This window comes from Trinickia terrae, from assembly GCF_005144415.1.
Classification (GTDB): domain Bacteria; phylum Pseudomonadota; class Gammaproteobacteria; order Burkholderiales; family Burkholderiaceae; genus Trinickia_A; species Trinickia_A terrae.
Window position 1 is genome coordinate 1 of record NZ_SWJE01000023.1, and the last position, 57671, is coordinate 57671.

Annotated in this window: 49 protein-coding genes and 1 pseudogene (1 of these 50 running past the window's edge); 27 read left to right on the forward strand and 23 right to left on the reverse strand. The window is 64.4% G+C overall.

What is annotated here, in order from left to right:
* The 7 genes from FAZ69_RS30190 to FAZ69_RS30220 all read left to right on the forward strand — a co-directional run.
* The coding region (locus tag FAZ69_RS30190; protein ID WP_136898762.1) for a citrate/2-methylcitrate synthase at positions 1 to 812 on the forward strand (812 nt) is incomplete at its 5' end.
* A gap of 105 nt (positions 813 to 917) precedes the next feature.
* Positions 918 to 1421, forward strand: coding sequence for a hypothetical protein (locus FAZ69_RS30195; RefSeq protein WP_136898763.1), 504 nt, complete (start codon positions 918 to 920; stop codon positions 1419 to 1421).
* Positions 1422 to 1460: 39 nt separating this feature from the next.
* Entirely contained in the window at positions 1461 to 2912 is a 1452-nt protein-coding gene (locus tag FAZ69_RS30200; RefSeq protein WP_136898764.1) for a bifunctional 2-methylcitrate dehydratase/aconitate hydratase, read from the forward strand.
* An 82-nt stretch (positions 2913 to 2994) separates the two neighbouring features.
* A complete protein-coding gene (gene acnA / locus FAZ69_RS30205; RefSeq protein ID WP_136898765.1) occupies positions 2995 to 5712 on the forward strand; it encodes an aconitate hydratase AcnA in 2718 nt (905 codons plus the stop codon).
* A 755-nt stretch (positions 5713 to 6467) separates the two neighbouring features.
* Positions 6468 to 7637 carry a trypsin-like serine peptidase gene (locus FAZ69_RS30210; RefSeq protein ID WP_136898766.1) on the forward strand — a complete coding sequence of 390 codons (1170 nt, stop codon included), beginning with the start codon at positions 6468 to 6470 and terminating at the stop codon, positions 7635 to 7637.
* 4 nt (positions 7638 to 7641) lie between these two features.
* Positions 7642 to 8808 carry a DUF3108 domain-containing protein gene (locus FAZ69_RS30215; RefSeq protein WP_136898767.1) on the forward strand — a complete coding sequence of 389 codons (1167 nt, stop codon included), beginning with the start codon at positions 7642 to 7644 and terminating at the stop codon, positions 8806 to 8808.
* A 15-nt stretch (positions 8809 to 8823) separates the two neighbouring features.
* The gene (locus tag FAZ69_RS30220) at positions 8824 to 9033 is read left to right on the forward strand and encodes a hypothetical protein (protein ID WP_136898768.1); all 210 of its coding nucleotides are present in this window, start codon (positions 8824 to 8826) and stop codon (positions 9031 to 9033) included.
* 277 nt (positions 9034 to 9310) lie between these two features.
* Here FAZ69_RS30220 and FAZ69_RS30225 read toward each other — a convergent pair whose 3' ends face one another.
* Entirely contained in the window at positions 9311 to 9748 is a 438-nt protein-coding gene (locus tag FAZ69_RS30225; protein ID WP_136898769.1) for a multidrug/biocide efflux PACE transporter, read from the reverse strand.
* A gap of 117 nt (positions 9749 to 9865) precedes the next feature.
* On the opposite strand from FAZ69_RS30225, the gene FAZ69_RS30230 reads away from it, so the two are divergent.
* Positions 9866 to 10750, forward strand: a complete 885-nt coding sequence (locus FAZ69_RS30230) for a LysR family transcriptional regulator (protein ID WP_136898770.1) — start codon at positions 9866 to 9868, stop codon at positions 10748 to 10750.
* A gap of 42 nt (positions 10751 to 10792) precedes the next feature.
* Here FAZ69_RS30230 and FAZ69_RS30235 read toward each other — a convergent pair whose 3' ends face one another.
* Positions 10793 to 11446 carry a DUF4410 domain-containing protein gene (locus FAZ69_RS30235; RefSeq protein WP_136898771.1) on the reverse strand — a complete coding sequence of 218 codons (654 nt, stop codon included), beginning with the start codon at positions 11444 to 11446 and terminating at the stop codon, positions 10793 to 10795.
* 171 nt (positions 11447 to 11617) lie between these two features.
* Here FAZ69_RS30235 and FAZ69_RS30240 point away from each other — a divergent pair, with 171 nt between their 5' ends.
* The 4 genes from FAZ69_RS30240 to FAZ69_RS30255 all read left to right on the forward strand — a co-directional run bounded on the left by FAZ69_RS30240 (position 11618) and on the right by FAZ69_RS30255 (position 15501).
* Entirely contained in the window at positions 11618 to 12310 is a 693-nt protein-coding gene (locus FAZ69_RS30240) for a TetR/AcrR family transcriptional regulator (protein WP_169708814.1), read from the forward strand.
* A complete protein-coding gene (locus FAZ69_RS30245) occupies positions 12310 to 13278 on the forward strand; it encodes an HlyD family secretion protein (protein WP_136898813.1) in 969 nt (322 codons plus the stop codon). The genes FAZ69_RS30240 and FAZ69_RS30245 overlap by 1 nt, the downstream gene beginning before the upstream one ends.
* Positions 13275 to 14231, forward strand: a complete 957-nt coding sequence (locus FAZ69_RS30250; protein WP_136898773.1) for an ABC transporter ATP-binding protein — start codon at positions 13275 to 13277, stop codon at positions 14229 to 14231. The genes FAZ69_RS30245 and FAZ69_RS30250 overlap by 4 nt, the downstream gene beginning before the upstream one ends.
* A 127-nt stretch (positions 14232 to 14358) precedes the next feature.
* On the forward strand, positions 14359 to 15501 hold the full coding sequence (locus tag FAZ69_RS30255; protein ID WP_240702531.1) for an ABC transporter permease: 1143 nt from the start codon (positions 14359 to 14361) through the stop codon (positions 15499 to 15501).
* Positions 15502 to 15531: 30 nt separating this feature from the next.
* Here the strand turns inward: FAZ69_RS30255 and FAZ69_RS30260 are convergent, their stop codons facing one another.
* Positions 15532 to 15798 (reverse strand): DUF4148 domain-containing protein, encoded by a 267-nt coding sequence (locus FAZ69_RS30260; RefSeq protein ID WP_136898775.1) that lies wholly within the window; start codon positions 15796 to 15798, stop codon positions 15532 to 15534.
* A gap of 244 nt (positions 15799 to 16042) precedes the next feature.
* Here FAZ69_RS30260 and FAZ69_RS30265 point away from each other — a divergent pair, with 244 nt between their 5' ends.
* The 9 genes from FAZ69_RS30265 to FAZ69_RS30305 all read left to right on the forward strand — a co-directional run bounded on the left by FAZ69_RS30265 (position 16043) and on the right by FAZ69_RS30305 (position 26047).
* Positions 16043 to 17713: an MASE1 domain-containing protein gene (locus tag FAZ69_RS30265; RefSeq protein WP_136898776.1), complete on the forward strand. Its 1671-nt coding sequence runs from the start codon at positions 16043 to 16045 to the stop codon at positions 17711 to 17713.
* The gene (locus FAZ69_RS30270; protein ID WP_136898777.1) at positions 17694 to 18359 is read left to right on the forward strand and encodes a response regulator; all 666 of its coding nucleotides are present in this window, start codon (positions 17694 to 17696) and stop codon (positions 18357 to 18359) included. The genes FAZ69_RS30265 and FAZ69_RS30270 overlap by 20 nt, the downstream gene beginning before the upstream one ends.
* A 191-nt stretch (positions 18360 to 18550) precedes the next feature.
* Positions 18551 to 19726 (forward strand): phosphate ABC transporter substrate-binding protein PstS, encoded by a 1176-nt coding sequence (gene pstS, locus FAZ69_RS30275; RefSeq protein WP_136898778.1) that lies wholly within the window; start codon positions 18551 to 18553, stop codon positions 19724 to 19726.
* A gap of 532 nt (positions 19727 to 20258) precedes the next feature.
* Positions 20259 to 21311, forward strand: coding sequence for an NHL repeat-containing protein (locus FAZ69_RS30280; RefSeq protein WP_240702532.1), 1053 nt, complete (start codon positions 20259 to 20261; stop codon positions 21309 to 21311).
* Between the two features lie 125 nt (positions 21312 to 21436).
* Complete coding sequence (locus tag FAZ69_RS30285; protein ID WP_136898779.1) at positions 21437 to 21769, forward strand: DUF2322 family protein; 333 nt, start codon at positions 21437 to 21439, stop codon at positions 21767 to 21769.
* Between the two features lie 173 nt (positions 21770 to 21942).
* Entirely contained in the window at positions 21943 to 22689 is a 747-nt protein-coding gene (locus FAZ69_RS30290; protein WP_136898780.1) for a DUF3348 domain-containing protein, read from the forward strand.
* 10 nt (positions 22690 to 22699) lie between these two features.
* Positions 22700 to 24793, forward strand: a complete 2094-nt coding sequence (locus tag FAZ69_RS30295; RefSeq protein WP_136898781.1) for a DUF802 domain-containing protein — start codon at positions 22700 to 22702, stop codon at positions 24791 to 24793.
* Complete coding sequence (locus tag FAZ69_RS30300) at positions 24790 to 25437, forward strand: OmpA family protein (RefSeq protein WP_136898782.1); 648 nt, start codon at positions 24790 to 24792, stop codon at positions 25435 to 25437. Before FAZ69_RS30295 ends, FAZ69_RS30300 begins: the two co-directional genes overlap by 4 nt.
* The gene (locus FAZ69_RS30305) at positions 25430 to 26047 is read left to right on the forward strand and encodes a DUF2894 domain-containing protein (protein WP_240702534.1); all 618 of its coding nucleotides are present in this window, start codon (positions 25430 to 25432) and stop codon (positions 26045 to 26047) included. Before FAZ69_RS30300 ends, FAZ69_RS30305 begins: the two co-directional genes overlap by 8 nt.
* 40 nt (positions 26048 to 26087) lie before the next feature.
* Here FAZ69_RS30305 and FAZ69_RS30310 read toward each other — a convergent pair whose 3' ends face one another.
* Positions 26088 to 27062: a threo-3-hydroxy-L-aspartate ammonia-lyase gene (locus FAZ69_RS30310; protein ID WP_136898784.1), complete on the reverse strand. Its 975-nt coding sequence runs from the start codon at positions 27060 to 27062 to the stop codon at positions 26088 to 26090.
* Positions 27063 to 27256: 194 nt separating this feature from the next.
* Between FAZ69_RS30310 and FAZ69_RS30315 the strand changes: the two genes are divergently transcribed.
* Complete coding sequence (locus FAZ69_RS30315; RefSeq protein WP_136898785.1) at positions 27257 to 28387, forward strand: DSD1 family PLP-dependent enzyme; 1131 nt, start codon at positions 27257 to 27259, stop codon at positions 28385 to 28387.
* 36 nt (positions 28388 to 28423) lie between these two features.
* Here FAZ69_RS30315 and FAZ69_RS30320 read toward each other — a convergent pair whose 3' ends face one another.
* Positions 28424 to 29395, reverse strand: a complete 972-nt coding sequence (locus FAZ69_RS30320; protein WP_136898786.1) for an ornithine cyclodeaminase family protein — start codon at positions 29393 to 29395, stop codon at positions 28424 to 28426.
* Positions 29385 to 30017, reverse strand: coding sequence for a helix-turn-helix transcriptional regulator (locus FAZ69_RS30325; RefSeq protein WP_136898787.1), 633 nt, complete (start codon positions 30015 to 30017; stop codon positions 29385 to 29387). The genes FAZ69_RS30320 and FAZ69_RS30325 overlap by 11 nt, the downstream gene beginning before the upstream one ends.
* A 135-nt stretch (positions 30018 to 30152) precedes the next feature.
* On the opposite strand from FAZ69_RS30325, the gene FAZ69_RS30330 reads away from it, so the two are divergent.
* On the forward strand, positions 30153 to 33647 hold the full coding sequence (locus tag FAZ69_RS30330) for a hypothetical protein (protein WP_136898788.1): 3495 nt from the start codon (positions 30153 to 30155) through the stop codon (positions 33645 to 33647).
* A 124-nt stretch (positions 33648 to 33771) separates the two neighbouring features.
* Here FAZ69_RS30330 and FAZ69_RS30335 read toward each other — a convergent pair whose 3' ends face one another.
* The 7 genes from FAZ69_RS30335 to FAZ69_RS30365 all read right to left on the reverse strand — a co-directional run bounded on the left by FAZ69_RS30335 (position 33772) and on the right by FAZ69_RS30365 (position 43878).
* Positions 33772 to 35937 carry a TonB-dependent copper receptor gene (locus tag FAZ69_RS30335; protein WP_136898789.1) on the reverse strand — a complete coding sequence of 722 codons (2166 nt, stop codon included), beginning with the start codon at positions 35935 to 35937 and terminating at the stop codon, positions 33772 to 33774.
* 87 nt (positions 35938 to 36024) lie between these two features.
* The gene (locus tag FAZ69_RS30340) at positions 36025 to 36396 is read right to left on the reverse strand and encodes a DUF2946 domain-containing protein (protein ID WP_136898790.1); all 372 of its coding nucleotides are present in this window, start codon (positions 36394 to 36396) and stop codon (positions 36025 to 36027) included.
* A 227-nt stretch (positions 36397 to 36623) separates the two neighbouring features.
* Entirely contained in the window at positions 36624 to 36905 is a 282-nt protein-coding gene (locus FAZ69_RS30345; protein WP_136898791.1) for a hypothetical protein, read from the reverse strand.
* Positions 36902 to 37468 (reverse strand): hypothetical protein, encoded by a 567-nt coding sequence (locus FAZ69_RS30350; RefSeq protein ID WP_136898792.1) that lies wholly within the window; start codon positions 37466 to 37468, stop codon positions 36902 to 36904. The genes FAZ69_RS30345 and FAZ69_RS30350 overlap by 4 nt, the downstream gene beginning before the upstream one ends.
* Positions 37469 to 37512: 44 nt before the next feature.
* Entirely contained in the window at positions 37513 to 38076 is a 564-nt protein-coding gene (locus tag FAZ69_RS30355; RefSeq protein WP_136898793.1) for a PAAR domain-containing protein, read from the reverse strand.
* Positions 38077 to 38528: 452 nt separating this feature from the next.
* Positions 38529 to 42320: a DUF748 domain-containing protein gene (locus FAZ69_RS30360; RefSeq protein WP_136898794.1), complete on the reverse strand. Its 3792-nt coding sequence runs from the start codon at positions 42318 to 42320 to the stop codon at positions 38529 to 38531.
* A 130-nt stretch (positions 42321 to 42450) separates the two neighbouring features.
* Positions 42451 to 43878 carry a DUF1254 domain-containing protein gene (locus FAZ69_RS30365; RefSeq protein ID WP_136898795.1) on the reverse strand — a complete coding sequence of 476 codons (1428 nt, stop codon included), beginning with the start codon at positions 43876 to 43878 and terminating at the stop codon, positions 42451 to 42453.
* Between the two features lie 353 nt (positions 43879 to 44231).
* Here FAZ69_RS30365 and FAZ69_RS30370 point away from each other — a divergent pair, with 353 nt between their 5' ends.
* Both FAZ69_RS30370 and FAZ69_RS30375 read left to right on the forward strand, forming a co-directional pair.
* Positions 44232 to 44879: an FMN-binding negative transcriptional regulator gene (locus tag FAZ69_RS30370; protein WP_136898796.1), complete on the forward strand. Its 648-nt coding sequence runs from the start codon at positions 44232 to 44234 to the stop codon at positions 44877 to 44879.
* A gap of 120 nt (positions 44880 to 44999) precedes the next feature.
* A complete protein-coding gene (locus FAZ69_RS30375) occupies positions 45000 to 47282 on the forward strand; it encodes a heavy metal translocating P-type ATPase (RefSeq protein ID WP_136898797.1) in 2283 nt (760 codons plus the stop codon).
* An 80-nt stretch (positions 47283 to 47362) separates the two neighbouring features.
* On the opposite strand, the gene FAZ69_RS30380 is transcribed toward FAZ69_RS30375, so the two are convergent.
* From FAZ69_RS30380 to FAZ69_RS30390, 4 genes are all read right to left on the reverse strand, one after another.
* Positions 47363 to 47656 carry a hypothetical protein gene (locus tag FAZ69_RS30380; protein WP_136898798.1) on the reverse strand — a complete coding sequence of 98 codons (294 nt, stop codon included), beginning with the start codon at positions 47654 to 47656 and terminating at the stop codon, positions 47363 to 47365.
* 472 nt (positions 47657 to 48128) lie between these two features.
* Complete coding sequence (locus FAZ69_RS33480) at positions 48129 to 48290, reverse strand: hypothetical protein (protein WP_169708815.1); 162 nt, start codon at positions 48288 to 48290, stop codon at positions 48129 to 48131.
* A 165-nt stretch (positions 48291 to 48455) separates the two neighbouring features.
* Positions 48456 to 48995: a hypothetical protein gene (locus tag FAZ69_RS30385; protein WP_136898799.1), complete on the reverse strand. Its 540-nt coding sequence runs from the start codon at positions 48993 to 48995 to the stop codon at positions 48456 to 48458.
* Between the two features lie 241 nt (positions 48996 to 49236).
* Positions 49237 to 50499 carry a hypothetical protein gene (locus tag FAZ69_RS30390; RefSeq protein WP_369407769.1) on the reverse strand — a complete coding sequence of 421 codons (1263 nt, stop codon included), beginning with the start codon at positions 50497 to 50499 and terminating at the stop codon, positions 49237 to 49239.
* Between the two features lie 349 nt (positions 50500 to 50848).
* Here FAZ69_RS30390 and FAZ69_RS30395 point away from each other — a divergent pair, with 349 nt between their 5' ends.
* Complete coding sequence (locus tag FAZ69_RS30395) at positions 50849 to 51958, forward strand: AGE family epimerase/isomerase (protein WP_136898801.1); 1110 nt, start codon at positions 50849 to 50851, stop codon at positions 51956 to 51958.
* Positions 51959 to 52113: 155 nt separating this feature from the next.
* On the opposite strand, the pseudogene FAZ69_RS30400 reads toward FAZ69_RS30395, so the two are convergent.
* Positions 52114 to 52512 (reverse strand): annotated as a pseudogene (locus tag FAZ69_RS30400) (methyl-accepting chemotaxis protein); the annotation flags it as partial.
* Positions 52513 to 52643: 131 nt separating this feature from the next.
* Between FAZ69_RS30400 and FAZ69_RS30405 the strand changes: the two are divergent.
* Positions 52644 to 53090, forward strand: coding sequence for a PaaI family thioesterase (locus FAZ69_RS30405; RefSeq protein ID WP_136898802.1), 447 nt, complete (start codon positions 52644 to 52646; stop codon positions 53088 to 53090).
* A gap of 131 nt (positions 53091 to 53221) precedes the next feature.
* On the opposite strand, the gene FAZ69_RS30410 is transcribed toward FAZ69_RS30405, so the two are convergent.
* From FAZ69_RS30410 to FAZ69_RS30430, 5 genes are all read right to left on the reverse strand, one after another.
* The gene (locus FAZ69_RS30410) at positions 53222 to 54070 is read right to left on the reverse strand and encodes an ureidoglycolate lyase (protein ID WP_136898803.1); all 849 of its coding nucleotides are present in this window, start codon (positions 54068 to 54070) and stop codon (positions 53222 to 53224) included.
* Between the two features lie 163 nt (positions 54071 to 54233).
* The gene (locus FAZ69_RS30415; RefSeq protein ID WP_136898804.1) at positions 54234 to 54977 is read right to left on the reverse strand and encodes an SDR family oxidoreductase; all 744 of its coding nucleotides are present in this window, start codon (positions 54975 to 54977) and stop codon (positions 54234 to 54236) included.
* A gap of 112 nt (positions 54978 to 55089) precedes the next feature.
* Positions 55090 to 55920 (reverse strand): amidohydrolase family protein, encoded by an 831-nt coding sequence (locus FAZ69_RS30420; protein ID WP_136898805.1) that lies wholly within the window; start codon positions 55918 to 55920, stop codon positions 55090 to 55092.
* 25 nt (positions 55921 to 55945) lie between these two features.
* Positions 55946 to 56998, reverse strand: coding sequence for an aldo/keto reductase (locus tag FAZ69_RS30425; RefSeq protein WP_136898806.1), 1053 nt, complete (start codon positions 56996 to 56998; stop codon positions 55946 to 55948).
* A 17-nt stretch (positions 56999 to 57015) separates the two neighbouring features.
* Positions 57016 to 57671: the 3' end of a UxaA family hydrolase gene (locus FAZ69_RS30430; RefSeq protein ID WP_136898807.1), read on the reverse strand. 676 nt of this gene lie beyond the right edge of the window; 656 of the gene's 1332 nt are visible here — the last part of the coding sequence; its start codon lies off the right edge, out of view — the gene reads right to left on this strand; its stop codon occupies positions 57016 to 57018.

A 57671-nucleotide genomic window follows, 5' to 3' on the forward strand; every position in this document is an offset into this window, starting at 1 on the left:
TGCTGCCCGAGAAGGACGACCACAGCCTCGCCGGCGCGCGCGACATCGCCGACCGCCTGATGGCCTCGTTCGGCTCGATGCTGCTCTACTGGTACCACTACTCGCACAACGGCCGGCGCATCGAGGTGGAAACCGACGACGACTCGATCGGCGGCCATTTCCTGCACCTGCTGCACGGCAAGGAACCCTCGAAGGCGTGGGTCGACGCGATGCACACCTCGCTGATCCTGTACGCGGAGCACGAGTTCAACGCCTCGACCTTCACCGGCCGCGTGATCGCGGGCACGGGCTCGGACCTCTACTCGGCGATCACCGGCGCGATCGGCGCGCTGCGCGGCCCGAAGCACGGCGGCGCGAACGAGGCCGCGTTCGAGATCCAGACCCGCTACCAGACCCCCGGCGAGGCCGAGGCCGACATCCGCCGCCGCGTCGAGAACAAGGAAGTGGTGATCGGCTTCGGCCACCCGGTCTACACGATCTCGGACCCGCGCAACAAGGTCATCAAGGAAGTGGCGAAAAAGCTCTCGAAGGAAGCGGGCAACCTGAAGCTCTTCGACATCGCCGAGCGGCTCGAAACGGTGATGTGGGACGTGAAGAAGATGTTCCCGAACCTCGACTGGTTCAGCGCGGTGTCGTACCACATGATGGGTGTGCCGACGGCCATGTTCACGCCGCTCTTCGTGATCTCGCGCACCTCGGGCTGGGCCGCCCACATCATCGAGCAGCGCATCGACAACAAGATCATCCGGCCGAGCGCGAATTACACCGGCCCGGAAAACCTTAAATTTGTCGCGCTAAATAGGAGAAAATAGCGTCCGCTGTGCGCTTTCGGGGCGCGTGCAGTTCAACCCTGGCGGCTGCCCGCTTCGCGGCCGCGCCACCGTTCAACTGATGATTTTCGAAAAGGTCTTGATTCCATGAAGAAATTGCTGATCGCCACCGTTGTCGGCGCGATTTCCACCACCATGCTGTTCGCCGCGACTGACGCGTTCGCTCAAGCCTCCGGCGCCACCGCGACCACCAAGGCGAAGAAGGCAAAGGCGCCGGAACCGAAACGGCGCCTGATCAAGCGCAAAACCCCAGCGGTCGCGAAAACCGATCCGGTTCCGGACAACTCCGTGAAGTGGTCGTGCAACGAAGGCCTGTCTTTCATGCTGCAAGGTGACATGAAGCGCGACCAGATCGTGACCGTGCACTGGGGCGAGAAGAACTACAAGCTGCCGCGCGAGACAACCACGACCGGCGCCGACCGCTTCCACGATCCGGCATCGGGCATGGATCTCGTCGTGATCCCGACGAAGGCCATGCTGTTCTCGGACAAGGACAGCGCGCGTCTCGCCGACGAGTGCAAGACGCCGGAAATGGCGCAAGGCGCGCCGGCTCCGACCCAGTCCAACGCCCTGGACAAGACCTCCAACTAACCGGGCCTGGAACAGGAACCCCCTAGGAAGCCTCCTTCGATGTCCGCCCCGATCTCCAACGTCCGGCCCGCGCCGGACACCGTGCTCGTCGATATCGTCGACTACGTGGCCGGCTATTCGGTCGACAGCACGCTCGCGCTCGAAACGGCACGCAATTGCCTGATCGACACGCTCGGATGCGGACTCGAAGCGCTCTCCTACCCCGCCTGCACCAAGCTGTTGGGACCGATCGTGCCGGGCACGATCGTCCCCAACGGCGCCAAGGTGCCGGGCACGCAATTCCAGCTCGACCCAGTGCAGGCCGCGTTCAATATCGGCGCGATGATCCGCTGGCTCGACTTCAACGACACCTGGCTCGCCGCCGAATGGGGCCATCCGTCGGACAACCTGGGCGGCATCCTGGCGACGGCCGATTGGCTGTCGCGCAACGCCATCGCAGCAGGCAAGGCGCCGCTGACGGTGAAAGACGTCTTGATCGGCATGATCAAGGCGCACGAAATTCAAGGCGTGATCGCACTCGAGAACTCGTTCAACAAGCTCGGGCTCGATCACGTGCTGCTCGTGAAGCTCGCGTCCACGGCCGTGGTCGGCCAGATGCTCGGGCTCACGCGCGACGAACTGATCAACGCGGTATCGCTCGCGCTCGTCGACGGGCACGCGCTGCGCACCTATCGCCACGCACCGAACACCGGTTCGCGCAAGTCGTGGGCTGCGGGCGACGCGACCTCGCGCGCCGTGCGCCTCGCGCTGATCGCGAAGACCGGCGAGATGGGCTATCCGTCGGTGCTGACCGCGAAGACCTGGGGCTTCTACGACGTGCTGTTCAAGGGCAACGCGTTCACGTTCCAGCGCCCGTACGGCTCGTACGTGATGGAAAACGTGCTGTTCAAGATCTCGTTTCCCGCCGAATTCCACGCGCAGACGGCCGCCGAGGCGGCCATGACGCTGCACGGCCAGCTCGCTGCAGCGGGCAAGCGCGTCGAAGAAATCAGGAAGATCACGATCCGCACGCACGAAGCGGCCATCCGGATCATCGACAAGCAAGGCCCGCTCGCCAATCCGGCCGATCGCGACCACTGCATCCAGTACATGGTCGCGGTGCCGCTGATCTTCGGCCGGCTGACCGCGGCCGACTACGAGGATTCGATCGCCGCCGATCCGCGCATCGACGCGCTGCGCGCGAAGACGGAGTGCGTCGAAGACCCGCAATTCACGAAGGATTATCACGCCCCGGACAAGCGCTCGATCGCCAATGCGCTGACCATCGAGTTCATCGATGGCTCGAAGTTCGAGGAAGTGGTGGTCGAATACCCGATCGGCCACAAGCGCCGCCGCGCCGACGGGATTCCCCTTTTGGTCGAGAAGTTCAAGACCAATCTCGCGCGGCGCTTCCCGGAGAAGCAACGTCAAGCGATTCTCGACGTATCGCTCGACCAGGCAAAGCTCGAAGCAATGCCGGTCAATGAATACGTCGATTTGTACGTCATATAAGTGGCAAACGTGACTTATATGCGAAAACTCGGTTCAGAAACGTAGCAACGTCACTTCCTCGAATCAATCCTAGGGAACCACCATGGCCCACAATCTCCACAAAACGCTCAAGGAATTCGACAGCGGTTCCGGCAAAGGCAAGTTCTACTCGCTGCCGCAGCTCGGCAAAGCGCTTGACGTCAAGATCGACCGCCTGCCGGTCTCGATCCGTATCGTCCTGGAATCGGTGCTGCGCAACTTCGACGGCAAGAAGATCTCCGAAGAGCACATCGAGCAGCTCGCGAACTGGAAGCCGGCCGCCTCGCGCGTCGACGAAATCCCGTTCGTCGTGTCGCGCGTCGTGCTGCAGGACTTCACGGGCGTGCCCCTGCTCGCCGACATCGCCGCGATGCGCGGCGTCGCCCAGCGCAGCGGCAAGAACCCGAAGTCGATCGAGCCGCTCGTGCCGGTGGACCTCGTCGTCGACCACTCGGTGCAGATCGACTACTTCCGCCAGAAGGACGCGCTCGACCTGAACATGAAGCTGGAATTCCAGCGCAACAACGAGCGCTACCAGTTCATGAAGTGGGGCATGCAGGCGTTCGACACGTTCAAGGTCGTGCCCCCGGGCGTCGGCATCGTCCACCAGGTGAACCTCGAGTACCTCGCGCGCGGCGTCCACAAGAAGGCTGACGGCGACGATACGGTGTATTACCCGGACACGCTCGTCGGCACCGACAGCCACACGACGATGATCAACGGCATCGGCGTGGTCGGCTGGGGCGTGGGCGGCATCGAAGCGGAAGCCGGCATGCTCGGCCAGCCGGTGTACTTCCTGACGCCGGACGTGGTGGGCGTCGAGCTCAAGGGCAAGCTGCGCGAAGGCGTGACGGCGACCGACCTCGTGCTGACCATCACCGAGCTGCTGCGCAAGGAGAAGGTGGTCGGCAAGTTCGTCGAGTTCTTTGGCGTTGGCACAGAGTCGCTGACGCTGCCGGACCGCGCGACGATCGGCAACATGGCGCCGGAATACGGCGCGACGATGGGCTTCTTCCCGGTCGACGAAAAAACCATCGACTACTTCAAGGGCACGGGCCGCACCAAGGCCGAAATCGCCGCCTTCGAAAACTACTTCAAGGCGCAAGGCCTGTTCGGCATTCCGAAGGCCGGCCAGATCGACTACACGAAGACCCTCACGCTCGACCTCGGCACCGTTGCGCCGTCGCTCGCGGGCCCGAAGCGCCCGCAAGACCGTATCGAAATCGGCAACGTGAAGTCGAACTTCACCGAGCTGTTCTCGAAGCCGGTCGGCGAAAACGGCTTTGCGAAGAAGGCCGAAGACCTCGGCGCCGAGTACACGACCTCGAACGATGTGAAGGTGCACAACGGCGACGTGCTGATCGCCGCGATCACGTCGTGCACGAACACCTCGAACCCGAGCGTGCTGCTCGCTGCCGGCCTGCTGGCGAAGAAGGCCGTCGAAGCGGGTCTGACGGTTGCGCCGCACATCAAGACGTCGCTCGCCCCGGGATCGCGCATCGTCACCGAGTACCTGACTAAGACGGGCCTGCTGCCGTACCTGTCGAAGCTCGGCTTCGAACTCGCCGCTTACGGCTGCACGACCTGTATCGGCAACGCAGGCGACCTCACGCCCGAGCTCAACGAAGCGATCACGAAGAACGACATCGTCGCGGCCGCGGTGCTGTCGGGCAACCGCAACTTCGAAGCGCGCATTCACCCTAACATCCGCGCGAATTTCCTGGCGTCGCCGCCGCTCGTCGTGGCCTACGCAATCGCCGGCAACATCACGCGCGACCTGATGACCGAGCCGGTCGGCCAGGGCAAGGGCGGCAAGGACATCTACCTCGGCGACATTTGGCCGACGAGCGAAGAAGTCAACGCGCTGCTCAAGTTCGCGCTCGACGCCGACGCGTTCCAGAAGAACTACGCGCAGCTCACGAAGAAGGGCGACCTGTGGAGCAAGATCGAGGGCGAGGAAGGCCAGGTCTACGACTGGCCGAAGTCGACCTACATCGCCGAGCCGCCGTTCTTCGGCGAGCACTTCTCGATGCAGCCGGCTGACTCGATCCCGACGGTCAAGGGCGCGCGCGCGCTCGGCATCTTCGGCGACTCCGTGACGACCGACCACATCAGCCCGGCAGGCTCGATCAAGGAAGACTCGCCCGCAGGCCGCTGGCTGAAGGAAAATGGCGTGCAGAAGGCCGACTTCAACAGCTACGGCTCGCGCCGCGGCAACCACGACGTGATGATGCGCGGCACCTTCGCGAACGTGCGGATCAAGAACCTGATGATCCCGGCGAAGGCGGACGGCACGCGCGTCGAAGGCGGCCTGACGATTCATCAGCCGAGCGGCGAACAGCTGTCGATCTACGACGCCGCGATGAAGTACATCGATGCGGGTACGCAGACCGTCGTGTTCGCGGGCGAAGAGTACGGCACGGGCTCGTCGCGCGACTGGGCCGCGAAGGGCACGCAACTGCTCGGCGTGAAGGCCGTGGTGGCGCGCAGCTTCGAGCGCATCCACCGCTCGAACCTCGTAGGCATGGGCGTGCTGCCGCTGCAGTTCAAGGGCGCGGACAGCATCCAGTCGCTCGGCATCACCGGCGACGAGACGTTCGACATCGAAGGCCTGGGCGACGACTTCAAGCCGCAACAGGAAGTGACGCTCGTCATCAACCGCAAGGACGGCAAGTCGCAACGCGTGCAAGTGCTGCTGCGTATCGATACGCCGATCGAAGTCGACTACTACAAGCACGGCGGGATCCTGCCGTTCGTGCTGCGCTCGCTGCTCGCGGCGTAAGCGGAAGTCTGCTCCTTTGCAGGTGCCGCATCCCCCCGTCAGGGATGCGGCAATTTATGAGGCCCGGCTTAATGCCGGGCTTTTTTTTGGTTCATCGCGGATTGCCAGGGGAAACTAGCAAAGACATCAAGGTTCGACTAGTTTGAGACATTCGGCACGAGCGGCTAAATTGTGGGCAATGCATCCAGCATTCGAAATCAGGGTTAATCGCAACCGAGATTGCCGCTAACTGGCGTGGTTTCGAAATGCGTTCGGCTTGTCTTCTGAACATCTCAGTCGTTTTTGCTGTGCAACCTGTCCTCGCGAAACAGGTCGTTGTGGCGAGCGTTGGCGCTGAACTCGCGCATCAGGTCGGCGCGGAGGTTGACTGACTGGTCACTCGCCTTCTTATGGTCCGCACACTCGCGCTACGAATGTAATTCGTGACTTGTTCTGTCGAAGGTTTCATCTCGCGATTTCGACATCCTAGCGATACGGGACCGGAATGCGCTATAGATGCGCAAGCAGAGTCGCTACGATACAATCGGTCAACACTCAGCTTCAACCACGTTGGCTAGCTGTCATTGCACAACGAGCATTAACGCATTAGCCATTCTCCGAATTTTTATAAAAATGTTTTGAGATCATGTGCCGAGTCAGCTGAATGACCGCAATGCCATGATCCAATTGCGCAAGATTATTTCGCCGACTGAAAATCCAGCGCTTTAATCATATATGCAGTTTATTTAATGGGGTGACACGAAGAGGGGGATAAAATGAAGTTCGAAATTACGGCCTGCATTTTACTTCTGCTAGCGCTTGATGTTAGTCCGTGCTACGCGGAGTGCATTTATGGCGCAAATCAATGGGGAAGCGTGACATTAAAACCATCAAAAGGCTCGCTATCATCCGATGAAGTTCAATACATTGAGTCCATTGAAAATTCAGTAAGAAAAAATTTTGAACCGAGTTTAGGGAGGCTTCCAGAAAGTCGATTGCGGCGCTACGGCGAGCCCATCGGACGACTGGAAGTGCTTGCGACAGATAAAAGCGGATTGACTTGCGTGAATGTATGCACTGGCTTCCTCGTTGCAAGCGGAAAATTGCTGACCAACCGACATTGTGTCCAGAGCAATGAAATAAAATCCATATCGTCGATCAAATTTAGACTAGGCTATCTGGGCTCGAACTTGCCAGGAAAATTGTATAACGTAAATGTAAATCCAAGTGAGGTTGACGAGAAATTGGATTACGCAATTCTGGATGTGCAAGATCATCCAGAGGAGAAATTTGGCTTGGTTAATATTGAGCCTGTAAATATTGAACCTGGCGAAGATCTCATTGTTATAGGCCACCCGTTAGGCCAGCCCCAACAATTTTCCGTCGCTCAATGCACAGTTGCGCCAGAACAGGATAATCCTGATTATGACCTAAAGCATCTTTGCCAAACAACCGCAGGAAATTCAGGTTCACCGATATTCGATGAGCATACCGGATCAGTCATTGCGCTACACCATGGGGGGCCAGGAAATATTGGAGTAATTTCCCAAGCGGACGATAAGGTTAGCCAAAGATCAGCCATACCGATCTCGACGATAGTCGCATACAGCAGCGTTCTTCAGAGGGTGTCTAATGCTCCAGCCAGGGTCGAAATTTCCGACCTCAAGAATTATTATATGAAATTTTACGTCAGGCGCAATAAAAGACTGATATGCGCGTACTCAGGTCGAATTGCGGATGATTTGAGCATGGCGTGTCCCGTTGCCATAACATCAATAAACGGGGTTCGCAGATATGAAGTTAGTGGAACTGCAAAATCCCCCACAGGATCTGTCATCAATATTAGTGGGAAGGTGAATGTGGATGATGGAGATGATTCGGGTAGTTGTTCGCTGCTGCTTACCCGGTCGAATGCAAAAATTGAAATATCACAAGTCTGCGGATGATCAAATGAGCCGATACTTTTCCACACTGCTTTTTTTGGGCCTGGGTTTATTCTTAACACAGGCATCCTGTGCTGATGAGTCAATAGAATCAAAACCCTTTCAAGTGGAGTATCGAGGGCCAATTGTTGGAACGCGATACCGTGAAACTTGCATCACCCTGAGCCCCGCAGACGAGACGCCCTGTGATTCAGGTTGGTCCACGATAATCTCAGCGGATGGCATGGTTGTCCATGGGAGGAGCGACTCGGAAGACTACACTGAGGTAGGAATTTTCATTTTTGAAACTGATATCAGTTCGGAAGTAAAAAATAAAATTGCCACCCTCTGGCCCCTCTCCAATTTCAAAACCGTGGCCTTCACCGAAAAACAAAATTGGAAGGGAAATATCATACACAATTCATACAAATTCGATGTGATAGGCCGCGAGACAATCTCAACTCCAGCCGGAAAATTCAATACAATAAAAGTAAGATCAAATATTTTTTATGCCGCAAGCAATTTTTCCGAAGAAGCAATGAACTGGTGGGATCCTGCAACCGGCCTCATTGTAAAAATGGATGAGATCGTAAATGGTCCATTTCCAGGCCATTATATTCGAATAGTTGACAGGATCACAAGACGGCCCGCCGAAGATAAAGAAGGCACTCATCAGAAAGATTCACTGAACATATGCTCGATGCAATTATCAGGAAAGACATTTTGCCTAAACAAAGAGACCTTTCAATCTCTCGCAGTTAGTAAGAAGGGGAATGAGTCAGCCGGCGAAGATGCAATCGACGCATTTCGGCGAGACGCCATATCATACGGTTATAACGGAGGGAATTTTGATGAATTAATAATTAAGGCGCTATCCCGAGTAGGATATGACGCCAATCCCGCACACGCGGCTGGCGCATACATCGAATCCGGATGGAAATTATCCGAAGGGCGCTCAATGTTGCTAAAAAAATGGATTGAAAGAACAAAAATATCAGCCCTGATAACCAAAGATTTATTCAAGCCAGACGTGTTTTGGGTGTTGGTCGGCTGTTCAATTGAGGAATCCCCAGATAATTCAGACTGGACTCAGATCGAGCGAACAGACGACATTCGCAACAAAATTGAACCGGTATTGCAGTCTATTAATTCCATTATTAAGGCATCCGGGGGAAAATTACTTGGCGGCCGTTAGCGAGTGAGGTTTATTATGCCATTCAAAAACAAGATTGCGTTGCTTTTGATTGCCGGGTATTTTGGATCGATAGTCGTCATATGGCTAAGCTATGCATTTGGCGTTGTACAAAAAGACGGTTCGCTTGATGCCATAAAATCCATCTCGCAATACGGAAGCGGGATTTTAGGCGTGATTGTTGGGTATTATTTTCGCAGAGAAGGGGGCGGAGATGGTGATTCGTGACGGGTTAGCAGTCCGGCTTAAGCCCTTTGCTTTACGCGAGGGCGCGATGGGTAAGTTTCAGCCCGTCATGGCGAACTGTTCGGTTTTATGTAGGGTTCAGTGCTCGCAACCATGTCTTTTAACCTGTTGATTTATATTGTGTTGGTTCGAATTATGCGGTACTCAATGTAGGGTTTCATGCTGGGAGGCTGTCCACCCAGCATGCCGCCCTCCCGGGCGAACGGAGCGACTGGTAGGCCGGGCAACCATCGTCACTAGCGCCCCTCGGAACCGCGCATCAGGCCATCACCCTACGAGCCACCCGCCGCGCCCGCAGATGGTCGTACGCAAGGTTGAAGCAGAACGTATACGGCAAGAAGAACAGCATAAGGCCGATGTCGAGCATCAGCGCTTCCCACAGACTCACGCCCAGCCACGCTGCCGCGAGCGGCACCAGCATCACCACCAGCCCGCCCTCGAACAGCAGGGCATGACCGGCGCGCACAAGCAACGTGCGCGACAGCCCATAGCGGCGCTCGATGCGCTCGAAGATCGCGTTGAAGACCATGTTCCACGTCATCGCCACCGCCGCGAACACGAGGGTCAATGCGCCCATATGGGCGAGCGACGTGCCCATCAGCCAGCTGAGCACAGGCGCACAGATGACGGTGGCGACGATTTCGAAGGCGAGCGCATGGAACACGCGCTCGACGGGTTTCTTTTGCGGCACTTGCATTGACTGCTCCGGAAAACGTGAAAGCGCCGCCATTTTCATCGGAAAAACCGGAATCATCGAGTTTGATTCGATCGGATTTTCCGATACATTGAACGCTACTCACATCGTGGAGCCCTCATGCGCCACTCGCCCGAAGCCTTGCTCGCCTTTGCCGAAGCCGCCGCGCTCGGCTCGTTCTCGGCTGCCGCGCGCAAGCTCGGCAAGCGGCAGTCGACGATCAGCGAAGCCATCGGCAATCTGGAGATCGACCTCGGCCTCACGCTGTTCGACCGCAGCACGCGCCAGCCCACGCTGACCGACGCCGGCCGCGCCATGCTCGCGCAGGTGCGCCGCGTGCTCGAAGCAGGCGAGCAGATGGACCGTCTCGCCGCGCAGATGGCGGGCGGCCAGGAGGCCAGGCTCACGCTGGTCGTCTCCGACACCTACCAGTCCGACCGCTACGAGCAGACGCTCGCCGCGCTCGAAGCGCGCTATCCCGACCTCGAGCTCGAATGTCTGATCGCCGAGCATGCGGACGTGGTCGACCTGATCCAGCAAGGCCGGGCGCAGATCGGGCTGGTGGCGGCTCAGCCCGAATATCCGCCCGATATCGGCGCGGCGACGATCGACGAGCTCTCGGAAATCGGCCTCTTCGTCGGCAGGAGCCATCCGCTCGCCAGCCATGGCGACGCGGTCGTGCCGCATGCCGCGCTGCGCGAGGCGCGCGAGCTGCGCCTGAACACGGTGGTGGACCCGGATGGCGCGCGCACCGACGCGCGCCGCATCGGCAGCCCGCGCCGCTGGTCGGCGCCGAGCTATCTGATGCTGATGGAAATGGCCGTGCTCGGCTTCGGCTGGGCGGAGCTGCCGCGCTGGCTCGTGGATCTGTTCGCCGGCGACCGGCTGCAGGAGGTACGCGCACGCGGCTGGCCGCGGCGCGTGCCGGTCGATGCCGTGTGGTCGCGCAAACGCCCGCTCGGCCGGGCCGGCGCGTGGCTGCTGGAGACGATGCTGGCGGGATGAACGGCCGCACGCTGGCGGCCGCTCAGCAAGCCCGCGAAGATATCAATGAGGGTGCGCCGCGGCATCCTTCTGCTGCAGCTCGGCCATATTGCCCACGATCCGAGTGGCAATGTCTTTCGCGAGCGAATCGACAGCGCTCGTCCCCTCGACCTTCTTGAAGACGAACTTCGCCGCGACGATGTAAGGGTTCCAGCTCGCCACCGTGCCCTGCCCCTTGATCGCATCCTCCGCGCCGACAACGGCAAACGGCACGTCAGGATCCCCGGCCACGTCGGCGATCGTCACCGAGACTTCCGTGTTGGGCGTGCTGCTGCTCGATCCGGACAACAGCGACTGAATGCGTCCGCCCGAATCGCGCGAATAGAACATGCCGCCGATCAGCCACCCCGACGCCGGCATCGGCAGGGGCTCTCCGGGCGCGAGATAGTGCGCGTCGATGCCCGCGCTTTTCAGCTGCTCGACGAGCGCCTTCGCCAGCGCGCCGGCGTTCTGGCCTGCCGACCTCTCGTGCGACTTTTCTCGCAGACGGGATATCAAGCGTCCCGAACCGCTGCTCTCCTGGACGGCCTGGAAGTCCTTCACGTACATGACCGGCGCAGTAGCTGCACCGCTCGCGCCTGGCTGCTGCGCGCGCACGAACAGGATGGAGAACAACGCGATGAGCACCGCAAAAAACGCCTGACTCAGCTTTTTCACGTCCGCCTCGCTTTTCAAGTCCGGAACGGGGGCCAGCTTACGACCGTGCAAGTGGTGCGTCAACGCGCTGGCGAACACACCGGCACAACCGGTCCAGCTCGCTCCGCACGCCGTTTTCTCCGGCAAAACCCTTCCTTGAATCTAACTAACTCGTCAATTAGCCTTTTTTCAATGAAGCCCCAACTCCCCGTCGCGAAGCCTCGCGGGCGCCGCCCGTCGGCGGAGGATTTCGACATGCGCGACGCCCTGCTCGACACGGCGACGCGCCTGTTCGCCGAGCGCGGCATCGCCGCCACCACGGTCGCGCAGATCGCAGGCGCGGCCGGCGTCACGTCGGCGATGGTCCACTACTACTTCACGAACCGCGAGCAGCTGCTCGATGCCGTCGTCGACGAACGGCTTGCGCGCGTCGTCGAATTCGTCTGGCGTCCCGTCGACCGCGAGATCGGCAGCGATCCGTTCGCTTTCGCCAACGAGCTCGTCGAGCGGCTCTTCGACGTCACCGCGCGCATGCCGTGGCTGCCGCCGCTCTGGATGCGGGAGATCGTCAACGAAGGGGGCCTCTTGCGCGAACGGATGCTCGAGCGCATTCCGGTCGACCATCTGAAGCGGTTCGCTGCGCGCGTTCAGGAGGCGCAGCAGGCGGGCACGGTCAATCCGGGGATCGAGCCCGTGTACCTCTTTCATTCGATCCTTGCGCTCGTCATGCTGCCGCTCGCGACGTCGAGGATCTGGCAAAGCGCGCGCGGGCTGCCGCAGTTCGACCGCGACGTGCTGCGCCGGCATGTCGGCGCACTGCTGAGCTGCGGGATGCAGTCGCCTCAAGCTCTGCCTCAAGCGAGCGCGGCGCGGAGAAAGCCATGATGCGCGCCCGCCGTGCTGCAGTCTTCGGCGTTGCCCTCGCCGTGTGCTGCGCGCTCGCCGGATGCGGACAGCGTGCCGATACGCATGCGACGTATCAAGGGTATGTAGAAGGCGAATTCGTCTACCTGTCGTCATCGCAATCGGGCACGCTCGCGCAATTGTTCGTGCGGCGCGGGCAAACCGTTGCCGGGAACACGCCTGTTTTCACGCTCGAATCCGTCGACGAAACCGCCGCGCTCCAGCAGGCGCAGCATCAGCTGGCCGCGGCCCAGGCGCAGCTCGCCGACTTGCAGACCGGCAAACGTCCTCCCGAAGTCGGCGTGACGAAAGCACAGCTCGTGCAAGCGATCGCCAACGCCCACAAGGCCGCTCTGCAGTTGACGCGCGACGAAGCCCAGTTCCGCATGGGCAGCGTCTCGCAGCAGCAGCTCGAAGATTCGCGCGCCAATGCACAGACGTCTGCCGCTCAAGTGCGCGAGATGCAAAACCAGGTCGACGTTGCGAATCTGCCGGGACGTGCGCAGCAAATCGACGCGCAGGCGGCACAGGTCGCCGCAGACCGGGCGGCCGTCGCGCAGGCTCAATGGAAGCTCGACCAGAAGCGCGTGAGCGCGCCGCGCGCGGGGCTCGTCTACGACACGCTGTACCGCGTCGGCGAATGGGTGCAGGCAGGCAATCCCGTCGTGCAGATGCTGCCGCCGCAGAACGTGAAGGTGCGCTTCTTCGTGCCCGAAACCGTCGTCGGCTCGCTTGCGGCGGGCGGCTCGGTCACGATCCGTTGCGACGGCTGCGCGGCGGACGTGCCCGCAACCATCACCTACATCTCGAGCGAAGCCGAATACACGCCGCCTGTCATCTACAGCAACGAAAGCCGCGCGAAGCTCGTGTTCATGATCGAGGCGCATCCGTCCACGGCCGACGCGCCCAGGCTGCATCCGGGCCAGCCTGTCGAAGTGAGGGCGCCATGACGGCGGCGAATGGCGAGCGCGCCGCCGAATACGCGATCGACGTGAGCAAGCTCAACAAGCACTTCGGCGCGAAGCACGTCGTGAAGGACGTCTCGCTGCGCGTCGCGCGCGGCGAGATCTTCGGTTTTCTCGGGCCGAACGGCAGCGGCAAGACGACCTCGATCCGCATGATGTGCGGCTTGCTCACGCCCGACTCGGGCAGCGGCACCTGCCTCGGCTACGACATCCTGGCCGAGAGCGCGCAGATCAAGCGCCGCGTCGGCTACATGACGCAGCGCTTCTCGTACTGGGACGACCTCTCGATCCGCGAGAACCTCGATTTCGTCGCGCGCGTCTACCAGATGCGCGATCGCAAGGAGGCCGTCGAGCGCGCGCTCGAATCGCTCGGGCTCGCGAGCCGCGCGAAGCAATTGACGGGCGCGCTCTCGGGCGGCTGGAAGCAGCGTCTCGCGCTCGCCGCGTGCATGCTGCACGAACCGAAGCTGCTGCTGCTCGACGAGCCCACCGCGGGCGTCGATCCCGCCGCGCGCCGCGACTTCTGGGAAGAGCTGCACGTGCTCGCCGCGCGCGGCATTTCGGTGCTCGTCAGCACGCACTACATGGACGAAGCCGAGCGCTGCCACAAGCTCGCCTATATCGCCTACGGCGAGCTGCTGGCGCAAGGCACGGCGAGCGAAGTCGTGAAATCGCAGGATCTCGCGACGTGGACGATCTCGGGCGACCGTCTCGCGGAACTGTCGGCGCGCCTGCGGGCGATGCCCGGCGTCGACCAGACCGTCGTGTTCGGCTCGGCCCTGCACGTGAGCGGCCGCGATCATCGCGCACTCGAAGCCGCCGTCCGAGCCGTGACGGACGGCGCCGCGTTCAAGGCAGCGCCGCTCGAAACCGGTCTCGAGGACGTCTTCATCTACATGATGGGCCGCACCTCCGACAACTACGGAGAACCTGCATGAACGGCCCCCACGCTCACTATCGCTCACTGTCGACCGGAGTTGGCGCTTTAGCGCTTACTCCGGTCCCATGCAAAGCTCCCCCCAAGGGGGCGGACGCCTCCCTTGGGGCAGCCCGGCGGGAGGCGTCGTGAGCACGCGCGCCCGGTTCTCGTTCTCGCGCTGGTGGAGCATCGTGCTCAAGGAGTTCCTGCAATTGCGCCGCGACCGCGTCACGTTCGCGATGATCGTCGGCGTGCCGATCATCCAGCTCACGCTGTTCGGCTTCGCGATCAACACCGATCCGAAGCACCTGCCGACCGCCGTCATCATCGCCGATCAAAGCCCGTTCTCGCGCAGCTTCGTCGCGGCGATGCGCAACTCGGACTACTTCGATATCGTCGAGACCCTGCCGAATGAAGAAGCGGGCCGCCACGCGCTCGCGCGCGGCGACGTGCAGTTCGTGCTATCCGTGCCTGCCGATTTCTCGCGCAGGCTGCTGCGCGGCGAGCGGCCTTCTCTGCTCGTCGAAGCCGACGCCACCGACCCGATCGCCACCAGCTCCGCGCTCGGCGCGCTGCCGGGGCTCGTGCAGCCCGTCGTCGACAAGGATCTCATCGGCCCGCTCGCGCACCTGAACGGCGGCCCCGCCGCGTTCGACGTCGAGGTCCACCGCCTCTACAACCCGGAGAACATCACGCAGTACAGCGTCGTGCCCGGCCTGATGGGCGTGATCCTCACGATGACGATGGTGATGATGACGGGCCTCGCGATCACGCGTGAACGCGAGCGCGGCACGATGGAGAACCTGCTGGCCACGCCCGTGCTGCCGATCGAGGTCACGACGGGCAAGATCGTGCCGTACGTGTTCATCGGCTTGCTTCAAGTAACGATCATTCTCGCCGCCGCACGCTTCGTGTTCGGCGTGCCGATGGTCGGCAGCCTGCTCGCGATCTACCTGTCGGCGCTGCTTTTCATTGCGGCGAACCTGACCGTCGGCATCACGATCTCGTCGCTCGCGCAGAACCAGCTGCAGGGGATGCAGCTCACCGTGTTCTACTTCCTGCCGAGCATCCTGCTCTCGGGCTTCATGTTCCCGTTCGCCGGCATGCCGAAGTGGGCGCAGTACCTCGGCGACGTGCTGCCGCTCACCTATTTCAACCGGCTCGTGCGCGGGATTCTGCTCAAGGGCAACGGATGGACCGATCTGTGGCCGTCCGTGTGGCCCGTCGCGCTGTTCATGGCCGTCATGCTGGGCATTGCGTTGCGCTTCTATCGGCGCACGCTCGATTAGCGCTCGCGCCCGCCGCCCCCGGAAGGATAGTCAGTTTCCGCCTCCGTAGAGCGCGTTCAACCGATCCAGCGTGCCGTCTTTCTGGGCGCGCTGCAACTCTTGATAGACCTCGGCACGCGTCTTGCCGACCGGGGCGCCGCTGCCACTCGTGCCGCCAAGCGAGCCGCCAACAGACTGAGCCGCAATCGCGGCGCCGCTATCGGGAGGCGTCCCGGATGTACCCGTGTCATCGCCCGCATATACCTGCGTCGCACACAGAGACAGTGTTGCGACGGGAATCAGAATCAGAGTCTTCATCGTAATCTCCAGCGTGGGTGCGTAGAAATGGCCGTCGCTGCCCGATGTGTTGGGGCGGTTGGGCCAAGCCGTTCAACGATCGCCGCACACCCGCACTCTATGCCCTGACCGCGAGCGTTTGAATAAGGCATTTTTCTAAAAGAGACTAGGGGATTGCCTTATTGAGCGGGGTGATTCTTGGTACGTGCGATAGCGCATAGAAAAAATCCGGCGCGGCTTCATAGTGGCGTATTTGAGGCGAACAATGGTCACCATTCGAGGTAGTTCCAGGTTCAGCCTCTTCCTGTACACCGGGATGGTTGCATTGGCGTATTACGCGGGTGCAAGGGTAGGACTCGCCTATGCGGTAGTGGGCGGCGCGGTCTCCCTGGTGTGGCCTTCCAGCGGCATCGCCCTGGTTGCCCTGTTCGCTCTGGGCTTCGCAGTTGCCCCTGGAATTGCCATTGGTTCCTTCCTGGCCAACGTGTCAGAGGGCGTGCCCATACCCGTGGCCGCGGTGATCGGCACCGGCGCCATGGTTGCAGCCTTGGGGGCGGCAATATTGTTGAACCGTGCGGTCCGATTCCAGATCACCCTCGACCGCATCAAGGACGTGCTGGCCTTCATCGGTCTGGCTGCAGTAGCGAGCACGGCAGTGAGCGCGCTGATTGGCGCGACCGCCCTGCTTGGAGGGGGCCTGGTGCGGGTCACCGAGTACGACTCAGCCCTTCTGAAATGGTGGCTCGGCGACATGATGGGGGTCCTGGTCGTGGCCCCGCCCCTGTTCAGCTTCCTCACGTATTCGAACCCGGTCCGCTCCGCGGAGCGGACCATAGAGGCGTGCGGACTGGCCGTCGCGACCTTCTGGGTGAGCTACCTCATCTTCGACGCGCCGCAGCTTGCCGGGCACGGCTACTATCCTGCAGCCTTGGCGATCGTTCCGTTCATCATCTGGGCGGCTCTGCGCTTCGATCACTTGGGCGCCAGCCTCGCGACCTTGATGGTCTCGAGCGTGGCCATCTGGGGTACCACCCACGGCACGGGTCCCTTCGCCGCCGAATCTCCAGTGGATAGCCTCGTGAGGTGGTGCACCTTCGCGAACGTCGTGGCAGTAACCGGACTGCTGCTGGTGGCGGCACGTGCTCAGGAGCAGCGCGTCCATCGCCTGCTGCAGGCATCCCACATCGAATTGGAACGGCGTGTCCAAAAGCGAACCGAAGACCTGGAGAAGACAAACAACGAACTCAAGGAGGAGATGGCGCAACGCCGTCTGTTGGAAAGAGAACTGATCCAGATCGGCGATCAGCAGCAGAGACTCATCGGCCGGGAGTTGCATGACGGACTTGGGCAACACCTGACCAGCCTGGGTCTGTACTGCGCCGCCTTGAATCAGAAACTGCAGACGCTGGGCCACCCAGCCGCCGCCGATGCCGCTACCATCGTCGGATTGGTGAAGCAGGCGTCCTTGATGACCCGCAGGATTGCCCATGGGTTGGACCCGGTCGCCATGGAATATGGTGGTCTTGCGGCCGCGCTGCATGGGTTGGCGGAGACGGCCCGCACGCTCAATGGCGTGGATTGCATGCTGCGGATCGCGCCAGATGTGGACTTGCTGGATCCGCTGGTGCAGATCAACCTCTACCGTGCGGCCCAGGAAGCAGTCAACAACGCGCTGAAATATAGCAACGGCCACCGCATTTGGATCGACTTGGAGCGGGCAGATGGCATGCAGACGCTTTCAATCAGCGACGACGGAGCGGGCGTCGCCCAGGAAGAAATGGAGCGTGCCTCGGGACTGGGACTTCACAGCCTGCGTCACCGGGCAAGCCTTCTGGGCGGCTCCTGCACCGTGACCCGCAACGCTTTCGGCGGCACCATGGTCGCCATCTGCTATCCGCTACCGGAGGGTCCGGGACATGCACGGGAAATCGTCTAGCTCGGGCCGTGCGACTCAAATCCTGATCGTGGATGACCACCCCATCATCCGGGAGGGGATGACGCACTTGCTGAATCTGCAAGGGGATCTGCACGTCTGCTGTGCGGCCGGCAGCGCCGAAGAAGCGCTCGCGGCGATGGCCTGCCGGCCCGATATGGCCATCGTGGACATCACTCTGCCATCGGACTCCGGCCTGGATCTTGTCAAGACCCTCCGCCACCGATATCCAAATTTGGCGATCCTCGTCCTCAGCATGCACGACGAAAGCCTGTTTGCCGAACGCGCACTACGGTCCGGGGCAAATGGGTATCTGATGAAACTCGAGGCCACAGAGCACGTCGTGAGCGCTATCCGCGAGGTGCTGGCAGGCAATATTTATTTAAGCGCCACGATGCATGAAAAACTGGCGCGGGCCCTTACGCTTCCCCAAAAGAGGCCGGAAGGCCCAATTGCGAGCCTTTCGGAACGGGAATTCGAGGTCCTGCATCTGATCGGACTAGGCTTCAGCACGCGCGAAATCGCCGAGAAACTGAATCGGAGCGTGAAGACCATCGAGGCGCATCAGGCCAACATCAAAGAAAAGCTGAATGTCCGTAGCGGCAAGGAGCTGATGCGCTTCGCAATTCAGTGGATCGAGAGCCAATAGGATGGAACCCACCCACTGAATAAGGCAATCCCCGAGGCCTTTTTAAGGCAGTCCCTTAGCTTTTTTTAGGAAGCCTGCCTGATTCATGCGCCTGCGGTCGGGGCATACAGTGCAGTCGTACCTGCCGGCGTGCCGCAATCCTTGGGCGGGGTGAGCAGGCGCAACCCAAAAGCCCCAAGGGGATCGCCGCCATGAATACCAAATTGCAGCGACTCGCACTCGCTCTGACCTCCGCGCCCATTGCTGGAACGGCCCGGAATCTATGGCCGGTGTGTCGCTGCATCGCGGTTGCGTGCCTCGTCGCGAGTCATACGCTGGCAGCGCAGGCGGCAGGAGGGATCACGGGCGCGGGCTCGACCTTCTTCGATCCCCTGGTGCAGAAGTGGGCTGCCTCCTACTACGACAGATCCGGCCAGCAGGTGAGTTTTCATCCCGTCGGCTCCGGGAACGGCATCGATCAACTGAAGGCAGCCAAGGTGAATTTTGGTGCCTCGGACATGCCGCTGAAACCAGACGAATTGCGCGAATTTGGACTCGTCCAATTTCCGGTGGCGGCGGGCGGCCTCGTGCCGGTGGTCAACCTCGATGGCATTGCCGCAGGACAGCTTCACCTGACGGGTGCGCTGCTGGCGGACATCTACTTGGGCAAGATCACCGAATGGAACGACGCGGCCATCAAAGCGGTCAATCCCGGTCTCGCGCTCCCCGATCTGAAAATCGTCGTGGTGCATCGCGGTGATCGCTCCGGGTCAACCTTCAATTGGACGAACTACCTGTGCGCGGTGAGCGCGCAATGGAGCGAGCAGGTGGGCAGCGGCCTGACGGTCAAATGGCCGGTGGGGGTCAACGCCACGAGCAGCCAGCTCGTCGCTACGTATGTAAAGCGGATCAGCGGTGCGATCGGCTATGTTGAACTGGCCTACGCCGCACCGGCGCACCTGGCCTATGCGATCGTTCAGAATAAAAGTGGCGCGTTTGTCGAGCCATCGGCCGCCAGTTTCGAGGCCGCGGTGGAAACAGTGGCTTGGGGCCGAGAGGACGATTTCTACCAAATCGTCACCAATCCGCCGGGCGGCCAAGCCTGGCCGATTCCTGGTGTCATTTTCATCCTGATGAAAGCCGGCTCCAACGACAAGGCTGCAGCGGCCGCCGCGCTAGCGCTCTTCCGGTGGGCCCTCATTGAGGGCCGAGGAGAGGCAGCCGCTGAAAATTACGGCACCCCGCCGCTGAATTTGGTCGACGACATAGAAGCGTATTGGGCCCGGAAGCTGTCCAATGGACAGGTCAGCGAAGTTGCCGCCGTCGGCTCGCCGAAGAACCGGACAAGCATGGTCCGCGAAACCAAATCGTTGCCGCCTGGTTTTTGAGAGCGCTTAGCACGGTGCACTGTGGCCGCATCCCGCCAAAGCCGACCATCGCGCTGTTCATGGCCGTCATGCCGGGCATTGCATTGCGCTTCTATCCCCGCACGCTCGACCAGCCCCCTCCCAACGGAATATTCGCGCCCGCCGGTCGTTTACTGCGTACGCGTCGCCCGCTGCCGTCGTCACTGGCCAAGCGGGCCGATCCTGTTTCGCGTGCTTCAAACAGGCGCTTGCAGCTGACCGAGAGGCAACGCGCCCGCATTCACCTAGAGTTCGCCCCAGCCGCTGCCGACGCTGCGCGATCGATCGCATCCGGGTCGCAAGACAGCGGCATGATTGCCCGCCGAATGGGCATGGGCGAGTGTTGCCTGCGGCGGCCGGCCCGCCATGCGTGCAGCGGCGACATGCACGCCGGCCCCGTGGCGTTCGCGGAGAGCGCATCATGAACTCATCGATAGCAGGGCCATCGGGCCAACGCAGTATCCGCTGCCGACGGCACACGTGGAAACAACGGCTGCTGACAACCGTTTGCGGCATGGGCCTCGCCTTTGCGGCGGCGGGTATCCCTGCAATCGCCGACGCCGATCCGCTGCTGCCGCCGCAATTCTTCACGTCGACCACGGTGCCCGCCAACGGCGACGAAAATCCATACGGCGTCGCCTTCGTGCCAGAGGGGTTCCCGAGCTTCGGCACGATCGACGCGGGCGACCTGCTCATCTCGAACTTCAACAACTCGAGCAACCAGCAAGGCACCGGAACCACGATCGTCAAGATCACTCGGGACAACAAACCGGTCACGTTCTTTCAAGGTTCCGGACTTGGCCTGACCACTGCGCTCGGCGTGCTCAGGGCCGGCTTCGTGGTGGTCGGCAGCACGCCGACCACCGACGGCACCTCCGCGACGGTCATGCCCGGCACGCTGCTGGTGCTCGATCGCACGGGCAACGTCGTCGCGCAATGGACGCCCGCGATGGCGAAGATCGACGGACCGTGGGACCTGACGATTTTCGATCGCGGCAGCGTCGCGAAGATCTTCGTATCGAACGTGCTCAGCGGAACCGTCGTGCGGCTCGACGTGTTCATCGACGGGAACGGCGTGCATCTCGTGCGCGCCACGCAAGTCGCGTCGGGCTATCTGACACGCACCGATCCGAACGCGCTGGTGGTTGGCCCGACCGGGCTCGTCTACGATCCGCAACGCGACGTGCTGTATGTCGCGTCGACGGGAGACAACGAGATCTTCGCCGTGTTCGGCGCGGGGACCTCGCGGCACGACGGCGGCAAAGGCGTGGTGATCTACGCGGATAACGCCCACCTGCGCGGCCCGCTCGCGCTGGCCCTCGGCCCCAATGGCGATCTGTTCACGTCCAATGGAGACGCCGTGAACACCGACCCGACGCATCCGAGCGAGATCGTCGAGTTCACGCCGCAAGGACGCTTCGTCGCGCAGTTGTCCATCGATCCGGGCACGGGTGGCGCATTCGGCCTCGCGTTCTCGCAGCCGGTGGATAGATTCGTGCGCTTTGCCGCCGTCGACGACAACACAAACAGCGTGACGGTGTGGCGACTGCCGTCGGGCGGAAATTAGCTTTGCATGGGACCAGAGTAGGTGCTGAAGCACTTACTCTGGTCGACAGCGTCCGTTTACGCGCATCCCGGTCGGATAAAATACGCCCCCTCCAGGCCAATTCCTGCACGAACGGAGTGTTTCCAGTGATTCAACCGAGCAACGTATTCAAGGACAACCTCGCCCAACTGCCCGCCATCGACGGCATCGAGCGCATCGATCTGGTCGACGGCCAGGGCGCGGTGGTGGCAAGCATCGAGAACAAGCCGGGCAAGCAGGGCTCGCTCGCCGTGTACCACTATCTCCGCCAGGCATTCGGCACGCTCGACGCCAAGGCTGCCGAGCACGGCCTCGCCGTGTTCGCCGAACATACGGCCGATGCGCGCAACCGTCCGGGCGCGCATCCGAACGTCGATCGCCTGCTCGCGATCGCGGCCGGTGCGGAGGCGTTGCGCATCGACGTCGCCGCGGCAGCCTGAGCGTCCTCCGGCTGCGCGGGACGACGCGGATCGCTTGACGTCACGCTTCGAATTCCGCGTGTGTGCGTCGATATCGATGGAGATATCGGCGCACCGCTTTGCGCACGCAAATCCTTTCAAAAAGCATTCACCCCAACAGCGTGTAAACTGCTGCCTTTTTCGATTCTTGTGGAATGTTGCAAGCTCCTCAGCGCACAGCCTTCAGCGGCCCGACGCTCGTTCGCTTGCTCGCCCGCCTCGCTGACGCCGACGTCCCCGAACCCGCGCAATCGCTCTCGGACCGCTTGAGCCAATGGCTCGGCTGGACCGACGCCATCGCGCTGTCCTCGGCGTTGAACGGCAACCCGCCCGCCGTTGCGTCGCGCGCCCGCGCCGACGTCGGCGAAGCGGAAAGCCTGTGCCTCCATGCACGCAGCGCCTTGACGAAATCCATCGTCGGCGGGAACGCGCGCGACGCCGCGAAGCGCAGCGTTCTGGTGCGAACGTCGCAGGATTCGGCAATGGATGCCACGGTCGCCACGGTGGATTACGCGGACTTTCGCCAGCGCTATCTCTCGATGCAGCAGGCGATGGAGATGGAGATCGGCAATCTGCGCGGCCGCCTGCGCGGCATGCTGGCCGCCAAGTCGCCCGCCATGGCCAAGCTCGCCGTGGTCGACGCCACCATGGAGCGCGCACTGGGCCCGCGCGAACGGAGTCTGCTGGCCTCGGTGCCGGCGCTGCTCGCAGCGTACTTCGAGCGTTTGCGCGAGACCGAACAGCAGACGCTGGCCGACGCCGAATCGTCGGGAGACACCGCCGCGGTCAAACCCGGCGCGTGGCTGAACGTGTTCCGCAAGGATATGCAGAGCGTGTTGCTCGCCGAACTCGAGGTTCGGTTTCAACCAGTCGAAGGGTTGCTCGCGGCCCTTCGCAGTTAACCAAGACGCTATGTCCGGATTTCGCTTTCATCTCGTTGTTTTTCTGGCAGGTCTCGCCGCGGTGTGCTGGATCGGCGCAGGCTACCTCGTCACGAACCCGCTGGCGCTGGCCGTCACGCTGCTGATCGGCGCTTGCTACGTTGCTGGCGCGCTCGAACTGCGGCGCTACCAGCAGGCTACGTCCACCTTGGCGCGCGCCGTCGCGGAACTCTCCGCGCCGCCCGCGAAGCTCGGCGTCTGGCTCGATCAATTGCATCCCAGCCTGCGCAGCCCGGTGCTCCTGCGCATCGAGGGCGAGCGCGCGGCCCTGCCCGGCCCCGCGCTGACGCCGTATCTGGTCGGCTTGCTGGTGCTGCTGGGGATGCTCGGCACGCTGCTGGGCATGGTCGGCACGCTGCGCGGCACCGGCGCGGCGCTGCAAAGCGCGTCGGACCTGGAAGCCATTCGCGCCTCGCTCGCCGCGCCGCTCAGAGGTCTGGGATTCGCGTTCGGCACCTCGATTGCGGGCGTGGCGACCTCCGCCATGCTCGGGCTGCTTTCCGCGCTGTGCCGGCGCGAACGGCTCCAGGCGGCGCAGGCGCTCGATGCGAAGATCGCCACGGCCTTGCGGACTCACTCGCACGCCCATCAGCGCGAGGAAACCTTCAAGCTCCTGCAGCGGCAGGCCGAGGCGATGCCCGCGCTGGTCGACCGGCTGCAGACGATGACGACCGCCATCGAACGGCAAAGCCTGGCGTTGAACGAACGGCACATCGCCAGCCAGCAAGCGTTCATCGAGAAGACGGAGGCCGCCTACCTGCGCCTCGCCTCCGCGATGGGCCAGTCGTTGAAGGAAAGCGCCGAGCAAAGCGCGCGCGCCGCCGGAGCGGCGCTGCAGCCGGCCATGGAGGCCACGATGGCGGGTCTCGCGCGCGAGACGGCCGCGCTGCATGACACCGTCACGCACGCGGTCGAGCAGCAGTTGAGCGGGCTGTCGACGGGCTTCGAGACCGCGGCCACGAACGTAGCGGAGATCTGGAAGCAGGCGCTGGCCGGGCACCAGCAATCGAGCGAGGCCCTTGCCCAACATCTGCATGCCTCGCTCGATCGATTCACCGCCACCTTCGAGCAACGTTCGGCCAGCCTGCTGGACGGCGTCTCCGCACGGCTGGAAACGACGGCAGGCAGCGTGTCGGAAGCGTGGCGCGAGGCGTTGTCGAAACAGGAGCGCGCCGGCGAGAAACTGGCCGCCGACAACCAGCACGCGCTCGCGACGGCCGCGGCGGCCTTCGAGCAGCATTCGGCATCGCTCTTGCGCACGATGGAGCAGTCGCATGCGGACTTGCAGACGGAATTGGCGTCGCGCGACGAGCACCGTCTGGCGGCCTGGAACGAATCGATCGCGTCAATGAGCGCAACGCTGCGCCACGAGTGGGCTGAGACGAGCGCGCAGAGCGCGAGCCGCCAGCAAGAGATCTGCGACACGCTGGAACGCACCGCGCGCGATATCTCCGCGCAGACGCAAGCGCACGCCGGCGACACGATCGCCGAGATCTCGCGGCTCGTGGAAGCCGCCTCGGAAGCGCCGAAGGCCGCAGCCGACGTGATCGCGGAACTGCGCCAGAAGCTCTCCGACAGCATGGCGCGCGACACCGCGATCCTCGCGGAGCGCAGCCGCCTGCTGGAAACGATCGAGACCCTGCTTGGCGCCGTGAACCATGCGTCCACCGAGCAGCGCTCGGCCATCGACGCGCTCGTCGCCACCTCGGCGGACCTGCTCGATCGCGTCGGCACGCGGTTCACCGACAAGGTCGAGGCCGAAACGCAGAATCTTGGCGCCATCGCGGCACAGGTCACCGGCAGCGCCGTCGAAGTGGCGAGCCTCGGCGAAGCATTCGGCGCGGCCGTCCAGCTGTTCGGCGAGTCGAACGACAAGCTCGTTGCCCACCTGCAGCGGATCGAAACCGCGCTCGACAAGTCGCTCGCGCGCAGCGACGAGCAGCTTGCCTACTACGTCGCACAGGCCAGGGAAGTGATCGACCTGAGCACGATGTCGCAAAAGCAGATCGTCGAAGAATTGCATCGCGTGGCGCAACGCACGGCCGCCGGAGCGGAAGCGCAATGAGCGACGACATCGACGGCGGCGTCGAGCCCACGGTCCCCGTATGGGCCGCCTTCGGCGACTTGATGTCGATCCTGCTGGGAGCCTTCGTGCTGATCCTGGTCGGCATCATCGGCATGCAGCTCGAGCTGACTTCCAAGCTCGATGCCGAGATCAAGCAGCGGCAGATGGAGACGCAGCGCCGCAAAACGCTGGAGCAGGCGTTGGCGGGACCGCTCGCGGCCGGGCGCGTGACGCTCGTCAATGGACGCATCGGCATCAGCGGCAACGTGCTGTTCGCGCTGAACTCCGATCAATTGCAGCCCGAAGGCAAAGAGATCTTGAAGAGCCTGGCCGGACCGCTGTCCGCCTACCTCGCGGCCCACGACGAGATCCTGATGGTGAGCGGCTTTGCCGACGACCAGCAGGTGCACGCGGGCAACCGGCGTTTCGCCGACAACTGGGAGCTGTCGGCACAGCGCGCATTGACGGTGACGCGTGCGTTCATCGGCGACGGCATCCCTGCCTCGTCGGTGTTTGCGGCGGCGTTCGGCTCGGAGCAACCGGTCAGTTCGAATGCCGACGATGCGGGACGGGCCAAGAACCGGCGCGTGGAAATCGCGCCCGTGCCGAGGTCTTCCACTACTGCGGCAAAGCCTCGTGAGTAGCGGCGGCGCACACGTGCGCCAAACGCTCGACGCATGGCGCGAGCGCGGCGACGATCGCTTCGACCCCGTCCGCTTTCGTTTCATCGAAGCGCTCGAGCGGCGAGCAGTGAGCCACATCGGCGAGGCGAGGCGGGTCTTGGACGACAAGTTGTCCAAGCTGATCGAGGTCTATGCCGGCGATCTGGCGCGCGCTGCGTCCTCGGCTCGTGATGCGAGCAACGGGGCATCGTCGCGTGAACAGCTTGCACGCGGAGCGCTTGCAGGACTGGTCGATCACATTGACGGCGCCGCGCCGCGAAGTTCGTCATACCCCGAACTGGAGTTGCTCGACTATTTCCGGAAAACCTGGTCCAAGTTCAGCGCCGCCAAGCAGTTGCGGCAATCGTTCGACCAGGTGCCGAGAAATGCTGGTCCGCTCAATTCGAGCAGCCTCGTGCATCGGTCGCTTTCGCTGATGCGCGAGTTGTCGCCGGGGTATCTCCAGCAGTTTCTGTCGTATGCCGATGCGCTGGCGTGGCTGGAGCAGATGAACGGCGGCGAGGCGGCAGCGAGCAAAGAGGCGCCGCGCGCCGCCAGCGCCAAGAAGAGCGGCCGAAGCAAATCGCGGTAGCGCCTCGGCCGCCGGGCATCCCCGCTCGCCGTACGGCAACTCACGCCGGCTGCGAAACCAGCGTGCAGAATTTCTCCAGATCGACATTGCCGCCGCTGATCAGCACGCCGATACGCTTGCCCTTGAGCTGATCCCTCATCTGCCTCGCCGCCGCGAAGCCGAGGCAGCCCGTGGGCTCCGCGACGATCTTCATGCGCGCAGCGAAGAAGCGCATGCAGTCGACCAGTTGCGCATCGCTGGCCGTCAGAATGTCGTCGACGTTACGCTGGATGAGCGGGAACGTGATGTTGCCGAGGTGCTGAGTCTGAGCGCCGTCCGCGATCGTCTTGGGAGTCTCGATATGCACGATCGCCCCCGACCGGAATGACTGCTGCCCGTCGTTGCCCGCTTCCGGCTCGACGCCGTAGAGCCGCGTATTCGGCGACAGCTCGCGCGTCGCCAGCGCCGAACCGGACAGCAGGCCCCCGCCGCCCAGCGGCACGAAGAATGCATCGAGCGGCCCGGTTTCCTCGAACAGCTCGAGCGCCGCGGTGCCCTGCCCCGCAATCACGTCGGCGTGATCGTACGGCGGGATCAACGTGAGCCCATGCTTCTCCGCAAGATCGCGCCCGATCTGCTCTCGGTCTTCCTTGTAGCGGTCGTAGATCACGACATTGCCGCCGTATCCCTTCGTTGCAGCCACTTTCGCCGCCGGCGCATCGTGAGGCATCACGATCGTCGCCGGCATGCCGAGCAACTTCGCCGACAAGGCGATGGCCTGCGCATGGTTGCCGGACGAGAACGCCACCACGCCTGCCTTGCGTTGCGCCTCGCTGAACCGCGACAACGCATTGAACGCGCCGCGGAACTTGAAAGCGCCCATGCGCTGAAGGTTCTCGCACTTGAAGAACACCTCCGCGCCAAGCTCTTCATTGATCGTGCGCGACGTCATGACGGGAGTGCGGTGGGCGTAGCCCTTGATTCTTTCAGCGGCCGCAGCGACGTCGGCGAAGGTGGGAAGAGACAGGTTGCTCATGGGAGGCTCGGCCAAGGAAGTCATTCGGAGACACATTCAAGACAGTATGTATAAATCAAGACATTTCGTCAATTCTACCGGGTAACGGTAACCGGCCATCGTTCAATTCGAGTGAATGAAAGATTGCTGCGGCCTTTACCCTCCCGGCCGCGCTTGCGCCTATAGTGGCCCAATCGCCGTTCCAGGACCGCACGATGAGCCTCGCATCCCTCGACACCCCCGCAGCCTTGATCGACGTCGCTCGCATGACGCGCAACATCGAGCGCATGCAGCGCCGGCTCGATGCGCTCGGTGTACGGTTCCGTCCGCACGTCAAGACCACGAAATGCGGACAGGTCGTGCGTGCGCAGATCACCGCCGGCGCGCAAGGCATCACGGTCTCCACGCTGAAAGAGGCGGAGCAGTTCTTCGCGATGGGCATCTCCGACATCGTGTATGCGGTAGGAATGGTTCCAAGCAAGTTGAAGCAGGCGCTCGCACTCCGCCGGCGAGGATGCGGCTTGAAGATCGTCGCCGACAGCCTCTACTGCGCGAACGCGATCGCCGCCTTCGGCCGCGAACACGGGGAGACCTTCGAAGTGTGGATCGAAGTCGATGTCGACGGACACCGCTCGGGCATTCCTCCGGAAGACGATCTGCTGATCGCGGTCGGGCGCGCGCTGGCCGACTGCGGGATGACGCTCGGCGGCGTATTGGCCCACGCGGGGTCGAGCTACGAGTACAACACGCACGCGGACTTGGTGCGAATCGCCGAGCAGGAGCGCGAGCGCACCGTGCGCGCCGCCGAGCGGCTTCGCGCGGCCGGACTGCCCTGCCCGGTGGTCAGCATCGGGTCGACGCCGACCGCCCTGTCCGCCGAGCGACTCGAAGGCGTGACCGAAGTACGCGCGGGAGTCTACGTCATGTTCGATCTGGTGATGCACAACGTCGGCGTCTGCGAGACCTCCGACATCGCGCTGAGCGTGCTGACCACCGTAATCGGTCACCAGGAAGAGAAAGGCTGGGCGATCGTCGATGCGGGCTGGATGGCGATGAGCCGCGACCGCGGCACGCAGCGTCAGCCGCACGATTTCGGATACGGATTGGTCTGCTCGGAAGACGGCGAACCGCTCGGCGACTACGTCATGAGCAGCGCAAACCAGGAGCACGGGATCGTCTCGCGCGCCGGAGCGACGGATCGAGACATCGCCGCGCGATTCCCCATCGGCACGCGTCTGCGCATCCTGCCGAACCACGCCTGCGCGACGGGTGCCCAGCATCCCGAGTATCACGCGCTGAACGAGGATGGCTCGGTCGAGACGTGGCCGCGATTCTATGGCTGGTAATACGCGGCTGGTAGTCCAGCGAAACCGAATGAGCCATTACCAAGGCCAGGGAACACGCGTTCCCAGATTCGACTTGTCCGCCCGTTCATAGAGCATCTGCGCCACCGTCAGGTCCTGCAGGGCGAGGCCTGTCATGTCGAACACGGTGATGTCCTCGGGCCGGCGACTCACCTTCTCCGGCGCCGCCAGCACGTCGCCGAGTTCCGCGCAGGCGACATCCGGCGTCCATTGCGCCTCGCCGATCTGGCGAGCCTGGACGCGATCGTCGACGAACAGCCGAACGCGCTCGAGCATGCCCTCCGGCAATTCGCGCTTGCCCTTGGTATCCGCGCCGACGCAATTCAGATGCGTGCCGGGTTGGACGGCGTCCGCGCTGAACAGCGCGCCGCCGCCCGGTGTCGCCGTGATGACGATGTCGCTCGCAGAGACCGCTTCGTTCGCGTCCGTAGCGTGGGAAATCTCGCATCGATCGCTGAAGCAGGACTCGAAGCCCGCATCGGCGGCGCGCGCCGCGGTGAGATAGCGGATGGACGCGATCGCCGGAATCATGTGGAGCGCAAACATGACCTGAATCCGCGCCTGGACGCCCGTGCCGAATACGCAAAGACGGCGGCTCCCGGGCCGGGCCAGCGCGCGCAGCCCCAGGCCGCCGGCCGCGCCCGTGCGCATCGTCGTGATGGCGTTGCCGTCGATCACGCAGAGCGGGCGGCCCGTCGCCGGATCGATCAGCATGATTGTCGCTTGATGAGGCTCGCTGCCTTGGCTCCGATTCGACGGCCAGAAACCCGCCGCCTTGAATCCCAGCAGCGATTCCGACTGGACATCGCCGGCCTTGATGCCGAACACGCCGCCGGTCCTCAAAGACTCGCGGATCAACGGAAACACCCGCCCCTCACCCAGCCGGTGCAGCTCGAACGCACGCTCGACGGCCGTCAACACGTCGCCGGTAGTGAGAAGGCTCTCGACCACGTCCTTGTCGAGCAGCAGCAGTTGGGCATCACTTCGCATCGTTGTACACCGTCGCACGTGAAACGCCGAGGTGCTGGGCGATGATCTCCATCGAGCGGCGCACCTCCAGATATCCCGCTTCCTTGAGTTCCTGCATCAGCTCCCGGCGCTGTTCGATCTTGAGCATGTGCGGCGTCGTCGCGAGATTCATCGCGAACGTGTCGATGCGCTCGCGAATCGCGTCCGCGTTGGCGGGGTCCAGCGTCTCCTTGACCGGCGCGCCTTCCACGCTGCAAAACTGGTTCAGCATGCCCTGTATGCCGCGAAACAGCGTGACGTCGACGTTCAGGCACAGCGCGGCGACGTAGCGCCCCGTGGCGTCCTTGATGCCGATCGAGGTGCTCTTCGCCGTGCGGCCGTCGGCGAACCGGTTGGGGTAGTTCGCGAGGAGCTGGGGAAAGTTGTCGTCGGCAATTCGCGCGAGGCCGAGTTCAGTCGTCGGATCGCCAACCGACCTTCCCGAGAGGTTGTTGTGGATCGCCAGGATCGAATGCTTGGGCGTGCGCAGATCATGGACCACGACCTCGGTGAATGGCGCAAACATCTCGCCAAGCCCTTGCGCGATGCACTGGACTTGCTCCAGCAGGGACTCCTGCTCCGACTTGGGTTTCTTCCTGGCCATATTAGACGGTTTATCTAAGTTTGACCGTATTGTATAGATACTTCGACGAGGCCGCACCCACGCCCTTAAAAACACATCGCGCCATTTCGTCTAACCAATGCGGCACGACACCGCTCGCGACATTGGGGGAACGACATGGCCGACATCAGAGTGCTCATGGTTACCGACGGCAATTTCTTCAACTACGGCCCGCAAACGGCCTCGAAATACGACTCAAGCTGCTTCTCGCTGGTCACCCTGGTCGACGCGCTCAACGATCCGGCCAACGTCCCGTCGATTCAGGTCGACACCGCGCACCGGCGCGGCGCGAAGTTCGCCGGCGCCGATCCCGACACTTCGCAGAACCTGACCTACCCCGGCGATTTCGTCTTCACCGACATCCCCGACCTCTCGGTCTACGACGTCATCTGGCTGATCGCCGACGAGGGATACAACGGCGGCCAATTCGCCCAGTGGAATTCCAACATCACGCCCGACGAGCAAATCGCCATCGCCGATTTCATGGCGGGGGGCGGCGGCGTCTTCGCGGTAGGCGATCACGACGGCCTCGGCGCATGCATGTGCGGCGGGCTGCCGCGCATCCGGACGATGCGCAAATGGTTCGAGTGGGACCACGTGTTCACCGATCCCGCGACGAACCAGGTCTTCATGCCGAACTGGTCCGTCGGCGGCGACGGGACCTCGCCCGGCTACCTGCCGCCGTCGAACCCGAACTATCCGGGCATGACCGACCGCTTCGACACGCTGCAGCCCGACGCCACCCTGTTCGGCGGGCAGCAGGTCTATTTCTTCTGGGACCAGTCCGATCCGATCCCGCAAACGCTGATGGATGCGGGCGGCAATCCGCTGACCACGTCGCCCGATCCGATCCATGCCGTGCTGCGCGGCGCGGCCGGCGTCGCGATCGCCGATTTTCCGGATCACATGCACGAAGGCGAGGCGACCGATTTCTCGACGATCCTCGCCAACGGCACGCCCTTCAACCCGAACGATGCCGGGGGCAATCCGAACCTGCTGTCGTTCACGGACAAGAACAACCACGCGCATGCGTACCCGGAGTTCCCGAATCCGGGCGGCTATCAGCCGACGCCCGAGATCATCGCGTACGGCAAGGACGTCGGGCATGCGACCTACGACGGCCCTCAGCCTCCGGGCGAGATGCCCAACTTCAAGGCGACCAACGAAAAGGTGCACGGAACGATCAGCGTCTATGACGGCTATGGCGCCGGCGTCGGCCGCATCGTGACGGGCTCGACGTTCCACCACTATCTCGACAAGAACCTGATCGGCGACCCGCATTCCGATACCATGCCGGGACCGCCGACCAACACGACCCAGGGCCTCTCGCCTGCCACGCTCGACCCGATCAGGCAGTTCTACGTGAACGTCGTCACGTGGCTCGCGCGGCGCAATCCGGCGTTCCACTTCTGGACGCTGAAGAACACCTTCGGCGCCGACGAGGTCCAGAGCGCCGCAACGAGCGGCAAGAACTTCCCCGATGCGTTCTATCTCGCGGTCGAGGGATTCGCGCCCAGCGTGGTCGGCAACCCGCAGATCCACCTGTCGGGACCGTTCGCGGCAACGGGCGCCCAGTTTCAGCAAGGCTCGGCCATCTACAGCGGCAACCCCAACACGCCGCAGCGCGTCCTGTTCAAGTTCACGGTGCTGTCGATACCCGGCGGGGCGTTTCCGTCCCACGGCTCGGCCCCGGCGATTTATCCGCTCGAGGCCAGCATCGCGTTCGGATCGAACACGTTCAGCGCGGTGACGCTGTTCGAGCTCGCGGCCGGCGCGGACCCGTATTTCACCAACGTCGACGCGAGCACCAACCCGCCCAACGCGTTCTATCTGAGCCAGGACCTGCGCGTCTTCCAGGTCGTGCCGGACCTGAACCAGGTGCCGTTCATCAACTTCCCCGGCGGCGCCGGCGCGCCCTTCGCCTACGTCGGCGATCTGCTGTCCTACCTGAACGATCCGTCGAACGGCTACACGCAGCAAGGCGGCACTGATCCGTTCCAGACGCTGAACGAGCAGAACGACCTGATCGAGGATTCGTCGGTGTCGAACAAGGTGCTGGGCCCCGACATGCAGACCCACACGGCCTATAACTTCGCGATCGCGCGAGTGCGGTTGAGGGGCTCGGGCTCTACGGCGAGCAACGTCAAGGTGTTCTTCCGGATGTTCGCGACGCAGTCGAACGATACCGACTACGATCCGCAGACCACCTACCTGAGCACCTACGATGCCCTGAACCTGCCGGACAAGCCGCTCAAAGGCGTGAACGCCACGGTCTCTCCGCCCGACAGCCTCACGTTCCCGTTCTTCGCCACGAGCGGCGGCGCGGGCGACTACGACCAGGGCCAGGGCGGCAGCTCGGGCGCCAACGAGGCGACGATCAACAGTACGAGCAACAACGAGACCTATCGCTATTTCGGCTGCTACCTGAACGTCGGCGACCTGCCGCCCGATTCGCTGCCGGGCACGCATCATTGCCTCGTCGCGCAGATCGCCTACGACGGCGCGCCGCTCCTCAACTCGAGCGGCATCACGCTGAGCCCGGAAAACACCGACAAGCTCGCGCAACGCAACCTGCAGGTGACGTGGTCCGGCAATCCGGGCGGCCCGGCCACGCACCGCATTCCGCAAACCTTCGACAACAAGCCGAGCCTGCGCACCGGTCACGCGGTGACCACCGTGCCGGGCTATCCCGACGAGCTGATGATCGACTGGGGCAATACGCCGAAGGGCAGCGTCGCCAGCATCTATTGGCCGCAGGTCGACTCGCTCGACGTGGTGCGGCTGTCGATGCTGCAGTACGCGGATGTTCCCTGGACGGCCACCGACGAGCACACGGTGCAATGCACGGTCGAGCATCCGGTCACGTATCTGCCGATCCCGTTCGGCGCCGGGGCGAGCTTCGCGGGCCTGTTCACGATCGACCTGCCGATCGGCGTAAAGGCCGGGCAGCAGTTCAATATCGTGGTGCGCCGCGTGCGCAGCCGGCAGGCGCCGCTTCTCGCCGGCAAGCCTGGCATCGTCGCCCAGGCGGCGCGCACGGAGAGCGAGCGCAAGCCGCCGGTCACGGACTGGCGCTACATCGTCGGCACCTTCCAGGTGACGATCCCGGTCTCGCTGGAGGAGCCGCTGCTCTGGCCCGAGGAAAACACGCTGGCGATCATGAAGTGGCGCTTGCTGAACACGGCGGCGACGAGCCGCTGGCATCCGGTCCTGCAGCGCTATGTGTCGTACCTCGTAGGACGCGTCAACGGCTTCGGCGGCAAGGCCGGTGCGATTCCGGCGTCGCCGGACGGCGCGCCGGCGCCCGGCCCGGGGCTGGGTCAAGGCGAGTGTGGCGGGAAGCTCGTGCCGTGCCCGAGCCGTGGGCCAGGCGAGTGCGGCGGGGAACTCATGCAATGCCGCGGGAAGGTCTGCGAAGTGCTGTTCGATTGCTTCGGGGACTTCGAGGGCTTCATCCTCGAAAGCTGCTCCGGCACGCATCGCTTCACGACGTGCGAATCCGGCATCGCCGATGTCGTGCTGCGCGCATGCCGCGAGCGGCTCGTGCTGACGGTGTTCTTCGAGCGCGGGACCAGGGACAGGATCCGGCAGTTGATCGTCACCTGCTGCTGAGCGGATGGGGCGCCTGCGGCTTCGTCAGCGCCGGCGCCCTGCCCTCACATGTCCTGGCTGCGCTCCAGCCGGTACCCGTGGTTGTAGAGCGTGGTGCCGCGCCATGCAGCCGATGCCACCAGCGTCAGAGCTTGACCCGCAGCCGCGCCCACGCGGTGCGCCCCGGCTCCATCACCGGCGTGTTCGCCGGAAAGCCGAAGCCCGCGTTGCCGGCCAGGTTCAAGTGCTCGTAGTAGGACTTGTTGAGCACGTTGTCGATGCCGATCGTGAATTGCACCTTCTTGCTGAAGTCGTACTGCGCGTGCAGCGACAGCACGCCGAACCCGGCGCTCGGCCCGAAGTCCTTGCCCACGACGTTGCCTTCGCCGAGCGCAACACTGCGCTGCGGCGCCACCACGCGCCACAGCGCGCCAGCGGACCACGCGCGATGCGCGTAGCCGAGCGCGAAGCGCGCTTCGAGCGGCGGGATCTGCGGCAGCGCTCCGCCCGAATCCGCGTTGTGTCCGTAGGCGTAGGCGAGCGACGTCTCGAAGCGCCACGCTTTCGCCGGACGCCATGTGCCGCCCACCTCGCTGCCCGCGATGCGCGCGTTCACGTTCGTCGCGCGCGAGGTCGCGCCCATCATGCCCGGCGTGTAGTCGAACAGGATGAAGTCCTGCACCATGCCCGCGTAGGCCGAGACCCACGCATCGAGCTTCTCGGTCTTGTACTGCGCGCCGACGTCGAGCTGCGTGGTCTTCTCCGGCTGGATCGAAGAAAACGCGTTGACCGATCCCGCCGGCCCCTGCTTCGGCGAAAACAGCTCCCAATAGTCGGGGAAGCGCTCGGAATGGCCGATCCCCGCGTACCACATCGCGGGCGTGCCGGCGAGGTCCTGCTCGTAGCGCGCGAAGCCGCTCGGCAGGTAGTTCACGCGCTCGCCGCCGAAGGTCGGGTTGGGCTTCGTCATCCCCATCATGCCGCTGACGGTCGGGCGATCGTCGCGCGCGGACGAGCGATCGACGCGCAGGCCCGCGATCGCGCGCTTCGTCTCGCTCAGGTCCCAGGTCAGCTCGCCGAATGCGCCGATGTTCCACATCGTCGCGTTGGCGCGCCACGGCTGGCTGCCGTAGTCGACCGACGCCGCGCCCATCATCGCCATCGCCGAGCGCGAATCGAGCTTGTTCGCCTGCACGTCGACGCCGGTCACGAGCGTCAGCGGGTCCGCCAGGTTCAGCGTGGCCGCGACGCGTCCGCCCGCGGTGCGGCGGCGCACCTCGGAGGCCATCGGCATCGGCATGCTGCTCAACGGGTCCGGAGCGCGCAGCGTGTAGTTGTCCATCACGTGATCGGCTTCGTTGTAGTAGACCTGCGCCTCGATGCGCTGGATCACGTCGTTGATGTGCTTCTTGTCGAAGCGCAAACCGAAGGTCTCGCGACGGAAATGCACGCCGTCCATGCTACGCCCGGCGTACTTCGCGTAGCCGTCGCCGGTGCCGGCGGTCAGCTCGAGACGCGTGTTCGCGTCGGGCGTGATGCCGATCGCCGCGTCGGCATTCCACTTGTCCCATTGCGACGGCACCGCGTTGCCGTCGCCGTCCTTGTAGTCCTGCGAGTGCGCGTGGTTCGCGATGATGCGCGCGTACATGTCCTGCGTGCCCGCCGCAAGATCGGCGTTCTGGTCGTTGCGGCCGTACGAGCCGCCTACCAGGCTGCCGTCGAAGCGCATGCCGGGCGCGTCGAAGCGCGGCGTGTCGCGCTCGAACGCCACCGTGCCCGCGGATGCACCCGGGCCGTAGATCACCGTTTCCGGGCCTTTGATGACAGTGACCTTGTCATAGCTCTCGGGCGAGATGTAGGAGGCCGGCGCGTCCATGCGGCCCGGGCAGGCGCCTTGCAGCGCGGCGCCGTTCGTCAGGATGCCGAGCCGCGAGCCGAACATCCCGCGCAGCACCAGATCGCCGTTCGTGCCGCCGCTTCGAACGGTCGCGAAACCGGGGATCGTCTTCAGGTAATCGGCGCCGTCGCTCGCCGGCAGCGGCTGGCGCGGCGTCTTCGGATCGGTGACGACGGTGAGCGGATTCATCGGTGGGGCCGCGAGGACTTCGATCGGCGGCAGCGAGGTTTCCTGCGCCGACGGTGTCGATGCCGCAGCCGGCGCGGAGGCAACTACCGTTTGTGCGCGGGCAAGATTGACTGAGCCGGCCGCGAGCGACAGCACGGCAAGAGTGATGATGCGCCGACGGAACCAACGCCCGCGGGACGGCGCGGAAAACGAAGCGGACGAGAGCGAAAAGCGATTCGAAGACATATTCAGGAACCCAAATAACATCCTCCAGCCGATGTGAACATTGACCGGATAAGCAAATTTCAAAAGCGGATTGACGAAGAAACGCGCTCAGGCGTCGATGGGCGGAGCGCGCGGATAGGCGCTCGGATAGCGGGCGAGCCGCGGCTTGGCGGCGGAAGGAAGCGAAGTGGCGGATTCAGCGAAGTGCCGGATGCCGGGCAATGCAGGCACAGCGGTCCCGAGCGCGGGACTATGTGCGAACAGGTTGCAGTAGCCACAGGCGTCGGGGTGCGCGCCATGATGCGCGTGCTGCATCGACATGCTGCCGTGCTGGGCGTGTGAGCCGGCATCGGCGCCGCATATCGGGGAATCGAAACGCGACGCCCTCGCCTCCAGCTGCGACACGAGCGGCGCAAGAACGGTGAGCCAGATCGCAAAAATGCCCAGCCAAGCGGTCAATTTTCGGGATCGGCGGAACATACGGAGATTTAAGGGCGGCGTTGGTATTGGAAGGCGACAAATCTTACATTTTTCTTAATGCGATGAATAGCCGTTTTGGCTATTGAAAACCCGCTGAACAGCATCGCGCCGCGGAGGGGCGTGGTGCTCGCGACGATCCGCCGCATACGAAAACGGGGGAGCCGCTAACAAGCTCTCCCTCCCGATAAAAATACATTGCGTTTTATACGTATTTTCTGCTCGCCCAATCAGTCGACTGGCTTGATATCGAAATTTTGTTTGTCGACCACCCATCCGCGCCCTTTCTTGCACTGGATCTCAGTATGCAGATATGCCTTCATGACAACACTTCGCAGTGGACTGCAAGCGTCGCCCGCCACCAACGTGAAGAGAACCTTTTCTTCTGTATCGCTTTCGGACGCATATACAGGGGTACTCTTTGTTGCAACCCATACCTCATGCGCTTTGTTCGAGCAAGCTGCCATCAGAATTCCTATTGCCACTGAGATTGATGAAAGAAGGTTTTTCATGAGCCTTCTTTGGGATAAAAGCGCTTTTCTTTTACTCGCTTGGAGTGAGAAAGGCCAATAGCAATGTCTTTGGGACCGACCATGCCAAAAGCGGACCAGCGCGGGTCATAGGCAACGATTCCGACTAAGTTCAGCACATCAGCCACGTTCGACGAACAACTGTTATCCAAAATGCTGTATCCATTTCGTGCTGGATCTCCGTTGGTTACTGCCACACGGCGCTTCAGCTCGGCTTCGATCTTCTTCTTTTCCTCGGGGGATACTCGAAGAACGTAACCGACGGAATCACGAAAGCTTTCTTGGACGGCAACATACTGAGCATATGCTTTTTTTGAATCGTATCCGTCGTGTGCTCGCGAGTACGCTATGCCGTCGACAATAATAGCTACATGTCCGAATTGTGACCCTCGGCTGATGAGTCGCGAATCGCTGATGATCACCTCGACGCTATCCGTCTCCGTTCGAATCTCCTTTGCTTCGGAATCCGTCGTCGGCGTCGTCGTTCGACTTGCTATCAAGCGATATTTCACCCCGTCCGGGGAGACGTGAATTTCCTCTGGCATGCCAACTATCCCGCAAAGTATATGTTGAAATTCATGTTCGACTCTCACCCGGCAAGAAACACGTAAATGTTTTCAGCGGCGGCAGCCGAGGAAAGCAAATGCGTACGTCCTTTCTCATCTGTTTCGCCATATTCGAACACGCCGGATTCCCGGCGCAGCGCGTAAGCTGCGTCCGTAAGTGCGTGCCCATGTGCATCTCGTAGCACAAACCTGTCGTCATAGTCCACGGCCATTTCCACAGCTCGGGCGACCCCAGGCCCGCCAGCCGTGCCACCTAAGCAATTCGTATCGCCGGTGATCTTCCATTTGCGACCGTGGACGGGAATGATGCGCGGATGACGCTCGCACTTACACAGAACCAAATCGCCGCCCAACGCTTGTTGCCGGTCACGCTGTTGGTCGTATAGCCGCTTTTTTCCAGGGGAACCCGGAGCAGCGACGATGACTCCAGCGCCCTCGCACTTGTCACACCACGCACGCTGGCCGAGAAACACGAACTTGCGATGCCGTCCGTCTTCGCCCTGCACAGTCCCGCATGAGCCGCCATCTATAACTCGGCCGCCGCTATCGAGCGGATCATCCTCAACCGCTGCATAAAAAATGTCCAAAGATGCGTCTCCTTGCACGAGACCGGCTGACTTGCCTTGGATAACCTTAACGAAGCAGTCAATCCGCATCAAGTGATGTAACGAGTGAGAACCCTTTCGGGAGTATCGGAGGTTGCGTGAACATTAGAAGCCTCACGTCCTTCGAGAACATCACTATATTTGCATCGCGAACCAACCGTTAATAGGAATACGATGTAATTTCGTGATTCCTTGAACAACATCAAAAAACAAGCCTATATCCGCCCCCTTGGAGTCAATGGGGTAACGCATATAGCTTCGTTCACCGCATACCAGAACATGCAGGCTGTGCTCGATACTCCACGCATAGGACGTGCAAATGCGTGGTAGGTATTTTTCAGCGGGCGCAAACATGGGGGGAGCCCGAGGAGTTCGCCGACCTCGTTAGCCCAGCGGCTGCCGCTGGGGAACGCGGCGCCGCTCAAAAAGCCTCGTCATTTCAACCCGAAATCGACGCGCGTGGCCGCGCCCTTGTCCTTGATGCCCTGCGCATCGAGCTTCGGCGCGACGATGAACACGCGGCTCGCATCGACCTTGTCCTCGAAGTACTGCTGCACCGCCTGCGCACGCTGCTGCGCGAGCTGGCGCAGGCTCCCGTCGTCGATCGGCGCGTGCTCGGCGAGCGCCGTCTTCATGTCGTCCTCAGGAATGCTCTTCGTCAAGCCGATGAAGTTGCGCGGCTTCTTGAAGTCGGCGTCCTTGTAGGCCTTCGTCAGATAGTCGCCGTACTCCTTCGGATCGACCGTCACCGTCGACGGATCGACGCTCTCGCCATGCCCCACCACGTCCTTCACCTTCTCCTGCCGCACTAGGCGATCGACGTAGACGACGCGCAGCGCGGGCGTGTCCACGGCCGGATCGACGCGCCCCGTGACGTCGATCTTCACGGCTGGCTTGTCGTCGAGCGCCTTGACGATGGTGTCGAGCTTCTTCTGCGACGCGTCGGTGAGCTTCGCCGAGCCCGGATCGAACTCGACATAGCCGAGATCCTCGCTGCCGCCGCCGAACGCGTTGGCGAGCAGCGAGAACGGCGCCGTCACGGCCTTCTCGATCAGGTTGACGAACGCATGCCAGATCACGCCGCCGATGCTGAACTCGGGGTTCGCGAGCGACCCGGACACCGGAATGTTCACGTCGATCTCGCCGCGCGAGTTCTTCAGGAGCGAGATCGCGAGCCGCACCGGCAGCTTGGTCGCCGTGTCGTTCTGGATGTGATCGCCGAACGTGAGCTGGTCGATGAAGATGTGGTTGTTCGCGGTCAGCTGATCGTTGTCGAGCTTGTAGTGCAGGTCGACGTTGAGCTTGCCCTTCGTGATCGGGTAGCCCGCGTACTTCGCCGAGTACGGCGTGAGGTTGGTCAGCTCGATGCCGTGCGCGGTCGAGGTCAGGTCGAGCTGCGGCTTCTTCGCGAGCGGGTTCACCGTGCCGCGGATCGAGATCGGCCCGTTCGCCTCGAGTTTCGCGGCGACGTCGACGGGCGCGGGCGTCGTCGATTGCGTGCCGAACGCGCCGATCGTGCCCGTGATGCCGACGAGGTTCGCCGTGTAGTTCGGCTTGATGAAGTCGTCGGTGTAGTTCACGCGGCCTTGCTGCAGCACCAGCTGGCCGAAGCGCAGGTTCACCGGCGGGCCGGACGGCGCAGTGGCCGCCGCCGCGGCGGACGATGCGCTCGCGGGTGCGGCGGCCTGGGCCACCGCGGCGGATGCGGCCGAAGCCGCGGATGCCTGCGCGACGGCTGCCGCCTTCGGCTGCGATTCCGCGCCCGGCGTGAGCGGCACCGGCTCGCCCTTGCCCTGCGCCGCCGACTTCTGCTGCGCGAGCACGTCGTTCAGGTTCAGCTTGCCTTGCGCATCGAGCAGCACGCGTCCGAAGAAATTGGCGAATGTCACGCGGCCCACGTCGACATCGGTGCCGTGCTCGTCGTAGCGCGCCTTCAGGTCGGCGAGCGAGAGCGTGCGCCAGCCCGCGAGCGGCGTCGAGTTCACGCGGTCGAGCATGCGCACGTCGACGAGCGCCGCGTCGCCGCGATACGACGCGCTCATCGCCTTGTCGGTCTGCGCGAACGCGAGGTCGCCCTTCAGGTTCAGAAGCGCACTCGCGATGGTCGCGTTCAGCTTGCCGCCGAAGTACGGCTCGAACGCGGCGGCATCGAGCCGGTTGCCGTTCACGTTCAGCGCGAGCTTGAGCGGGCTCGCGGTCACGTCGCCCGTGACGTCGAGCGAGCCCTTGCGATTGAGCGTCGCCTGCAGCGTGACGGGCAGCGGCTTGCTCAAGTCGTCGCTGATGTTCTTCACCGAGAGCTGGATCGGCGTGAAGCTCAGCTTCGCGGGCTGGGGCGTGCTGTTGTCGACGAAATCGGCCGAGCCGTCCTTGAGGCTCAACGAGCCGATCGTGTAGTGCCAGGCCGGTCCTTGCTGCTGTGCCTGCTGCGCGTTGTGCTCGACCTTGCGCTTGGGCGCGGCCTCGCGTGGCGCGGCGAGCGACTGCAGGTCGATGCGGCCGTCCTTCATCCGTTGCGCGCTGATGGCAAGCCCCGTCGCTTCGATGCTTGCGATCTCGGCGGCGCGCGCGTTCAGGTCGATCTGCTTGATCGCGACGCGCCCGTCGGCCAGCGCGAGCGCCGGCGTCTTCGAATCGGGGCCGGCGATCTTCAGCGACTTCAGGTTCACCTCGCTCTCGCCGACCTGCACGGCGGCCGGCGACTTCGACCAATCGGCGCGGACGTTGACCGTCGTGCTAAGCGCGCCGTCGGTCACGCGCGCCGAAGTCACACCGTCGAGGTACGGCTGCGCGACCGGCAGCGGGATCGAGGCGAGCGTCACCTTCGCGTCGGCCGTCTTCGCGGCGAGCCCGAACGAGCCCGCCAGGCCGATCGAGCCGCCTTGCGCGAGGTCGGTGCTCAACGTGTAGCGGGCGGGCGTCAACGCGCGCGTCGAGAAATCGTCGAGCGACACGGTCAGGTGCGTAAGCCCGATGGAGACAGGCTGCGCGGGCACGCGGTCGTCGGCGTGGATCGTGCCGTCGGCGAGCGCGAAGCGCTTGATCGAGAGGTCGAGCGGCGCGGCCTCTTTGGCCTGGGCCGTCGACTCAGACGCAGCCGCAGGGGCCGATGCCGCAGCCGCGCCGCTCGCCGCCTCTTGCGTCGATTGCGCCGGCTGAGCCGCAGGCGTCAACGCGCGCACGATGCTCAGCGTGCCGTCCTTCTCTCGCGCGAGATTCACGACCGGCTGGTCGAGCTCGATGTCGTCGAAGTGGAACACGCTCTTGAGCGGCTGAAGTTCCGCCGCCGCGACGTGCACGCCGCGCGCCGCGAAGAACGGGGCCTTCGCCGGGTCGACCACCTGCAGGTCCGTGAGATCGGTCGTGCCGGTCACCGAGAGCGCCGGCGTCTCGCCTTCCATCACGAAGTGCAGCTTGAGATCGCTCGCGAGCTTGCCCGAGGTCACCGTCACGGGCAGCTTGGCCGGCACGTACGAAAGCATGCGCGGCACGTCGATGCCCTCGAACTTGAGCGCGACTTCCGACTCGCGCGACGCCGCGAACGGCTTGGTCTTGCCGTCGATGGCGAGCGGACTGCCGTCGATGCGCGCTCGCAGGCGCGGGTCGACGAAGATGTCGGTCTTCGACGGCAGCGTCGCGATGAACGGCACGCCGAGCGCGAACTCGTCGACGACGTGCTTCATTCCGAGCAGCCGGTCGTCGAAATAGAAGCTGCCGTTCTCGATCTGGATGTTCGAGATCGAGAACGGCGTCGGCTTGCCTTGCGGCTTCGAAGGCGCCGAGAACTTCTCGATCAGGTCCGCGAAATTGAAGCGCTGCGCGTCGTAGCGAATGATGTAGATGCGCGGCGAGTCGATCTTGATCTCGTCGACGATCGGCGCGAGCCGGAACAGCGACGCCCACGACGTGCGCACGACGAGCCGTTCGATATCGACGAAATCGCCCTGGCCGCCGCGCTCGCCGACATGGATGCGGTCCGCTTCGAAATCGAGCGTGTACGGGTTGAGCGCGACGCGGCCGATGCTCGCGGGCCGGTCGAGCTGCCGGCTCAATTGCTGCTCGGCGATGTGGCGGATCAGCGGCGGCGCCGCGAAGAAGCCGAGCAACCCGAACAGGGCGATGAAAATGACGAGCCCGGTCGCAATGCGCCTGGCGCGATGCGATTGCGCCGCCTGGCGCAAGGTCTGCAACGAGGAAATCAAAGCCGCTTTGTCTGGACTTGCCATGCTTTATTGCCGATGTTGCGGCACGAATGCGCCGCGCAAGAAAACAGAGTCCGCCGCACCGAAGTATAGGCGGCGGACTTCGCGCACGACAGAAGCCGCGCCGGGTGAAACGCTTGTCTCCGGCGCCCTGTCACTGGCGCTCGACCGTGGCCGGCTGCCAGCTGCCGTCGGTGGCCTCGGGCTTCGGCTCGTAGAGGCGCATCACGAGCTTGAAGTCGCCGTCCGGGGCCGGCAGCCAGTTCTCCGCGCGCGCCTTGCCCGGCGAGTTCGCCGAGACGTAGATGTCGATCGAGCCGTCGCGGTTGCGGCGCAGGCGGTCGCGCGAGCCGATCGAGCGGCGCGCTTCGCCGGTGTCGGGCAGCGCGCCGTCCGGCGTGTACGCCGTAATCGCCCAGAACGCGCGCACCGGCGGCAGCGCCTTGGCGGCGAAGTGGATCACGTAGCGGTTCGCGCCGTTCAACTGCTGGCCGCCGCTGTCGACCGTCACCGTCGGCCGCACTTCGTCGTCCTTGGTGCCGCTTCCCGGCTGCGCGTAGGCCGCGTAGGCGCGCAGCGCGTAATCGTTGCCGTAGCGGCCGACGTCGTCGCCGAGCCAGCTCCAGCCGTTCGCCGTGAGCGCATTCGCGGGCGCCGTCGCGATGCGCGCGCGGCCGTCGGCAAGACCGGCAGCGATCGCGTCAGCCGCGCCGCCGGGCAGCTTCACCGGCTGGCCCGGCTTCACGCCGAGGTCCGCGAGCATCTTCAGCGCATGCGGATCGGCCGGCGACTGCGGGTTGTCCTTCAGCGCGTCGGCGAGCTCGTTGAAGAACCCGTTGGCGTCGAGCGCCGCGACTCTGGCGGCCGGCGCGGCTGCGGGCGCGGTGTCGGCGGGGCCGCCGCGCGTCGCCATCGACGAGCCGCGCTCGTCGCCCGTATAGACCGACAGCGGCACGGCGCGGATCGCGCGCTGCAGCTTCTTGACCGCGGTCAGGTCGCGCGGGCCGTTCGATTGGATGCGCACCGACAGCCACACGTTCACCGAGCTCGCGTCGACGCGCTGCACGTTCTTCGGCAGCGTGCCGTCCCAGCCCGGGGCGACGAACGCAATCGTTTGCGCCTTGGCCGAGCCGGCGCGCGGATTGGCGCCGCCGGCCGACGACCAGATCACGTTGCTCCACATGTCGAGCGCGCGGGCGCCGAGGTAGCGGCCGCGCGCGTCGGGCAGCGTCACGACGACTGGTTCGGCGGACAGGTCGAGCCAGCCGTTCGAAGCAAGCGTATCGACATCGGGCGTCGACGGATTGGCCGCGCCGGCGGCCGGTTGCGCCTGCGCGTGGCGCAAGGTGTTGGCGGGCGCCTGCCCGGGCTGCGCGTCGCCGTTGCCGACGGCCGCGTTGTGCGCCATCGCCATCAGCACGAGCGGATAGCCGTACACGTAGGAATCGGCGACTTCGTCCTTGATCCAGCCGTGGTTCTCGGCTTGGGTGGACGCGGGTTGAGTGCTGGCGGCGCAACCCGCGAGGACGGCCAGGCCCGCGAGCGATGCGCAGGCCGTCGAAAACAGAGATTTTCTTATCATTGGGTCAGCAAGTGAGGCAACCAGTGCCGGGCGGCGGCCGTGAGCGGCCAGTGATGCAGCGCTGTTCGCGGACCCCGGTCTGGTCCGTGCGCGCAGTCCTTCTCATTCTCAATATCGAAAACGGGTTTTATCGTATCCTCGCCGGCTAAGCAAGAACAAGCCGGATATCGCGCAAATTCGGCAGCGAAATACGGTTTCTTGCAATATTTCACGTTCGAGGCGGCGTCAGGCGCTGACAGAATAGTCGGGAGCGGTTGCCGCACCCTCCCTCACCCGCCTCGAGCCGCCCAAGCTTTGCATGGGACCAGAGTAAGCCGCTAAAGCGCCAACTCTGACCGACAGGAGACCCATTCATGTACATGCCGCCGCAATACGAAGAAGCCCGTCCCGAACTCCTGCACCAGCTGATCGCCGATCATCCGCTCGGTGCGCTCGTCACCGTCGGGCCCGACGGCCTCGACGCCAACCACGTGCCGTTCGAATTCGTTCCGTCGGGCGATGGACCGCTCGGCACGCTGCGCGCCCACGTGGCCCGCGCCAACCCGCTCTGGCGCGAAGCCACAGAGCGGCCCGACGCGCTCGTCATCTTCCAGGGCCCGACCGCCTATATCTCGCCGAACTGGTATCCGAGCAAGCACGAGGAGCACCGCAAGGTGCCGACCTACAACTACCTCGTGGTCCATGCGCATGGACGGATTGTCGTCCACGACGATGAAGCTTTCGTGCGCGGCCTCGTCGCGCGGCTCACGCGCAAGATGGAAGCTGGCGAGCCCGCGCCGTGGAAGATGGGTGATGCGCCCGCCGATTACATCTCGCAGATGCTCTCGATGATCGTCGGGATCGAGATCCAGGTGACGAAGCTCGTCGGCAAATGGAAGCTCGGGCAGGAGAAGGAGGCGCGCGACCGCCGCGGCGCCATCGCGGCGCTGCGCGAGCGCGGCGGGGATGCGCGGGCGCAGGTGGCCGAGGCGATGTTCAAGGCGAAGCCGGAGCTGGAGTGACGGCACAGCACGCCGGAGTAAGGCAGCGTCCGCGCGTCGAAACGGCCTTGACCTTCCTATCATGGGAAGCTCGATACTGAATTCGTCAGCGGCAATGGCCGCCTTCGAGCCTTCTCCATCATGACCGATCTATCAGAACCCGCCGTCCGCTCGCTCGTCACGACCGAGCTCGAAATCGACGGCATGACCTGCGCGGCTTGCTCGGCGCGCGTCGAAAAAGCCCTGGCGCGCGTGCCGGGCGTCGCGCGCGCCAGCGTCAATCTGGCGACCGAGCGGGCGACGGTCACCGCCGGCGAGCCGCTCGACGTGGAACGGCTCGTCGCAGCCGTGACCCAGGCCGGCTATGACGCCCGCCCGGTCGTCGTCCCCGATGCGGCGACGCCGGTCGACGAGTCCGCGTCTCCCGCCGGCGACCGCCACGCCGACAAGCTCCGCCAGGCCCGCCGCGAGCGCAACGCCGTCATCGCCGCCGCGCTCCTGACCGTGCCGCTCATGCTGCCGATGCTCACCGAATGGTCGAGCGCACCGCTCGCGCTGCCGGTCTGGCTCCAGCTCACGCTCGCGAGCGCCGTGCAGTTCGGCTTCGGCGCGCGCTTCTACACGGCCGCGTGGCGCGCGCTGCGCGCGAAGAGCGGCAACATGGACCTGCTCGTCGCGCTCGGCACGTCGGCCGCCTATGGGTTGAGCGTCTGGCAGACGGCGGCGCATCCCGGCGAGATGGCGCATCTCTACTTCGAGGCGTCGGCCGCCGTCATCGTGCTCGTGCGCTTCGGCAAATGGCTCGAAGCGCGCGCGAAGCGCCAGACCACCGACGCCATCCGCGCCCTCAACGCGCTGCGCCCCGACCGCGCCCGCATCCGCAGCGGCGACGGCGGCGAGCGCGACGTGCCGCTCGCGCAGGTGCGCGTCGGGACCATCGTGGTCGTGCGGCCGGGCGAGCGTGTGCCCGTCGACGGCGTCGTGCTCGAAGGCCGCACGCATATCGACGAATCGCTGATCACCGGCGAAAGCCTGCCGGTCGCCAAGGAAACCGGCGAGCGCGTCACCGCCGGCTCGATCAACGGCGACGGCCTGATCGCCGTCACGACGAGCGCGACCGGCGCCGAGACCACGCTCGCGCGCATCATCCGGCTCGTCGAGACCGCGCAGGCGGAGAAAGCGCCGATCCAACGGCTCGTCGACCGCGTCAGCGCCGTGTTCGTGCCCGCGATCCTCGCGATCGCGCTCGTCACGCTGGCCGGCTGGCTGCTCGCGGGAGCCTCGGGCGAGACCGCGATTCTCAACGCGGTGTCGGTGCTCGTGATCGCCTGTCCGTGCGCGCTCGGCCTTGCGACGCCCGCTGCGATCATGGCCGGCACCGGCGTTGCGGCGCGCCACGGCGTGCTGATCAAGGATGCGCTGGCGCTCGAGCTGGCGCAGCGCGTATCGGTCGTCGCGTTCGACAAGACGGGCACGCTCACGGCCGGCAAGCCGTCGGTCGTCGCGTTCGAGCCGCTCGGCATCGAGCGCGGCGCGGCGCTCGCGCTCGCCGCCGCCGTGCAGCGCGGCAGCGACCATCCGCTCGCGCGGGCGCTCGTGGCCGCGGCGGAGTCCGAAGCCGCAGCGGCGGCAGCGCACGGCGCGCGCCCCACGGTTGCGCATGCGCAAGCCGTGCCGGGCCGCGGCGTCCAGGCGGAAGTGGACGGACAACGGCTCGCGATCGGCAGCGGGCGCTGGCTCGCGGAGCAGCACATCGCGCTGCCGCCCGAGGCCGCCGCACAAGCGCAAGCACTCGAAGCCGCCGGCAACACCATTTCCTGGCTGATGCGCTTCGCCACGCCGGACGCCCCGGCCGCGGTGCTCGCGCTGATCGCTTTCGGCGACGCCGTCAAGCCCGGCGCGCGCGCCGCCGTCGAGCGGCTGGCTGCGCGCGGCGTGACGAGCGTGCTCGTGACCGGGGACAACGAAGGCAGCGCGGCGAGCGTCGCGGCGGCGCTCGGCATCCGCGAATTCCACGCGCAGGTGCTGCCCGCCGACAAGGCGCAGGTCGTGCGCACGCTGAAGGAACGCACGGGCGGCATCGTCGCGATGGCCGGCGACGGCATCAACGACGCCCCCGCGCTCGCCGCCGCCGACATCGGCATGGCGATGTCGACCGGCACCGACGTCGCCATGCACACCGCCGGCATCACGCTGATGCGCGGCGACCCCGCGCTCATTGCCGACGCGATCGACATTTCGCGGCGCACCTATCGCAAGATCCGGCAGAACCTGTTCTGGGCGTTCGTCTACAACCTCGTGGGGATTCCGCTCGCCGCTTTCGGCCTGCTCAATCCGATGCTGGCGGGCGCGGCGATGGCGTTTTCGAGCGTCAGCGTCGTGACCAATGCGCTATTGCTGAAGACGTGGCATAGCGGCAAATAAGGGGAAATGAAAAGAAAAAGGCCCGCGGGCAAGGCCCGGGGCTCGCACACCGTGACGCCGATGGGCGTCGACCCGGCGTGTCAGTAACGGTGGTCCTCGCCGTGATGGCCGCGATCGCGGTACGGATCGTGATCGTGCGGATGACGGTGCATCCACTCGTCGTGCGCCCAGTAGCGATGGCCGTCCCAGTAGCGGTCGCCATGCCAGCCGTTCGAGATATGCTCGTCGACAGGAACCGCGTGCGGTGCGTCGTACATCGGTTGCGGCGCGACGCCGTACGTCATCTGGGCCGACGCAGAGCCGGCTGCGAGGAGTGCTCCGCCCGCAATGAGCGCGGCGGCAATCGAGTGCGAAAACTTCATCGTGCGTTTCATTTCCATTCTCCCGTCAATACCCGCTAAACGGCACGGCGCGTGCCCGCGGGCAGGACTATCAATGCGCGGCGTCCGGCCGCTCGCGTGGCGGCTTCGGCGCAGCGCGCTGCAAACCGTGCGCTTGGTGATCAATGTATCGGGCTTGGGACGACAAACACGTGAGCGCTTGTAAGCCCAGATTTCAAGGAAGAAACCAAGTTCGGGAACGGCGAACAGAGAGGAACGCCTTTGAAAAATGGAGCGAAGCGCGGGGAAACGGACCAATTCACGCGTCGCAAGCGATGCGCAGCGCGTTACATCCGTAACGGGCAGGAAATTTTGAGTGCCACTTCAATCCGGCGGGCGGATGCCGAAAAGCGGCGGGCCACTGATCCCGCCCTCCGATGCGAGGACGGGATCGGTGGCCCCAATGCGCGGCGATCGCCGCCAGCCGCTGCCGGCCGGCAGCGTTTGCACAGCTTGCGCGCTGCGCTTAACGGCGGATCAACCCGAGAAGCAAGATTTGCGACCGGCGAATGCGCTCGGCTTCGAGGTGGCGTGCTTCGTATGAGTAATCGGAATCGAGCGGCAGGTGCGGCGACTCGAACTCGAACAAATCGCTGACTTTCTGGATCAGGGCGAGGATAAAGCTCATGATCGGCTCCCGTTGGTTAGTGACTAGGGTTTTCCCTTAAGACGAATTATAGGGTTTTCCCTAAATCACTTCCAGTGCGACGCAGCAATTTCTCGATGCGTCACGCATTCGCACGGTACTTCCTGCCTTTGTGCGTTGCAGCAAAACAACACGCCGCCGTTCCGGTCAGCTGCCCGGCTTCCACGGCCAGGAAGGATAGAGGCTTTCGCCGGTTTCGACGCTTTCCCGCGCGCTCGCCGCCGGGCTCCGGGCACTTTCGACATCGCCCGTTTCGGGCGCCTCGATGTCCGGCGTGACGGGCGCATCCGCCGACACCGTCTCGGTGAACGTCTCGGGCGCCGGCACGCCCTCGCCGAACCACGGCACCTCGGCGCGCAGCTCCGCAACGTAGGCGCGCCATCCGTCCGGATTGCCGGCGAACAGGTGACGTAGCACCGTCGACGCCAGTTCCTCGCGGTTCAGCTCCGCTTCGAGCAGCTCGCTCGGCCACGTGCAGAACGCGGCGCTCGCCCGTTGCGCGAACTCGACAGGCGTCATGCGCGGCGACACTTGTTCGAGCAGCGGCAGGCTGGCAAGCGACGCATCGCCCGCCGCGCCCCGATGCGCCGAGTTGTCGCCGGCGTCGCGTTGCAACAGGCACGCAACCGTATCCATGACCTCGCCAAGATGCAGCAACAATGCGCGGCGCTCGAATCCGTCTTTCATCGACCTTTCTCCTGCATGTAAGAGCTCAATCTCGAATTTTAGCCCCCGCAGCAGCGCTGTCCGATGAACTGGCGCAACAACCGGCATGCCTCCGGCCGCCCGCAGTGAGGCTGCCAGAGGCAGCCGGAGCGCGGCGAGCGAAGCGGCTGCGGGGAACGGGGCAATGGAAAAGAAGAGCGCAGGCGGATTGCCGAAGCCGGGGAGCCGGCGCACGGGCCTGCCGTCGTGCGCCGCCGGAGCGTCAATGCGCCGTCGCCGGCTTGCCGGGCTTGTGCGGATGCTGGGGCTTGACGTGCTTTGCCGCCGCCGATGCTTGCGGCGCCTGATGCGCGGCCGGGGCAACCGGCGCCGCCTGGGCTCCGTCGTTGGCGGGCGAACGCGCGTTGGCCGACGCGGCCGCATCGGCCAACGCCGTCAGCGTCGCCTGCTGGGTGCGCAGCATGTCTTCGATCCGCTGCTGCTGGGCCGCGCTCTCTCGCGTGAGCCGCATCAGGAGCGCCGTCTGCGTGATGCCGATCGCGATCGTCACCAGTAGCGCGCCGACCACGGTCGACAACAGCCACTTCATCCGCCGCGAATGGTCGCCCGCAGCGCGGCGCTGATCGGCGATCACACCGTAGAGGGCGTCGACCGTATCGGCAAAAGCCGTGGCGCGCGCCCAGTCCAGGTCCGGCGCGCGACGCGCGGCGGCTGGAACGTATGGCGCAGCCTCGCGTGCGAACGGCTTGGGCTGGGCAGGGGCGGCGCCGGACGCAGCGGCGGCCGGCGCATCCGATGCGCTTGCCGTCCCAGCGGCGGCCGGCGCATCCGGTGCGCTTGCCGTCCCAGCGGCGGCCGGCTGCGCGTCTTGCTGCGGAACGTCGGGCTGCGGGGCGTCAGGAGGGAGGGAAGTCTGCGTGGAGGATGCTTGCGTCGAAGCCCCAGGCGCTGAGGCCGCTACCGGCTGCGTTTGCGCGTCGACAGCGCGCGGGTTGCCGCTCGACGTCCCCTCGCCCGGACGCGCCGCGCTCTGGCGCCGCGCGTGCGCCACGCTGCGCGTGGCCGAAGCCATCGCGGCAGACGCCGGCGCCAGCACCGCATCGAGCGCGCTTGCGCCGCTGGACGCGGGCGTCGTATCCGGCGCCTTCGCGGCAGCCGCGGGCGATTCCACCGCCGCCCCTGCAGGACCGGCCGACGCACCGCTCGAACGCGCGCCGCGCGCATTGCGCGGCCCCTTGGCGTCAGCGATCGTCACCGGCGGAGAAACCGCCTCGGCCTCACCAGCCGCCGCATCGGTCAATTCGGCCGGCGGCATGCCGATCGCAACCAGCACCTCATCGGGCAGCTCGAACCCTGACAGCGTGCCCTGTCGCGTATCGATGTTCATCGCCTCGATCGCCGCGTGCCCCGGATCGTCGACGAACAGGTCGCCGGTGCGGTCGTCGCGGGCGACATCGCTCAACTGCGCGAGACGCTGCGCCGACTTGGCTGCGCGCGCGAGCTTGTTTTCGGTATCGATCGACACAGCGCCTGCGCGGCGCTTGGGCGAGGCGGTGCGGGAGGAGCGGGAAGTCGTCGGTGCTGCGGAATCGGCCATAGCGTATAGGAGCGGCTGCCGGCGAGGCGCCGCCCATCGAAATTGTCTGCGTTTTGCGAGACCGCATTGTCTCATGGCCCGGCGGCCTTGCCCTCACCCTCTATTGCCCTTCGAGCCAGGGCTCCCGTCGCCGCTCCCCTCCTTGCACGCCTTCACGCCGGATCTTCGGTCCCGGCCCGCGAGCGCGCCACGCGGCGGGCCATTTGCATTATCCTTGCGGATCGCGCGGCGCGATGCGCCGCACGATTCGCGGACCTCTTCCAACTCAGCACGCAGCATGTCTTCCGACGCATCGATCGCGGCCAGCGCCGCCACGCTCAGAGAGCATTTCGCCCACACGATCCTGCCGATCTGGCGCGGCCCCGGTTTCAACTCGCAGCTGCAATTGCCGTTCGAAGCGGTCAGCGCCGAGACTCACCAGCCGCTGCCGGTCACGCGCTATCGCGCGATGGCCTGCGCACGCCAGCTCTTCGTGTTCTCGCAGGCCGGCGACGCGGACCACGCGCACCAGCTCTTCGAATCGCTGCGCCGCTGCTTTGCCGATACGCGGCACGGCGGCTGGTTCTACAGCGTCGACGCGAACGGCGCGCCGCTCGATACGACCAAGGACCTCTACACACACGCGTTCATCGTCTTCGCGTGCGCCGGATACTTCGCCGCTTTCGGCAATCGCAATGCGCTCGCGACGCTGAACGAAACCACCGCGCTGATCGAAGCGCGCTTTGCAGTAGCGCAGAAGAACGGCCTGCTCGCTGCCGCGCTCGACGCGGATTTCGCCACGGTCCGCGAAGGCCCGCTGCAAAACCCGCTGATGCATTTGACCGAGGCCTACCTCGCCGCCCGCGAAGCCACCGGCGACGCCGCGTTCGGCGACGCCCTCGCCCGCCTGGCGCTGGCCGTCGCCGGCGCCTTCGTGCACGCGCCGACGGGCTGCATCGCGGAGCTGCCGATCGGCGCGGCGGACAATCGCCTCGAGCCCGGCCATCAGTTCGAGTGGTTCTATCTGGTGAAGCGCGCGGGTGCGGCGATCGCCGCGTCGGGTCTCGAAGACGCGCTCGAGCGTGCGTTCGATTTCGCGCAAGAGCTAGGGGTCGACCGCGAGACAGGCGGCGTCCACGCCGCGCTCGACGAACAAGGCGGGATCAAGGATGCGACCCAGCGCATCTGGGCGCAGACCGAATACCTGCGCGCGCTCGCCACGCGCGGCGATGCGGCTTCGCTGCAAGCGCTGCCGCAGCAGATCGAGCGCTTCCGCACGCGCTTTTTGCACGCGCGCGGCTGGTACGAATGCAAGACGCCGGAGGGCGCCGTCGCGCGCGCCGACATGCCGTCGACGACGCCCTACCATTTGGCGACCGCCTACGCCGCGCTGCCGGTCCGGAGTTAGCGCTTCAGCTGCCGACTGGAGTTAGTGCTTCAGCACTTACTTGGGTCGACCGCTTTGCATGGGACCCAAGTAAGCGCTAAAGCGCTAACTTGGGTCGACAAGAAAAAAACGCCGGCATGAAAGCCGGCGCCAAATCTTACCCCCACAAAAACTCCTTAGGCCGCGAACCGCGCCTCGCCGAGCACCGCGTTCGAAATCTCGAACACCGAGACGGCTTCCTTCAACTGCCGCGTCTGATCGTGCAGCGACGACGCCGCAGCCGCCGCTTCCTCGACGAGCGCTGCGTTCTGCTGGGTCATCTGGTCCATTTGCACGACCGTCTGATTGACCTGCTCGATGCCCGTGCTCTGCTCGAGCGACGAGGCGCTGATCTCCGACATCATCTGCGCGAGACCGCGCACTTCGCCCGCGACGACTGCGAAGCCGCGGCCCTGCTCGCCTGCGCGCGCCGCCTCGACGGCCGCGTTGAGCGCGAGGATGTTGGTCTGGAAGGCGATGCCGTCGATCACACTGATGATCTCGGCGATGCGATCCGAGCTTTGCGCGAATTTGCGCCAAGCCGCGATGCCGGCGATGGATTTGCGGCAATTCCCGCAATAATCGGCCCGACTTGATGCGAATTGCCTTGACTTGGCGCACTGGCGCTTCCTAGAGTGAAGCCAACCATCGCCCAGGAGAACCCAGGATGACCGATCTGGTGGATCTCGCGCGCAGCGCACTGCACGCGCAGCCTTTCAGCATGCTGCTCGGCACCGAGCTGATGCATATCGGCGAGCGCGACCTGGCGCTGAGCCTGCCGATCCGCGACGAGTTGCGTCAGCAGCACGGCTTCGTGCATGGCGGCGTCATCAGCTATCTCGCCGATAACGCGCTGACCTTCGCAGGCGCACTGGCGCTGGGTCCGCGGGTCGTCACGGTCGAGTACAAGATCAACTACCTGCGGCCGGCCGTGAACGGCACGCTGATCGCGCGCGCCGAGCTGGTCTATGCCGGGCGCGGGCATGCGGCCTGCCAATGCAACATTTTCGTGATCGACGGCGACAAGGAAAAGCTCGTCGCGATTGCGCAAGGGACGATCAACCGGGTGGGGGATGGAGGGGAGTCGGCTCCGGCACAGAAGGAGCACGCCTAGCGCCAAAAGAGGAAACGAGGCGCGCGGTCACGCGGCGCGGCTCGGCGCAGATACGAAAACAGCCGCACGAGGCGGCTGTCCGGATCCATCCATTCATCGACTACGGCAGGCTGACAACCCTGCTCGCGGCGTTACTCCGCCGCATAAGTCCGCTGTTGCTGCTCGCCGAGCCCCTGGATACCGAGGCGCACCGTCTGCCCCGGCTTCAGGTACACCGGGTTCGGCTTCACGCCCATGCCGACGCCCGGCGGCGTGCCGGTCGAGATCACGTCGCCCGGCTGCAGGCTCATGCATTGCGACAGATACGACACCACCTTCGCGACGCTGAAAATCATCGTGCGCGTGCTGCCGTTCTGGTAGCGATGGCCGTCCACTTCGAGCCACAGATCGAGCTGCTGCGGATCGGCCACTTCGTCGCGCGTGACGAGCCACGGGCCGATTGGGCCGAAGGTGTCGAAGCCCTTGCCCTTGTCCCACTGGCCGCCGCGCTCGATCTGCCACTCGCGTTCGGACACGTCGTTGACGACGCAATAGCCCGCCACGTAGTCGAGCGCATGCGCTTCGTCGACATACTTGCAGGGCTTGCCGATCACCACGCCCAGCTCGACTTCCCAATCGGTCTTCTTCGAGCCGCGCGGAATCTCGATGTCGTCGTTCGGGCCGACGATCGCGCTCGTCCACTTGTTGAACACCACGGGCTCGGATGGCACCGGCAGGTTCGATTCGGCAGCGTGGTCCGCGTAGTTCAGGCCGATGCAGACCATCTTGCCGACATTGCCCACGCACGCGCCGATCCGCGGCGTGCCGGAAACCAGCGGCAGGGACTTAGGATCGACGCCGCGCAGCTTGGCGAGATTGCCATCTGTCAGCGCCTCGCCCGTGATGTCGCGCACGACGCCCGACAAATCGCGAATCTTGCCGTCGGCATCGAGCAAACCCGGTTTTTCCTGGCCCTTCGGCCCATATCGAAGCAGTTTCATCGGTGTACTTCCTCACGTCTCGTTCAGTGGATAAACACGTATCCGGTTTAGCTCTGTTCTCCTATCGATGCGCAGTGGCTCGATAAGCGAAACCCCTCGTTCATTCTCCAGGTAGGCGCGGTCAGTTCGACACGGTCAGTTCGACACGGTCAGTTCGACACGGTCAGTTTGACCAGCCGCCATCGATCACATGCGCATGCCCGGTGGTGAACGCCGACTCGTCCGACGCCAAATATAACGCCAACGCGGCGATTTCCTCCGCCTTCCCGACGCGCCCCATCGGCTGGCGCGCGACGAACGCTGCGCGCACCGCATCGATCGTCGCACCCTGCGCCTTCGCCTGCGCGGCGATGCGCTCCTCGAGCGACGGCGATTCGACCGTGCCCGGGCAAATCGCATTGCATCGTATGCCGCGCGTAATGAAGTCGGCGGCGACGGCCTTCGTCAAGCCGATCACCGCGGCCTTCGATGCACCGTACACGCAGCGGTTCGGCACACCCTTGATGCTCGACGCCGCCGACGAGATGTTGATGACCGACCCGCCCCCCTTCTCCAGCATCGCCGGCAGAAACGCGCGGATCATCCTGAACATCGCCTTCACGTTCAGATCGAACGCGAAATCCCAATCCTCCTCGCTCGCCTCCAGGATCGAGCCCGCGTGCACGAAGCCCGCGCAGTTGAACAGCACGTCGATCGCGCCGACCTCGGCGGCGAGCGCCTTGATCGCCGCGCCGTCGCGCACGTCGAGCTTACGAACCTCGAACGGACGGCCGGCGAGCCCGTCGATGCGGATATCCGTCGCGATCACGCGCGCGCCCTCGCGCGCGAACGCTTCGGCCGTGGCCAAGCCGATCCCTTGTCCGGCGGCGGTGATCAAGGCCGTCTTCCCGGCCAGTCTTTGTACCATCTGCGGCTCCCGATGAAATGGCGTCTGTGACATAACGAGTATTGCAGTACGCGCTCAACGAACGCGCAATACGAATTGCACATCGCGTCTTGCGCAATACGGATTGCGCGGCTTACAGACGATAGAACGCGCTCGCGTTGGCGCCGAAAATCGCGTCGCGTTCCGCATCCGACAGTTCGGCGACGAGCGCGTTCGCGCAAGCATGCCAGAGCAGATAGTCGCCGTTCAGGTCGAGCACCGGCCAGTCGCTGCCCCACATCAGGCGTGCCGGGCCGAACTGCGCGACGAGATGGTCGACGTACGGGGCGAGCGTCGTCTCGGTCCAGCCCTGCGCGGCCTCGGTGGCGAGGCCCGAGAGCTTGCAGTGGACATTGGGCAGCGCAGCGAGACGCGCGATGCCGTCGGCCCAAGGCTGCCAGCCGGAGGCGCCGTCGCGGATCGGAGGCTTGGCGCCGTGGTCGACCACGATGCGCAGCGCCGGAAAACGCGTCGCGAACGTGTGCAACGCGCCGACGTGACGCGCGAAGGTCAGCGCGTCGAAGGCGAGGTCGTGGGCGATCAGCGCGTCGATCGCGGGCGCGAGCGCGGGGTTGGCGATCCAGTCGTCGTCGGGCAGGTCTTGCAGCATCGGCCGCACGCCCTTGAACTTGGGTTCGCGGGCGAGCTCGGCGATCAACGCCGGCGCGCCGCGGTCGTCGAGCGGCACCCAGCCGACCACGCCCGCCGCCGACGGCTCCTCGCGCGCAAGATCGAGCAGATAGCGCGTTTCGGCCACCGTAGGCGCAGCCTGCACGATCACCGTGCGCTCGACGCCCGTGCGCGCAAGCCACGGCGCGAGATCAGCCGGGCCGAACGCGCGGTAGAGCGTGCCGAGCTTCGGCGTGAGCCAGCCGTAATCGCCGCGCTGCGGGTTCCAGTAGTGCTGGTGGGCGTCGATGCGCATGGTCAGTGGGCCCGTGATGGAGCGACTATGCGCCCGGCACCGGCGCGCGCGGATCGAGCAGGCCCTCGTCGCGCAACGCCGTCCATAGCGCGGCAGGAATCGGCCGCTCGAACGACGCAACGTTCTCGCGCAACTCCTCCGCGCTGCGCGCTCCCGTCAACACGGTTGCGACCGCCGGATGCGCGTAAGGAAACTGCAATGCCGCCGCCGCGATCGGCACGCCGTGCGCCTTGCAGACCCGCTCGATCTGCGCGACGCGCTCGATCACTTCGGGCGGCGCCGCGCCGTAGTTGAACTTGAGATCGCCCTCGACGCCGCGCGCGAGGATGCCCGAATTGAACGCGCCGCCGAGCAGGATGCTCACGCCGCGCCGCTCGCATTCGGGCAGCAGGTCGGCCAGCGTGGCCTGCTCCAGCAGCGTGTAGCGGCCGGCGAGCAAGGCGCAGTCGATGTCGAAGGCGTCCATCATGTCGAGAATCGCCGCGCCTTCGTTCACGCCGAGCCCGACCGCCTTCACGGCGCCCGATGAGCGCAATTCGTCGAGCGCCCTGAAACCGCCGCCTTTCGTCAGCTGATCCCAGTAGCGCGCATTGTTATCGCCATGTGTGACGCGGCCGATGTCGTGCACGAGCAGGATGTCGATCTCGACGATGCCGAGCCGCTGCTGGCTGTCCTCGAACGAGCGCAGGATGCCGTCGCGCGTGTAGTCGTAGATCGCCTCGAACGGCAGCGGGTTCTGCCAGCCTTCGGCGTTGTCGACCGGCGTCTTGCGCGGCACGAAGCGGCGCCCTGCTTTCGTCGACAGCACGTACTCGCCGCGCGGATAGCACCGCAGCGCGGCGCCGAGCCGGTGCTCGGCGAGCGTGTAGCCATAGAGCGGCGCGGTATCGAAGCAGCGGATGCCGGCGCGCCACGCGGCATCGATCGTGGCGTGCGCCTCTTCGTCCGGCAAATCGCGATACAGGCCGCCGAGCGGCGCGGTGCCGAGCGACAGGCCGGTGACCGGCAGGCCTCGCGCACCGATCTCGCGGCGCAGCGTCACCCGTGATGTCTCCTTCGATTGAGCGGTATCCGTCATGGCTGATTTCTCCCCATTCAAGGCGAGGCGGTCTCCGCGATCCGGCGAGCATGCGCCGCCGCACTGGAAGGCAGGCATGTCGGCCCGACCGGTTCGAAAGACTTGTACGTGAGTATGAACTCCTGGTGGCCGAGCGCTTCCGATTTCGATGCGCCGCCCGCCGCGACCGTCAGCGTCTGGCCGAACACCTCGCGGCCGACCTCGTCGAGCGTCGCGCGGCCTTCGAGGATGCGGCCCGCGTCGACATCCATGTCGCCCGACAAGTTGCGGTAGGTATCGGGGTTCGCGCAGACCTTGATGACGGGCGAGATCGCCGAACCGACCACCGAGCCGCGCCCCGTCGTGAAGAGGATCACGTGCGCGCCGCACGCGATCAGCTCGCCGATCTCCGCGTTGTCGCTGATGTTCGGAAAGCCGAAGCGCGGCTCGCCGTCGGGGACGACGTCGAGCAGATACAGGCCGCCCGTCGGCGGCACGTCGCCGGGCTTGACGATGCCGACGATCGGCGAGGCGCCGCTCTTCGCATAGGCGCCGAGCGATTTTTCTTCCTGCGTCGTGAGCCCGCCGTCCGCGTTGCCGACGGCAAAGCTGCCGTGACCGAGGATCGAGTAGTAGCGCGCCGCCTTGCCGACGCACTGCACGATCGCATCGCCCAATTCCGGCCGCGCGGCGC

Excerpts from the sequence above, each read along its gene's own strand:
- FAZ69_RS30340 (WP_136898790.1), bottom strand. The coding sequence starts at position 36,396 with ATGTTCCGCCGATCCCGAAAATTGACCGCTTGGCTGGGCATTTTTGCG.
- FAZ69_RS30210 (WP_136898766.1), top strand. The coding sequence starts at position 6,468 with ATGAAGTTCGAAATTACGGCCTGCATTTTACTTCTGCTAGCGCTTGAT.
- pstS (WP_136898778.1), top strand. The coding sequence starts at position 18,551 with ATGAATACCAAATTGCAGCGACTCGCACTCGCTCTGACCTCCGCGCCC.
- FAZ69_RS30370 (WP_136898796.1), top strand. The coding sequence starts at position 44,232 with ATGTACATGCCGCCGCAATACGAAGAAGCCCGTCCCGAACTCCTGCAC.
- FAZ69_RS30360 (WP_136898794.1), bottom strand. The coding sequence starts at position 42,320 with ATGGCAAGTCCAGACAAAGCGGCTTTGATTTCCTCGTTGCAGACCTTG.
- FAZ69_RS30310 (WP_136898784.1), bottom strand. The coding sequence starts at position 27,062 with ATGAGCAACCTGTCTCTTCCCACCTTCGCCGACGTCGCTGCGGCCGCT.
- FAZ69_RS33480 (WP_169708815.1), bottom strand. The coding sequence starts at position 48,290 with ATGAGCTTTATCCTCGCCCTGATCCAGAAAGTCAGCGATTTGTTCGAG.
- FAZ69_RS30325 (WP_136898787.1), bottom strand. The coding sequence starts at position 30,017 with ATGGCCAGGAAGAAACCCAAGTCGGAGCAGGAGTCCCTGCTGGAGCAA.
- FAZ69_RS30225 (WP_136898769.1), bottom strand. The coding sequence starts at position 9,748 with ATGCAAGTGCCGCAAAAGAAACCCGTCGAGCGCGTGTTCCATGCGCTC.
- FAZ69_RS30270 (WP_136898777.1), top strand. The coding sequence starts at position 17,694 with ATGCACGGGAAATCGTCTAGCTCGGGCCGTGCGACTCAAATCCTGATC.
- FAZ69_RS30345 (WP_136898791.1), bottom strand. The coding sequence starts at position 36,905 with ATGAAAAACCTTCTTTCATCAATCTCAGTGGCAATAGGAATTCTGATG.
- FAZ69_RS30375 (WP_136898797.1), top strand. The coding sequence starts at position 45,000 with ATGACCGATCTATCAGAACCCGCCGTCCGCTCGCTCGTCACGACCGAG.
- FAZ69_RS30265 (WP_136898776.1), top strand. The coding sequence starts at position 16,043 with ATGGTCACCATTCGAGGTAGTTCCAGGTTCAGCCTCTTCCTGTACACC.
- FAZ69_RS30350 (WP_136898792.1), bottom strand. The coding sequence starts at position 37,468 with ATGCCAGAGGAAATTCACGTCTCCCCGGACGGGGTGAAATATCGCTTG.
- FAZ69_RS30385 (WP_136898799.1), bottom strand. The coding sequence starts at position 48,995 with ATGAAAGACGGATTCGAGCGCCGCGCATTGTTGCTGCATCTTGGCGAG.
- FAZ69_RS30290 (WP_136898780.1), top strand. The coding sequence starts at position 21,943 with ATGTTGCAAGCTCCTCAGCGCACAGCCTTCAGCGGCCCGACGCTCGTT.
- FAZ69_RS30420 (WP_136898805.1), bottom strand. The coding sequence starts at position 55,920 with ATGCGCATCGACGCCCACCAGCACTACTGGAACCCGCAGCGCGGCGAT.
- FAZ69_RS30260 (WP_136898775.1), bottom strand. The coding sequence starts at position 15,798 with ATGAAGACTCTGATTCTGATTCCCGTCGCAACACTGTCTCTGTGTGCG.
- FAZ69_RS30335 (WP_136898789.1), bottom strand. The coding sequence starts at position 35,937 with ATGTCTTCGAATCGCTTTTCGCTCTCGTCCGCTTCGTTTTCCGCGCCG.
- FAZ69_RS30315 (WP_136898785.1), top strand. The coding sequence starts at position 27,257 with ATGAGCCTCGCATCCCTCGACACCCCCGCAGCCTTGATCGACGTCGCT.
- FAZ69_RS30200 (WP_136898764.1), top strand. The coding sequence starts at position 1,461 with ATGTCCGCCCCGATCTCCAACGTCCGGCCCGCGCCGGACACCGTGCTC.
- FAZ69_RS30295 (WP_136898781.1), top strand. The coding sequence starts at position 22,700 with ATGTCCGGATTTCGCTTTCATCTCGTTGTTTTTCTGGCAGGTCTCGCC.
- FAZ69_RS30245 (WP_136898813.1), top strand. The coding sequence starts at position 12,310 with ATGCGCGCCCGCCGTGCTGCAGTCTTCGGCGTTGCCCTCGCCGTGTGC.
- FAZ69_RS30395 (WP_136898801.1), top strand. The coding sequence starts at position 50,849 with ATGTCTTCCGACGCATCGATCGCGGCCAGCGCCGCCACGCTCAGAGAG.
- FAZ69_RS30405 (WP_136898802.1), top strand. The coding sequence starts at position 52,644 with ATGACCGATCTGGTGGATCTCGCGCGCAGCGCACTGCACGCGCAGCCT.
- FAZ69_RS30240 (WP_169708814.1), top strand. The coding sequence starts at position 11,618 with ATGAAGCCCCAACTCCCCGTCGCGAAGCCTCGCGGGCGCCGCCCGTCG.
- FAZ69_RS30250 (WP_136898773.1), top strand. The coding sequence starts at position 13,275 with ATGACGGCGGCGAATGGCGAGCGCGCCGCCGAATACGCGATCGACGTG.
- FAZ69_RS30300 (WP_136898782.1), top strand. The coding sequence starts at position 24,790 with ATGAGCGACGACATCGACGGCGGCGTCGAGCCCACGGTCCCCGTATGG.
- FAZ69_RS30230 (WP_136898770.1), top strand. The coding sequence starts at position 9,866 with ATGCGCCACTCGCCCGAAGCCTTGCTCGCCTTTGCCGAAGCCGCCGCG.
- FAZ69_RS30330 (WP_136898788.1), top strand. The coding sequence starts at position 30,153 with ATGGCCGACATCAGAGTGCTCATGGTTACCGACGGCAATTTCTTCAAC.
- FAZ69_RS30380 (WP_136898798.1), bottom strand. The coding sequence starts at position 47,656 with ATGAAACGCACGATGAAGTTTTCGCACTCGATTGCCGCCGCGCTCATT.
- FAZ69_RS30215 (WP_136898767.1), top strand. The coding sequence starts at position 7,642 with ATGAGCCGATACTTTTCCACACTGCTTTTTTTGGGCCTGGGTTTATTC.
- FAZ69_RS30410 (WP_136898803.1), bottom strand. The coding sequence starts at position 54,070 with ATGAAACTGCTTCGATATGGGCCGAAGGGCCAGGAAAAACCGGGTTTG.
- FAZ69_RS30365 (WP_136898795.1), bottom strand. The coding sequence starts at position 43,878 with ATGATAAGAAAATCTCTGTTTTCGACGGCCTGCGCATCGCTCGCGGGC.
- FAZ69_RS30195 (WP_136898763.1), top strand. The coding sequence starts at position 918 with ATGAAGAAATTGCTGATCGCCACCGTTGTCGGCGCGATTTCCACCACC.
- acnA (WP_136898765.1), top strand. The coding sequence starts at position 2,995 with ATGGCCCACAATCTCCACAAAACGCTCAAGGAATTCGACAGCGGTTCC.
- FAZ69_RS30280 (WP_240702532.1), top strand. The coding sequence starts at position 20,259 with ATGGGCCTCGCCTTTGCGGCGGCGGGTATCCCTGCAATCGCCGACGCC.
- FAZ69_RS30415 (WP_136898804.1), bottom strand. The coding sequence starts at position 54,977 with ATGGTACAAAGACTGGCCGGGAAGACGGCCTTGATCACCGCCGCCGGA.
- FAZ69_RS30320 (WP_136898786.1), bottom strand. The coding sequence starts at position 29,395 with ATGCGAAGTGATGCCCAACTGCTGCTGCTCGACAAGGACGTGGTCGAG.
- FAZ69_RS30425 (WP_136898806.1), bottom strand. The coding sequence starts at position 56,998 with ATGACGGATACCGCTCAATCGAAGGAGACATCACGGGTGACGCTGCGC.
- FAZ69_RS30220 (WP_136898768.1), top strand. The coding sequence starts at position 8,824 with ATGCCATTCAAAAACAAGATTGCGTTGCTTTTGATTGCCGGGTATTTT.